The 45,035-nt window shown below is 44.6% G+C and carries 33 protein-coding genes; 14 read left to right on the forward strand and 19 right to left on the reverse strand.

What is annotated here, in order from left to right; all coding sequences use genetic code 11:
- Window positions 1-197 precede the first annotated feature (197 nt).
- Window positions 198-2,966: an HAD-IC family P-type ATPase gene (locus JGK20_RS05540; protein WP_293192333.1), complete on the reverse strand. Its 2,769-nt coding sequence runs from the start codon at window positions 2,964-2,966 to the stop codon at window positions 198-200.
- Window positions 2,967-3,449: 483 nt separating this feature from the next.
- Here JGK20_RS05540 and JGK20_RS05545 point away from each other — a divergent pair, with 483 nt between their 5' ends.
- Window positions 3,450-4,472 (forward strand): cysteine peptidase family C39 domain-containing protein, encoded by a 1,023-nt coding sequence (locus JGK20_RS05545; RefSeq protein ID WP_293176961.1) that lies wholly within the window; start codon window positions 3,450-3,452, stop codon window positions 4,470-4,472.
- A gap of 243 nt (window positions 4,473-4,715) precedes the next feature.
- On the opposite strand, the gene JGK20_RS05550 is transcribed toward JGK20_RS05545, so the two are convergent.
- On the reverse strand, window positions 4,716-5,759 hold the full coding sequence (locus tag JGK20_RS05550; protein WP_293229697.1) for an isochorismatase: 1,044 nt from the start codon (window positions 5,757-5,759) through the stop codon (window positions 4,716-4,718).
- Window positions 5,760-5,959: 200 nt separating this feature from the next.
- On the opposite strand from JGK20_RS05550, the gene JGK20_RS05555 reads away from it, so the two are divergent.
- Both JGK20_RS05555 and JGK20_RS05560 read left to right on the forward strand, forming a co-directional pair.
- Window positions 5,960-6,691 carry a TVP38/TMEM64 family protein gene (locus JGK20_RS05555; protein WP_293191436.1) on the forward strand — a complete coding sequence of 244 codons (732 nt, stop codon included), beginning with the start codon at window positions 5,960-5,962 and terminating at the stop codon, window positions 6,689-6,691.
- A gap of 16 nt (window positions 6,692-6,707) precedes the next feature.
- Window positions 6,708-8,243, forward strand: a complete 1,536-nt coding sequence (locus JGK20_RS05560; protein WP_293229700.1) for a mercuric reductase — start codon at window positions 6,708-6,710, stop codon at window positions 8,241-8,243.
- Between the two features lie 166 nt (window positions 8,244-8,409).
- Here the strand turns inward: JGK20_RS05560 and JGK20_RS05565 are convergent, their stop codons facing one another.
- The 3 genes from JGK20_RS05565 to JGK20_RS05575 form a co-directional block, all read right to left on the reverse strand.
- Window positions 8,410-9,006 (reverse strand): Uma2 family endonuclease, encoded by a 597-nt coding sequence (locus JGK20_RS05565; protein ID WP_293197192.1) that lies wholly within the window; start codon window positions 9,004-9,006, stop codon window positions 8,410-8,412.
- Between the two features lie 104 nt (window positions 9,007-9,110).
- On the reverse strand, window positions 9,111-9,959 hold the full coding sequence (locus tag JGK20_RS05570; RefSeq protein ID WP_293176971.1) for an AAA family ATPase: 849 nt from the start codon (window positions 9,957-9,959) through the stop codon (window positions 9,111-9,113).
- Between the two features lie 106 nt (window positions 9,960-10,065).
- Window positions 10,066-11,151 carry a T4 RnlA family RNA ligase gene (locus JGK20_RS05575; protein ID WP_293176973.1) on the reverse strand — a complete coding sequence of 362 codons (1,086 nt, stop codon included), beginning with the start codon at window positions 11,149-11,151 and terminating at the stop codon, window positions 10,066-10,068.
- Window positions 11,152-11,343: 192 nt separating this feature from the next.
- Between JGK20_RS05575 and JGK20_RS05580 the strand changes: the two genes are divergently transcribed.
- From JGK20_RS05580 to JGK20_RS05605, 6 genes are all read left to right on the forward strand, one after another.
- Window positions 11,344-11,904 (forward strand): hypothetical protein, encoded by a 561-nt coding sequence (locus JGK20_RS05580; protein ID WP_293176975.1) that lies wholly within the window; start codon window positions 11,344-11,346, stop codon window positions 11,902-11,904.
- Between the two features lie 158 nt (window positions 11,905-12,062).
- Window positions 12,063-13,067, forward strand: coding sequence for a hypothetical protein (locus JGK20_RS05585; protein ID WP_293191440.1), 1,005 nt, complete (start codon window positions 12,063-12,065; stop codon window positions 13,065-13,067).
- Between the two features lie 70 nt (window positions 13,068-13,137).
- On the forward strand, window positions 13,138-13,374 hold the full coding sequence (locus JGK20_RS05590; RefSeq protein ID WP_293210913.1) for a type II toxin-antitoxin system prevent-host-death family antitoxin: 237 nt from the start codon (window positions 13,138-13,140) through the stop codon (window positions 13,372-13,374).
- Complete coding sequence (locus tag JGK20_RS05595) at window positions 13,371-13,808, forward strand: type II toxin-antitoxin system VapC family toxin (protein WP_293210911.1); 438 nt, start codon at window positions 13,371-13,373, stop codon at window positions 13,806-13,808. The genes JGK20_RS05590 and JGK20_RS05595 overlap by 4 nt, the downstream gene beginning before the upstream one ends.
- Window positions 13,809-14,157: 349 nt before the next feature.
- On the forward strand, window positions 14,158-15,129 hold the full coding sequence (gene hemC / locus JGK20_RS05600; RefSeq protein ID WP_293176980.1) for a hydroxymethylbilane synthase: 972 nt from the start codon (window positions 14,158-14,160) through the stop codon (window positions 15,127-15,129).
- A 353-nt stretch (window positions 15,130-15,482) separates the two neighbouring features.
- The gene (locus JGK20_RS05605; protein ID WP_293216977.1) at window positions 15,483-16,313 is read left to right on the forward strand and encodes a S1C family serine protease; all 831 of its coding nucleotides are present in this window, start codon (window positions 15,483-15,485) and stop codon (window positions 16,311-16,313) included.
- Between the two features lie 676 nt (window positions 16,314-16,989).
- On the opposite strand, the gene JGK20_RS05610 is transcribed toward JGK20_RS05605, so the two are convergent.
- Complete coding sequence (locus tag JGK20_RS05610) at window positions 16,990-22,413, reverse strand: VWD domain-containing protein (protein WP_293229703.1); 5,424 nt, start codon at window positions 22,411-22,413, stop codon at window positions 16,990-16,992.
- A gap of 372 nt (window positions 22,414-22,785) precedes the next feature.
- Window positions 22,786-23,013: a hypothetical protein gene (locus JGK20_RS05615; protein ID WP_293210905.1), complete on the reverse strand. Its 228-nt coding sequence runs from the start codon at window positions 23,011-23,013 to the stop codon at window positions 22,786-22,788.
- A gap of 327 nt (window positions 23,014-23,340) precedes the next feature.
- On the opposite strand from JGK20_RS05615, the gene JGK20_RS05620 reads away from it, so the two are divergent.
- On the forward strand, window positions 23,341-25,620 hold the full coding sequence (locus JGK20_RS05620; protein WP_293210903.1) for a tetratricopeptide repeat protein: 2,280 nt from the start codon (window positions 23,341-23,343) through the stop codon (window positions 25,618-25,620).
- 353 nt (window positions 25,621-25,973) lie between these two features.
- Window positions 25,974-27,401 (forward strand): glycogen synthase GlgA, encoded by a 1,428-nt coding sequence (gene glgA, locus JGK20_RS05625; protein ID WP_293177010.1) that lies wholly within the window; start codon window positions 25,974-25,976, stop codon window positions 27,399-27,401.
- 206 nt (window positions 27,402-27,607) lie between these two features.
- Here the strand turns inward: glgA and JGK20_RS05630 are convergent, their stop codons facing one another.
- On the reverse strand, window positions 27,608-28,036 hold the full coding sequence (locus tag JGK20_RS05630; RefSeq protein ID WP_293177012.1) for a DUF1824 family protein: 429 nt from the start codon (window positions 28,034-28,036) through the stop codon (window positions 27,608-27,610).
- A 402-nt stretch (window positions 28,037-28,438) separates the two neighbouring features.
- On the opposite strand from JGK20_RS05630, the gene JGK20_RS05635 reads away from it, so the two are divergent.
- Window positions 28,439-29,374: a polysaccharide deacetylase family protein gene (locus JGK20_RS05635; RefSeq protein ID WP_293146205.1), complete on the forward strand. Its 936-nt coding sequence runs from the start codon at window positions 28,439-28,441 to the stop codon at window positions 29,372-29,374.
- A 217-nt stretch (window positions 29,375-29,591) separates the two neighbouring features.
- Here the strand turns inward: JGK20_RS05635 and rnc are convergent, their stop codons facing one another.
- Complete coding sequence (gene rnc, locus JGK20_RS05640) at window positions 29,592-30,305, reverse strand: ribonuclease III (RefSeq protein ID WP_293177014.1); 714 nt, start codon at window positions 30,303-30,305, stop codon at window positions 29,592-29,594.
- A gap of 150 nt (window positions 30,306-30,455) precedes the next feature.
- Window positions 30,456-30,953, reverse strand: a complete 498-nt coding sequence (locus JGK20_RS05645; RefSeq protein WP_293177016.1) for an NYN domain-containing protein — start codon at window positions 30,951-30,953, stop codon at window positions 30,456-30,458.
- Window positions 30,954-31,790: 837 nt separating this feature from the next.
- Between JGK20_RS05645 and JGK20_RS05650 the strand changes: the two genes are divergently transcribed.
- Window positions 31,791-31,934, forward strand: a complete 144-nt coding sequence (locus JGK20_RS05650; RefSeq protein ID WP_325314842.1) for a chlorophyll a/b-binding protein — start codon at window positions 31,791-31,793, stop codon at window positions 31,932-31,934.
- A gap of 195 nt (window positions 31,935-32,129) precedes the next feature.
- Here the strand turns inward: JGK20_RS05650 and JGK20_RS05655 are convergent, their stop codons facing one another.
- The 8 genes from JGK20_RS05655 to JGK20_RS05690 all read right to left on the reverse strand — a co-directional run bounded on the left by JGK20_RS05655 (window position 32,130) and on the right by JGK20_RS05690 (window position 40,679).
- A complete protein-coding gene (locus JGK20_RS05655) occupies window positions 32,130-32,342 on the reverse strand; it encodes a hypothetical protein (RefSeq protein ID WP_293146201.1) in 213 nt (70 codons plus the stop codon).
- Between the two features lie 107 nt (window positions 32,343-32,449).
- Window positions 32,450-32,668 (reverse strand): hypothetical protein, encoded by a 219-nt coding sequence (locus JGK20_RS05660; protein WP_293177020.1) that lies wholly within the window; start codon window positions 32,666-32,668, stop codon window positions 32,450-32,452.
- Window positions 32,669-32,880: 212 nt separating this feature from the next.
- Complete coding sequence (locus JGK20_RS05665; RefSeq protein WP_293210894.1) at window positions 32,881-33,273, reverse strand: response regulator; 393 nt, start codon at window positions 33,271-33,273, stop codon at window positions 32,881-32,883.
- Window positions 33,274-33,505: 232 nt separating this feature from the next.
- Window positions 33,506-33,739 carry a hypothetical protein gene (locus JGK20_RS05670; RefSeq protein ID WP_293177024.1) on the reverse strand — a complete coding sequence of 78 codons (234 nt, stop codon included), beginning with the start codon at window positions 33,737-33,739 and terminating at the stop codon, window positions 33,506-33,508.
- Between the two features lie 37 nt (window positions 33,740-33,776).
- On the reverse strand, window positions 33,777-36,404 hold the full coding sequence (locus JGK20_RS05675) for a PAS domain S-box protein (protein WP_293197172.1): 2,628 nt from the start codon (window positions 36,402-36,404) through the stop codon (window positions 33,777-33,779).
- Between the two features lie 294 nt (window positions 36,405-36,698).
- Window positions 36,699-38,945, reverse strand: a complete 2,247-nt coding sequence (locus JGK20_RS05680) for a glycoside hydrolase (protein WP_293177028.1) — start codon at window positions 38,943-38,945, stop codon at window positions 36,699-36,701.
- Between the two features lie 606 nt (window positions 38,946-39,551).
- A complete protein-coding gene (locus JGK20_RS05685; protein ID WP_193975189.1) occupies window positions 39,552-39,791 on the reverse strand; it encodes a NifU family protein in 240 nt (79 codons plus the stop codon).
- A gap of 237 nt (window positions 39,792-40,028) precedes the next feature.
- Window positions 40,029-40,679: a DUF3386 domain-containing protein gene (locus tag JGK20_RS05690; protein WP_293177030.1), complete on the reverse strand. Its 651-nt coding sequence runs from the start codon at window positions 40,677-40,679 to the stop codon at window positions 40,029-40,031.
- A gap of 316 nt (window positions 40,680-40,995) precedes the next feature.
- Between JGK20_RS05690 and JGK20_RS05695 the strand changes: the two genes are divergently transcribed.
- A complete protein-coding gene (locus JGK20_RS05695; RefSeq protein ID WP_293197168.1) occupies window positions 40,996-42,534 on the forward strand; it encodes a PAS domain S-box protein in 1,539 nt (512 codons plus the stop codon).
- 701 nt (window positions 42,535-43,235) lie between these two features.
- Here JGK20_RS05695 and JGK20_RS05700 read toward each other — a convergent pair.
- Complete coding sequence (locus JGK20_RS05700; RefSeq protein WP_293177034.1) at window positions 43,236-44,048, reverse strand: GAF domain-containing protein; 813 nt, start codon at window positions 44,046-44,048, stop codon at window positions 43,236-43,238.
- Window positions 44,049-45,035 lie beyond the last annotated feature (987 nt).

Genomic DNA, 45,035 nt, shown 5'->3' on the forward strand with positions numbered 1-45,035 from the left:
GAAGTTGGTGCATTTGGCTTTTGGTATTTTAAAGTCCCAAAAGCCTTTCGATCCAACTTATTTACTTGCTACCCCTTGACAGATCAAGACAGTATCTACCCGATCGCAAATTATACAAAAACGAATCAACCGGAATTGATATAAAACCGAGAAACCGGGGTTCTTCAAGAAACCCGGTTTCTGAAAGCCCGGTACTGTTAATTGGGCGGATCGAAGCGGTTGACAGATAGCGCAACACCGATCATTGGTAGGGCGACGCCGAAGCAAATCAGCCACTGATCTAGGTTCATTGGAGCTGTCTCGAAGATGCGATTGATAAACGGAGAATTAGCAAAGATAATCTGCAAAATTACAGCTACGACAATGCCGACACCGAGGGCGGGAGCTCCGCTAACTTTTTCCTGAGAACCGCTAAATTTAGCCATCAAAGAAGGTAACAATTGGCTGAGACTCAGTAGGTAAAAAATTCTGCCCATTACTAAAGCTTGAATCGCCATTGTTCGGGCTAGTGGCAAAGTTCCCCAATCGGCTTGACGCACCCATTCAAACATTCCGAAAATTATTGTCCAATTGTACAGAGAAATAGCTAAGATGCGTTTGATCCGATTTTCAGTCAGGAAAGGTTCGTTGACTGGGCGCGGCTGCTGTTTCATCACTCCGGGAGACTTGGGCTCGAAAGCAAGGGGCACAGTCATGGTGATCGAGTTGAGCATATTCAGCCAGAGGATTTGTAGCGACAAAATCGGCAATTCTCGGCCGAGTAGAGTGCTGAGCAAAATTGTCATTGATTCTCCGCCGTTGACTGGGAGAATGAAGCTGATGGATTTAAGTAGGTTTTTGTAGACCGATCGCCCTTCTTCTACCGCAGATTCGATCGACGCAAAGTTATCATCGGTCAAAATCATGTCGGCGGCTTCCTTAGAAACCTCCGTACCGCTACCCATTGCGATGCCGATATCGGCTTGTTTGAGGGCGGGGGCGTCGTTAACGCCGTCTCCTGTCATCGCCACAATTTCGCCTTTTTGCTGCAAAGCTTCTACGAGGCGCAGTTTTTGTTCTGGGGCGACGCGCGCAAAAACTGAGCCGGCTTCTACGGCTTCGGCGAGGGCATTTTTGTCCATGGCGGCGAGTTGGGCGCCGGTGTAGGCTACAAGTTCTCTATTGTGTTTGGTTTTGCGGAATCCCATGCGGCGGGCGATCGCCCTGGCGGTAGCGATGTGGTCGCCGGTAATCATTTTAACTTGAATGCCGGCGGTTTGGCAGGCTTGGACGGCGGCGATCGCAGAGGCCCGCGGCGGGTCGATCATGCCTTGGAGTCCGAGGAAAACTAGCCCTGATTCTACGTCTGAGTGAGCAACGGATCCCTGTTCGTGGGGAACGATTTTTTTAGCAAAAGCTAGGACGCGCAAGCCTTGATCGGCCATTGCATCGACTTGGTGGTGGATTTGCTGGCGATCGACTTCTGTCGAATTTCCTTCAGTGTCGAGACTCTCAGCGCAGCGGGTGAGAATTGATTCGACGGAACCTTTGACATACAAAATTTTGTCGCTTGTCGGAGTTCGATGCAGTGTCGCCATGTATTGAAACTGAGATTCAAAGGGAATTGAATCGAGGCGCGGCATGGATTTTTCCAAGACTTGCTGGCTGAGTTCTGCTTTTTTACCTGCTGCAATTAAAGCTCCTTCTGTCGGATCGCCGACGACAATCCAATCATTATCTTTGAATTCTAAATGAGAGTCGTTGCAGATCATTCCGGCTTGCAAACATTCTTGCAAAGCTGGAGATTGATTGACACTAATTGGTAGTTGGTTGAGTTCAATGTCGCCTTCTGGACTGTAACCTGTACCTGTAACGGAGTAGGATTTGCCACCAGAATAGATTTCTTGCACTGTCATCTGATTTTCTGTCAAAGTTCCGGTTTTGTCAGAACAAATGACTGTGGCGCCGCCGAGGGTTTCTACTGCGGGGAGTTTGCGGACGATCGCGTGTTTGGCGGCCATCCGGGAAACACCGACGGCGAGGGTGACGGTAATGACGGCGGGGAGGCCTTCGGGGATGGCGCCGACGATGAGGGCGACTGCTGGTTCGACTGCTTCTTTAAAGGCTGAAACTCCGGCTGGGACTGGTCGCCCTAAACGCACTGCAAAGGTCAAGGTTGCCATTGCGAGGACAAATAGCAGCCAGTTTTGACTGAATTGATTAAATTTGCGGGTGAGGGGCGTGGTGAGGTCGATGTGGCGATCGAGCAATTGGGAGATTTTGCCGGTTTCGGTTTTATTGGCGATCGCAATTACGATACCGCTACCTTGGCCGAAGGTAACAAAACTGCCAGCATAGGCCATGTTATCGCGTTCTGCGAGCGGCGTTTCTTCTGGCAAAACCAAGTTTCCCGCCTGTCCGAGTTGTTTTTCAACAGCAACGGATTCGCCTGTAAGTCCAGATTCATCTATTTGCAAGTCGCGGACTTTCACTAAGCGCAAATCGGCGGGTACTTTGTCACCGGAAGTCAGGGTTACTAAGTCGCCCACAACAAGTTCTTTTGAGGGAACTCTTAATTTCTTGCCACCTCGAATGACTGTGGCTTCTGTGGTAACAGCTTTAGCTAGGGCATCGATTTTTTTCTCAGCCCCAGCTTCTTGGATGAAACTGATAATAGCGTTGGTAGTTGTTACGCCCCAAATTACGCTGGCATTCAGCCATTCTCCAATCAGTGCTTTGATTAAACCGGCACTCAGTAAGATTATCAGGAGGGGTTGGTTAAATTGCAGTATAAATTTTAACCAGGCTGGTTTCCCTGCTTTAACTGTTAGTTCGTTTGGCCCGAATTTTTGTTGGCGACTGGCTGCTTCTGCTGGATCGATACCGTTTTCCAGATTGGTTTCTAATTGAGTTGCAACTTTGGATCTTTCTAAGTAGTGCCAATATTGCTCTGCTACGTCTACATCGTTGGCGGCTTTTGCTGGCATAATTTTTCCTGGATTTTTGTTGTTTGGCGAGCTTTCTTTTATCGATATTGAATCAGCGCGCTCAATACAACTCCTCGCTCGTTGGAGCGTGAATATATTGAGCGACAAGAGGGTTGATTAATTGTTTGAAGGCGTTTTGACTTCAATCTATCTTACAGCAGATGTGTCTGTCTTTGCCAATTGGTTTGGGAAATTCTTTTCGGTGCTAAATCTTTTTTGGGAGTTTTCCGAACAGGTAAAAAAAGCTACTCAACTTCTTGACAGATGGCAAGTTTTAGGTTGTATAGATTCCTGAACAATTTAGCATAAACAGTTTGATTTCCGTACTCTGTAACTGTCAACTATCCACTGGTATATGTCTTCCTTGTCTTGTTTATTTGGCAGTTTTCTGCTGTGAGATTTTCCGACTGTCGCCCTGCGCCCACGGGCGATCGCGAGTGCGCGCGTGTTACAACCTAGGCTAAGGAACAAAATTGTGATCTCATGGAAATAGTGGTAACGCTGCTGCTGGGTTCGGCGCTGTTTGTCTGGGGAATGCGCGCAGGAAAGGCGTTAGTGCGATCGGGAGTGACGGCTAACGATCTGTTTAAGGGCCGAAACTCGATCGCCCTGCTGTTTTTGGGTTTTTACTTTGGCTTGCTGCTGCTGGCGTTAAATCTGCCTCAAATGCCTGTTTTGCCGATCGAGTGGCGATTCCATGGGATGCGAGTAACTTGGACTCTGCTGCGGGTGATGCTGATGGGAGTCTGCGGTATTGGGTTTACTGTAAGTTGGTTGACGGCGCGATCGCAAGTAATCGCAGTAATTTTAATTGGCTTGTTGGGATTGGGAGGATTTACCGGTGCTGAATCGTATTTTATGGCACCAATTTATGCTGATTTAATCGATAATTTGCAGCCAAACGGTGTATTTCGGCAAACATCTAGCAGCAGTTGTGCGCCTGCGGCGCTAGCAACCGTGTTGAGGCGTTGGGGAATCGAGGCGACGGAATCAAGCGTAGCACGTTTGGCGGGCACAAGTCTCTTGGGTACTTCGATGCCACAATTGATTGTAGCAGCGAGGGCTTTGGGTGTAAGTGCAGTGGAACTGCGGCCGACTTGGGAGCAAATTCAGCAAATTAATCGCCCTGGAGTGTTATCGGTTTGGCTGTTTGACGGCCCTCGGAAGTTACCGCACGCCGTGGCTTTGCTGGGAATGAATGACAGTGTAGCAGCGATTGGAGATCCGGCGCGGGGCAGGATTTTCTATTTAGACAGGGCGACTTTTGCTTATGTTTGGCGCGAGGAGTACGTGCCGATTTTTCGTGCTACGGATATGTTGTTAAGTGACAAACAGGCTGTTAATTATTTGACTAAGTTAGGATATAATTCTGGGAATTTAACAGCAGATGTTGAGCGCTTTCAAACAGACAAAAAAATGAAAGTCAGCGGCAAATTAGATAGAATGACTGAGTTAATGTTGAGCGGCCCTTTCTTGGAAGGAGTGCCGAGATTGGATGGAAAATAGTTATAAAAAATACCGCGCTCAAGTTTGTAGTGAGGACTTCAGTCCTCTTAAGTTTCTGAGGACTGAAATCCTCACTACAAACCCGGGCTTTTAGCGATATTTCCTAATATTATAAAGAGCGCTGAAGCGCAACTACGTACCTAATTTATCTAACGACAATAAAACCACCCTGTTTTTTAAGGGGGGGGTTAGGGGAATCGGTTTTCAGTTAAGCGTATTATATCATAGCATTCATCAAATATCTCACAAACAAATACCAGACCAACTATCAATTGACTGAGTAGATTTAACCACATTCATCCCCGCCTGCGCGAATCTTAAAAAAGCCGCATCTGCTTGTTCAGTAAAATCAACAACACCAGGAACAACCACCGGCGAAGTACAATCTTCCAACAAATAAACCTTCCTAGCCAACATAGAATCCCGCGCCACAATTTCAGTCAACAAATCATCAATCGTCCAAGCAACACAATGACTCTTCGCTTGTCCCGCAATAATTACTGCATCAAACTCTAACAACTTATCAATAAACGCAGCATTTTTATGAGCAATCGGATTTCCGTCGGCCCCATCTAACACTTCCGGCTGCAAAACCGAATAGTTTTCAGTTAAGGGATTCCCACCTTTAATCTCAAAAAGTGCTTGACTGTGGCGCGCCATACTGTGAAAAAATATCGCTTCTTCCACCGCAGAAACCAGGGCGTGTCCAATCCCACCCAGCATCGAGTGATACGGCCAAATTGTCAAGGGAAATTTGCCATTGTCGCTGAGTTTCTGTACGTAGTGAAGGCAGTGTTTTTGTAGTTCCGCATAATTCCCGCCCGCGATGCTATCGGCGACGGCTGGGTTGACTTTCCAAATTCCTTGCTGCACATCTTCCAGAGTAATTAATGTGGCGGCGGGAATGGGGTTTTCGCCTGCATCATCGATCCAAAATATGGGATGAAAAATTTGCATGGCGGTGTGCGTATCCATTGTCGGCGCAATCGTGGTAATTGCGTTTAAGTTGCGGTAGATGAATTCGCATAGGCGCAGGTTGTCATCAACAGCACCGCTACCGGAACGCCCGCCGACAAATAGTTCAAATTCCGGTACGCAAAATGTATTTTGGGCATCAATTATTAGCAAACAAATTCGCTTTTCGTCGCTAGCTGCTGGCTGAATACTATGTTTTAAAGCCCAATTATTAGCTTCATTCGCTCTTTCTTGATAGGGAACTCGCCAGATTTGACTGATTTTATGGGCATCGAAATATTCTGGAATTGGGAGTTGTGTTTTTGTGGTCATGGTTGATATGTTCAACAGTTGACAGTTGACAGTTGACAGTTGACAGTTTGAGAGCTACCTCTACCTAGAAGGAAGAGGATTGGAGTAATGAATATTCTGATTTTAATTTCTCCCTCAAGGGGAGAGGCTTTCAACCAATTCTTTCTGGTAAGTTAACAACTGCTATATAATGCTGGTATCTATTTATTTATCGGTCAATTATGGAGCCAGAAGCAAGTCAGATTTCTAGCAGCTATACTTTTAAAAGCAGATTGTTGTTTTTGTCGATCGCCCTTGCAGTCCCTCTGTTAATTGTAGCAACTAGATCCGCCTACGTTCAAGGACTGTTAAGAGCCGTTTTAATCCAAATTGAGCATTTAGGCGTCTGGGGCCCGATCGCCTTTATCGCTACCTACAACTTCGCTACGATACTATTTATACCTGGTTCCGTGCTGACCTTGGGAGGCGGAGTGCTGTTTGGGCTGTGGTGGGGTTCGATATACGTGTTAATCGCCGCCACCTTAGGGGCGACCTTTGCTTTTCTGATCGGGCGATACCTGTCGCGCGATCGCGTGGTAAAATATATGGAAGCTCACCCAAAGTTTCAAGCCCTCGATCGCGCCGTTGCTAAAGAAGGATTAAAAATAGTCTTTTTAACTCGTCTTTGTCCTTTATTTCCGTTCAATTTATTGAATTACGCTTTGGGGATTACTCAGGTTTCTTTGAAAGATTATGTATTAGGTTCCTCCGGCATGATTCCGGGAACCGTGATGTACGTTTACTCAGGTTCTTTGGTAGGAAATATTGCTGCTATATGTACGGTAAATCAGCCTGCAAATCCTCAAGCCGAACTTGTAAAATGGTTGATTAATATCATCAGTTTTACGGCTGCTGTCGCCGTCACCGTCTATATAACTAGGATTGCTCGCAAAGCTTTAGATGAAACTATTTAATTAGGAAGATTTGCTCATGTCGCAGTCAAAAGTCGATCGCGTAACAGTCCCCCCGATGGACGAATACAACCAAAAATTAGTCTCCTACTTGCATCCGCCGGATTGGGTAAACCCGCAGCCCGCTAGCAGCTACAACTTAGTAGTAATTGGCGCGGGCCCCGCCGGATTAATTGTGGCTGCGGGCGCGGCTGGCTTGGGTGCAAAAGTGGCTTTGATTGAAAAACATTTGATGGGCGGCGACTGTTTGAATGTCGGTTGCGTGCCTTCAAAATTACTGATTCGATCGTCTCGTACTGTCGCCGATATTGGGGAAGCAAGTAAATTTGGGGTTAGCGTTCCTAACGGTACAGAAATTGATTTTTCAGCCGTAATGGCAAGATTGCGGCGGATTAGGGCGGGAATTAGCGATGTTGATTCTGTGGAACGCTACCAGCACACTTTAGGAGTGGATGTTTTCCTAGGTTCCGGTCGCTTTACTAGCAATTCTACCATAGAAGTTGCAGGTCAAACTCTTAAATTCAAAAAAGCAGTAATTACCACAGGCGCAAGGGCGCTAGAACCGCAAATTCCCGGTTTGAAGGAAGCTGGATATTTGACAAATGAAACTGTATTTAACCTCACAGAAAAACCTCAGCGTTTGGCGGTAATTGGCGGTGGGCCGATCGGCTGCGAATTAGCCCAATCTTTTCGGCGCCTGGGTTGCAAAGTCGTGTTGCTGCACAAAAATGCTCAGATTTTGGACAAGGAAGATGTCGATGCTGCTACCATTGTGCAGGAAGCTTTTGTCAGGGAAGATATTCAATTAATTTTAGACTCAAAAATAGAGCGCGTTGAACAAACAAATGCAGGCAAAGTAGTTTATTATCAATCTCAAGGTAAGGAAGCGTCGGTAACGGTAGATGAGATTATTGTCAGCGTAGGGCGATCGCCAAACGTGGAAGGATTGAACCTAGAAACTGTCGGCGTGGAGTACGATACAGAAAAAGGCGTCTTTGTCAACGACAATTTGCAAACAACCAATCCCCGCATTTACGCCGCCGGTGACATTTGTATGAAGGATAAATTTACCCATGCTGCTGATTTTGCCGCCAGAATGGTCATCCAAAACACCCTATTTTTCGGGCGCAAAAAGCTCAGCACTTTGACGATACCTTGGTGTACTTATACTAGCCCAGAGGTGGCGCGCGTCGGAATGGGCGATCGAGAATTGCAAGCCGCGGGGATTGATGTCGATACGTTTTTGATTCCTTTCGATACAGTCGATAGAGCAATTATAGATGGTGAAGATGAAGGTTTTGTGAAAATTCACGTCAAGAAAGGCAGCGATAAAATATTAGGTGCAACTATTGTGGCGCGACACGCGGGAGATATGATTAGCGAGATTACTTTAGCAATGGTAAACAATATTGGTTTAGGAAAGATTGCTAGTGTCATTCATCCGTATCCGACGCAAGCCGAAGCAATTCGGAAAGCAGGAGATGCTTACAATCGTACTCGCTTGACTCCGTTTGTAAAAAATTTGTTCAATAAATGGCTGGCTTGGACGCGGTAAAAAATGCCATTATAATTTACGCACAAATTGTATCTAATCTTGTGGGATGGGCTTCTAGCCCGTCCGAAACATAAAAGTTAAAGGTGAAACAAATTATGTATGTTGATGTTTCTTGTGGGATGGGCTTCTAGCCCGTCCCGAATATGCAATTTAAATGTGAAATAGCCTATTTTTCAGTTTCTGTTTCCGTTTCTATTTCAAAAGTAACACCTTCATACAAAAGTTCGATCGCCAATTCAAATTCAATGCTTGACAAAGTTACAATCTCTCCAGCACTATAAGAATAGTAAAGCCACATTTTACCCTCACCCCGACAGTAACGTTCAACGGAGATTTTTTCAGAATCAATCAAGATATACTCTTGTAAAGTCGGAATTTTCAGGTAAGCCGTGAATTTTTCATCCCGATCCTTACCACTTGTACCGGGCGAGAGAACTTCCACAATTAGTTTCGGATGTTGAATAAACTTGCGCGCATTCATATCTTCAGGATCGCAACTAACTATCACATCCGGGTAATAGTAACGGCTGCGAGGACTGACTTGCAATTTAACATCTGACACGTTCGCGCGACAACCTCTAGAACGCAGATGAGGGCGCACAGCCGTGTAAAAATTAAGTGCAAGATCGTTATGGGGAATTGTACCGCCAGTCATCGCAAAGACTTCGCCGTTGACATATTCGTAGCGAATGTCTTGTTGCGCTTCCCATTCGAGATATTCCTCGAAGGTCATCCTTGGGGGTTGTTGGGGAATAGCTATCATATTGACAGTTGACAGTTGACAGTTGACAGGTAAAATTTGGATTCAATCTTACTTCGATTGTAGCATCACGGCCAGGGCGATTTATCGCCCGAATCCATCCTTCGTTAAAAATCCCCTTCATCTACTTGAAATACAGTCAATCCCAACGATCGCCACATATCAACCACCTGCTGGCGATCGTCCAATACAAACTTAACATTATATTGCCCTGCAATCTGCTGCCGATAGATTTCCTCCTTCATAATCGCATCCTTCCTCATATCCCCAGTTTTCCGCATATAGAGACCTGCATAATTCACCTCGTATTGCCGCAACCATTGTTCAGTCTGAGGTTGACAGTCATCGGTTCTGCCCGATACTACGATAATATTAACGCTAGACTGCCACTTGCGGATGGTATCTAGGACAGGCTGATTCGGTAAATCGCGATCGCACTTTGAAGCATCAAAAGGATTTCTACCATTGAGAAGCGCTAATGTACCGTCCATATCTACAAGAATTGCATCCGGCAAATCCGGGTTATATTCCGGCGGCGCAACCGGAACCCGCACGTACTTATTGTACATCTTCATTATCACATCTTTACCCACCGAATTCAGCCTTTTCAAATCCCGTTTAATACACTCCTCCACCGGAACTTGCAGGAAAGAATCATTAACTTCAACGATGGCTTTACCCTTAACCAACTCTTTGATATGTTCGATATGCGGCCCGAAATTAGTATCGTCCACAATCACGTGCTTGCCACTTTCCAAAGCCATCAGAATAATCGTATCTCTCAACTGCACAATAAACTTTTCATTCGCCGGAGACCAATGAGAAGCGTGAGCCATTTCTCGAAGTAAATCTTTATTGCTACGCACCCATCTTGCAGGTTCAGACAGCAGCAATTCTCTCGCAAATAGAGATTTTCCAGAAGCAGGTAAGCCGACAAGTACAATAACTCTTTTCATAGTAATGGGTAATGGATAATTGGTAATTTGCAACTTAATTCTTTAGTCCGCGGAGGCGGACTTTGTTTGTGTAGTAGCGGTTTCAACCGCCGATTCTCTGCGAACCTCACAAACCTAAATTGATATAATCTAAACCCAATAACTCCTCTATCTTATGAATCGTAACATCGCGGAGAGCTTCTTTCACTCCCGCAACCCTGCGAGCCCGCAAAGAAAACAAAATCCCAGAATATGGCAAATGTTTGACAGCGAAGGCAAAATCTTTCTGCACTTCGATAGATTCGTGCTGTCGGTAAAGCTCCTCGATTTCTTGAACTAACAATTCATATTTACTCTTAACTTTTTGATACAAGTCAATCCACTCGGGAAAATAAGCTAAAAACTCTTCTCCTTCATTAGTCAAAACAATTTCGATCATCCGCCGCGTCGAAAACCCTTCGCGAAGGTGGGAAATCGCCACATATTGCGGAGACTTAACCTTAACTCGGTTGAAGTTAGCATCGCAGATAATATACCCTTCTAAATCCATTGGATCTAAATGTTGAGCTGCTTCGATAACTTCTTTCCAGCTAGTTAAAGGATACGAATTGACTACTTTCCAGACATATCTGTTTGCCCAGAAAAGGGGATCTGTTTCTCGCAAGGTTTCAGTATTGCGAACCCCGTGCAGCACGATATCATTGTTTTTTTGCTGAACAACTATTCTATTATAAGGTGTCATCAACTCAAAGATAAAACACTCATCGGTTGCTTCCGGTAATTCATAGCCCAATTCTTTCCAGACTTTCCAAAACAGTTCGGCAAAGCTAAATCCAAAACCATTAACTTCACCCGCTGCATCGGGAGTGCCGCTAGATTGCACTCTCCATTCTCCCTGATAAAAATACAGTACAGTCAGAGAACCGTCTAACTTTTCATAAACTTTGGCGTGACTCCAATCAATCGCTGTGGCGTGGCCTTCCCCGTAATTAAAAAATTTGTCGTAGGGATAAGAAACTATTTCCCAGTTTTGAGATGAATCTAAAATAATACCTCGACACTGCTGGACTATTTTTTCGCCCAGCGGGGATTCTATCTGCGAGTATTTCAGGCAGACTAGATGAGGATATTGGCGGTGGCGGGTAACTTTGATATGATAAGTTTCGCACAAAGTTTCTAATCCGTGCTGGCGTAAATACTCTTGCAGTTCCACGTTTGACTCCTAAATTACTCGCCTTCTCTATTTTATCGGAAATTGCATATTTCCGTGCATTTGTAAAGAAAATTTAAACTTGCTTTTTTCCTGAATGCCTGTTGTGGCTTTTGTATTTGGGAGTTGTGTTGTAAATTAAGTGAACACGCTTGGGTGCCAAACTGGACTGTTTCGACATTGAGGACGAAAATAGTGAACAATAAATTATTACTTTTGGCGACTTCTGCGTGCGTATTGACTGCTTTAGTACCTGTATCGCAAGTTTTCGGTGCGGGCAAGTTGCCGCAGATGCTGGCGGAAACAAAGCCTGTTGCTAAAGCTGATGCTGCCGTGCCTGTAAGTGAAATTTTGCCAAAGTTAAAAGGCAAAACGCAAGTACCTATTTTTATCCCCAGCTTGGTTCCTGTTTCGCAGAAACTTTACTATCGAACCCAAAGTAAACCCGACAGCTATATTGTTTCTATGGAGTTTACAGCAGATTGCAAAGGTACGGGCGCTTGCACTTTTGGGGAAATTAGAGGTCAAAAAGGTGGTGAGTTTTCTACTAAAATGGAAGGGGTAACTAAGACATTAAAAACTGTTCAACTTGCGGGCGGAGTGAAAGGAAATTTTCACGACGGTTGCGGGGCTTACTGTACGGCTAATCTTGAGTGGAAAACTCAGGGTTTTATGTATACTCTAGCCATTAGAAATGGAGGTGAAGCAGATTTAATTAAGATTGCAAATTCTGCTATTCAAGCTGGTAAACGCTAAGATAATTTGCGATTTTGTAGAGAAACGAAGCAATTTTAGTCCTGGCGATTGCTTCGTTCCTCGCAATGACAGAGAATATTATATATTTTGGGAGCCTTGAAACCAGTTAAGCTGGGGAAGCAAGAGAGAATGGTTGTGATGTCTACAGGGAAATCAGGATGAGGGGAAAAGGACTATTTTGGGCGATTTTTGCTGGTGTGGTGACTGCTTTGCCGATCGCACTTTTGACGCCCAACTCCGCGTTAGCACGTCCAGAAGTGTCTGTGACAGAAATTCGCTGGTTTAATTATACTTCCAAAGATGGCTGGCAATCCATCCAATTTATTGTGCCCGATCGCAATACTGCACAATCTACCAGCAGCCGCAAGCTGCGCCCCTACGACGTTCATCTTGCCAAGATGTTCGAGATTTCGCGTTTTTTGTGCGATCGCGATCGCACTTCTGAAGGTTACAATTGGTCTTACCAAGCCGAAAATGGCAACATTGACATGGGAATCTTCAAAATTAGCTGCGAGAAAGCCCGTTCCACCGCCATAACTTACGGATTAGGCAAACTCGAAAATACAGTCATTCGCCGCAACTTCGATCAAAAAGACGGCCGCCCTTCTCTTGCAGTTGTAAAATATTCAATTCCCACTCTGAACGTTGCTAAAAATAGAGTTTTACAGTGGAGAGATTATGTCCAAAAGTTTCCCCCAATCCCCAATAAGTCAGGTACAAATCAAGCTAAAACTCGTTTTCCTGTAAGTAACATTTTTGGGCAAATCAAAGGCAAAACACGAGTACCAGTTTTTCTGCCGAGTATGCTTCCTCTATCGGATACTCAGCAACTTGATTTTGATATCAAAGCTGGCTCCCACGGCTACATTGTTGGAATGTATTTCGGCAAAGGATGTCGCGGGGGAGCCTGTACTTTCGGCACAATTGAAGCGAAAAGAGATGAACCGATTTCGCCTCCTTCGCAATTGCCGAGAGATACTTACAGAAGTATTGAATTAGCAGGCGGAATGAAGGGAACTTATTTCAATAGTTGCGGTAATTACTGCATTGCTTCTGTTGAGTGGCAAAGGCTGGGGGTGTTGTATCGAGTAAGTCTCAAAAACGGACGGCAGTCAGATGTTGTTGCGATGGTAAATTCTGCACTTCAAGCAGGACAACGTTAATACTATTTTCGATTTTCGATTTTCGATTCCATTTGATGTACAATTTAATTGTACCTAAAAAACTAATAAGATGCCTGCGATTAGCGTTGAAGAAGCCAAGCAGAGTCTGCAAGATATCTTGGAAAAGGTGGCAAAAGGAGAAGAAGTGACAATCGTACAGGAGGGCAAAGTAGTAGCTCGTGTAGTCCCGCCCCTATCCAAGGAGCAGCGGTTAGCTAGGCGTAAAGCATTCCGAAACTCCATTAATGTCAAGGGCGAACCCCTGAGCGCAACAGTCATTAGGCTAAGGGAGGAAGCACGGTATTGATTTATATAGATACCAGCGTTCTTGTCCCCTTCTATTTACCAGAAGCTCTCAGCGATGCTGTTGATGAATTACTGAGGATTGAAGACAAACCTGCACTAAGTCAATTAGTTGAGGTGGAATTGTTTTCAGCAATTGCCCGCAAATTGCGAATGAGAGAAATTTCTGCTGAAGAGGCAAGACAAATAGCGCTCGATTTTCAAACTGACTTGGATGAAAATTTTTATACTCGCATCCCGTTAGAGCCCATTCATTACAATTTAGCTCGCGATTGGATTAGTCGCTTTGAAGTACCGTTGCGTACTTTAGATGCACTACATTTAGCAGTAGCAAGTTCTAATCAGTTGCTTTTGGTTACTGGCGATGAGGCTCTGGCTCGCAGTGCTCAGACTTTAGGAATTGAAGTTCAGTTATTGATTGCTGTAACTGAGAGCTAAAAGTTCGATCGCAATTACATCGCCCTTTTCCCCTCCTGTCTATATTTCTCTCTCCAAATCCCGCCACCTTTGAGCTAACTCTGCCGCCGGCTTCTACCGCGTTCATCCGCATTAACTCTAGGAAAATCATACATCCTCGGCTGCCTTTGGCTCGAAATGCCGATCGACTCAAGCCACCCAAGCCAACGCAAAATTGGAAACACCCTTAAAGCTCGCTGCTGCCGATCAATATCTGGTATTACTATTTTATCGCCCGAATTGTCCCAACCAGCAATTAAAGTCCCCACCTGCGGTACGCTAGATCAGGTGAATATACTGGCTCATTTCAAGCTATCCTGCGATCGATCTTATGTCCCCAACCACATCTGCCCCTTCCCGAACCGTCCGCATCGGTTCCCGCAAAAGCCAACTCGCCCTCGTTCAAACCCACTGGGTGCAAGCAGAATTACAGAAACGCTTCCCGCAACACACTTTTGAAGTCCACACCATGTCCACCCAAGGGGACATAATTCTTGATGTCGCCCTCGCTAAAATCGGCGACAAAGGACTTTTCACCAAAGAATTAGAAACGGGAATGCTGAACCGTGAAACGGACTTTGCCGTGCATTCCCTCAAAGATTTACCGACCAACTTACCCGAAGGTTTAATATTAGGATGTGTCACCGAACGGGAAAATCCCGCTGACGCCCTGGTAGTTCACTCCAAGCACAAAGACAAGCAACTTGACACCCTCCCCGAAGGTGCAGTAATCGGCACTTCTTCCCTCCGTAGGCTGGCTCAACTGCGGCACCATTTCCCTCATTTTGTATTCAAAGATATTCGCGGCAATCTCAATACTCGACTCGCTAAATTAGATGATGGCGGTTACGACGCGATTATTTTAGCAGTTGCCGGACTCGAAAGATTGGGAATGGGCGATCGCATCCACCAAGTTATCGATCCTGAAATCTCCCTCCACGCCGTCGGACAAGGTGCTTTGGGCATCGAATGCCGCGCCGGAGATCCAGAAATCCTGGAAGTTATTAAAGCTCTCGAACACTCCGAAACCGCCCAAAGATGTCATGCTGAACGCGCATTTCTGCGGGAATTAGAAGGCGGCTGTCAAGTACCCATTGGCGTCAATACCAATATAGAAAACGGTCAATTAACATTAACTGGAATGGTATCCAGTCTCGACGGCCAGCGATTCGTCAAAGATACTGTTTCCGGCGCAGCCGAGACTGCTGAAATGCTGGGAATAGACCTCGCTCACCGCCTGCGCGCCCAGGGAGCGAGTGTTATTTTAGAGGAAATCTTTGTCGAAGTTCAACGCGGTTCATAAATGCGATCGACATCTGTTTTTCACGGCTTTGAGACGCGATTTATCGCATTTGGTAAAATAAAAATAACTGGCGGTTCGCTTTTGTTTTGACAGGTACAATAGCAGTCTGATTGTAGATTTTAGATGGTGATTTTAAATAAAATTGCCAAATTCACAAATATCTGACTAATTTAGGATGCTCCGCAGGATGTTGAGAAACCTGGTTTATGGATAGATACCTTGCTGTAAAGCCCAGGATTTTTCGTAGCAACTGGGTTTCTTTGCATCAGCCCTATCATTGTCAATATACAATCCAAAATCTCCAATCAAACATCGACAATAAATCAACAACCTATTTCAGGGAAATGCAAAATATGAGCGCTCAGGAAACTCAATTAAAGCTAGAATTGGCAAAAGTTCAGCAACTTTATCGCAAAATGCAGGCAGATCGGAAAGCTTTGCAGCAGCAATTGAAAGAGTTTAAAACTCAGACAGGAAACTTTTCCGATGTCGTCGAGCAAGTCTTGCCTTCCGTAGTTTCAGTTTACGTGATGGATTGGGATACAGGAGAAGAAATTTCTTCCGGGAGTGGCTTTTTTGTATCTCCTGACGTAATTGTCACTAACTATCACGTTATCGAAGATATTGCCGATGAAGATTACTTCTACGAGGAAGATGAAGTCGAACAGGTTTTAGTGGAAACTTACGACGGAAAGTTGAGAATGGCAGAGGTGGTATTTACAGGTAATGCGGAAGAGGATTTAGCATTGCTGTTGATTACTGGTTTTATCATCGATCCGGCAACAGGGGAACAAGTGGAGTCTCCCGAAGAATATCCTCCCCTAGAATTGTCTTTTGATGTCAAAGTGGGCGATCGGGTAATTGCTGTGGGCAATCCTATGGGACAGTTTGCTGCAACTGTAACTCAAGGTATTATTAGTGCAATTCGCGAACCGGAAGAGTATGAGGTGGGCGAGGATGATGAGGATGAGATTGCCGAGGTGAAGGTGTTGCAAACGGATGCGGCGATTAATCCGGGAAATTCGGGCGGCCCGTTGATTAATATGGCCGGTCAAGTTGTTGGGGTGAACACGTGGGGATTGGAAGATGCTGATACTATTAATTTGGCGATCGCCTCCGTTGCATTGGATGACTTCTTGGCTGGATTTGAAGAAACTTTTGAGGGTGAACCTGATGAGGAATAGTCGCTAGTTGTCGGTAATCTGTGATTCGGGCGATCGCACTTTTTGTGAAAAGATGTGAAAAGGGCGATCGCTGACTTCAGCATAATATACTGAGTATGAGTTAACAGGTAAACCCTTGAGTCCTTATAAACGCCGACAACGCTATAGGGTAATAAACTTGGTTTTTTGCGATAGAAACTCAGTCATCCAAATAGTCACTACTGGTCAAACAGTTCCATTAAAGCCAGTTAATGTGCCGCGAATTTCATACTTATTACCATAGCGCGTTTGTTCGCTTGGTGTTGCATCTAGAGGCAAAATTTGTTCTCTTAAGTCTTTTTCTAGTTGTCTTGGGTATAGTTGGCTTGTGCAAGAAATAAAGATTTATCATCTTGTAATAAAAACTTGAGCAAATACTGAGTTATTTTGGCCTCAGCAATAATGGTATCATCAGGTAGTTTCACTTACTTGATTTTGTAAGATTAGTATAGTCAATTTAAAATTATATATTATTTTCAGATTTTACAGGCCTGTAGGGGCGGGTTCGCCTAGATATTTGACACCCATCGACAAATTATCTAAACCCGCCCCAACCCAACCCAGAAATCAAAAATAAATTCAATTTAAAGTCAATCGGGGTTATTGATGGGGTCGGGCGGGTTTACAAAAATTATCTGTGGGTGACAGAATCGATCGGTTAACCCGCCCCTACAAATTTGAAATAATTACCAGTCAAACTCAAATTTGCACCTCCTTGGAGAATACTAATCAATTCATTTTGAGCCGAATCTTTGCGGTAAATTGCCGTACCAGTTTGGTTGGCTTGCGAGAAAGGAACTAACAGGTAATCATCCGCTTTACCCTGCAATTGAATACTATCTTCACTGGCATTAAAATCAGTAATCAGCGCGTAGTCACTATCGCCGTTATCGTAGTAAGTGTTATTGACATCTCCCAAGACGAAAATATCGCTCCCACCTCCACCAGTTAAAGTGTCAATTTCCTCAATTCCGGGGTTAATAGCATTGATGTCAACTCCGGTGAGGATATCGTTACCATTGTCACCTTTAAGCACGTCATTACCAAGTCCGCCAAAAAGCGTATCATTTCCATCTCCACCGATGACAATATCTTGCCCTTTTTCACCATCTAAGTAGTCATCATTGAGATTTCCTGATAACACATCTTGACCTGCATTGCCAAAGATTTTATCATTTCCTTGGCGACCGGAAATGGTTTCATCTGCTTGAGTTCCGTTGATAATATCATCTTGAACAGTGCCTTGCAAGCCATTATTCGGATTAGCAAAACCGAAACCTCGACTACCAAAAACGGCATAACTTTTGCCGGGAGAATCTTGGAATAAACTGCCAGGTGCGCCAACAATTAAATCGTCAATGCCATCGCCGTTAATATCTCCGCCACCGCTGACAGCAGTGCCAACTAAACCATCGGTTTCTACTCCATTTAAAACTAAGGCATTCTTACCGTTGGTTTGTCCTAAATTGAAATTAGCTGGAAATTCCTTTTTTCCAAAAATTACAAAGGTTTTGCCTGCATTGTTTTTGCTGTCAGAGTTGGCGCTGGAGGCTCCGATTAACAAGTCGTCAAACCCGTCTTTGTTGATATCTCCGGCATAGCTAACGGCATTTCCGGCAGATCCTTCTGGATCGAAACCAGAAATTATAAATCCGTTACTGCCCTTCAATTCAGCCGGGTTGACAATGACAGGAAATGCTTCTTTTTTGCCAAAAACTACATAGGTTTTGCCTGCATTAATTCGATCGCCAACTGTCGCACCTGGAGCACCAATTACCAGGTCTTTGTTGCCGTCACCGTTGATATCTCCTGTGGCTGTGAGGGCGATTCCAGAACGTTCTTCGGGAGTGAGGCCGGCGATGACAAATCCGGTAGTTCCATTTAATTCTGGGACGTTAACGCTGCCGAAAAATGCTCCTGGTTGACCGAATATAACGTAAGTTTTGCCTGCATTAATGCCGCCGCTGGTGTTGCCACCATCTGCACCAATAATCAGGTCGGGGATGCCGTCGCCGTTGATATCGCCGCTGCTGGCAGTACCGCTAGAATTGCCGTCAATGCCGTTAATAACAAAGCCGTTATTGTTGTTGATTTCAGCTAGGTTTAAGTTAGGAGAAAAACCTGTGGTGCGGCCGTAGATGACGTAGCTTTTACCGGGTGTGCCACCGAGGGGGCCGGGTGCGCTGATGAGTATGTCGTCAATGCGATCGCCATTAATATCGCTAATACCAGTCGCAAAGAGGCCGGCGTAGTCAAAGGTGTTGGTTCCTGTGACGGCAAAACCATTATTTCCGTTCAAATTAGCCAGGTTGAAGTTAGCAGGAAATCCTTTGTTTGTGCCGAAAACAATGTAAGTTTTTCCGGCATTATTTTGACCGTTGACAGTGGCACCGAAGGCACCAATAATAAAGTCTTTGATGCCGTCGCCGTTGATATCGCCGGCACTGCTGACTGTGCCGCCGCTGAAACCTTCGGCATCGGTGCCGTTGAGGGTGAAACCATTTTGACCGTTGAGTTGGGAAAGATTGACGCTGGCGGGAAATTTTTGATTACCAAAGATGACTTGACTTTTGCCGGCGGCGTTGACGTTATTGGGGTCGGCACCGAACGATCCGACTATGATATCGTCAATTTTGTCGCCGTTGATATCTCCGGTTTTGCTGACAGCAACTCCTGAAAAGTTACCTGCTTCTGTGCCGTTGAGGACGAAGCCGTTATTGCCGGAAAGGTTGGAAAGTTTGAGGCTGTTGATGTTGATATTAACGGTGGCAGCTTGTATTTGTTTGCCGTCTGTTAGGAGGTAGTTAAATTTATCGGTGCCGGTGAAGTCTAGCGGTGGGGTGTAGGTGAGTTTGTCATCGCTTTTATTGTCTGGGGTGTTGTTGTTGTCGAGGGTGATGATGCCTCCAGCAAGGGATTTTGTGTTGAATTCTTTGATGGAGAGGGGGTCTTTTGCGGTGGTATCGTTGGCTAGGACATCGATTTTTGTGGCTGTGTTGACGGTGGTGGTGGAAAAGTCGCTGTTGGCGGTGAATGGAAGGGCGATCGCAAGTATGCTATCTGGATCTGGTGCGTTGATTGCTTCCTCAAGAATGTCAGGATCGAAGTTAGTAAGTACGAGGTCGATGATAGCAGCTTCGCGGGTGGTGGGATTTTTGATGCGATCGCCTATTAGTTGTTCGGCTTTTGCAACATCGGCGGGGATTAAGTCGGAGATTTTAACTTTCTGGCGGGGGTAATTTTTCAGGGTAAAGGTGTTGGTGTTTTCGCCGGGATTGTAGTCGAATAAGGATTCAGCTTGATTGACTCGCCAGCTATCAGCATATTCGCCGTAAAGTTGACTGGGAGAAACTGGTTCAGGAATTACAGTTCCGTCGCGTTTTGCTAAGTCATCTTTGGGGTTTTTGTTAAAGTTGCCGAGTAGTCCTTTGACTTTGCCTTCACGTTCATCTTTGAGAAAAACATCAACATTGACGCGACTTCCTACACTTGCAACTAATTGATCGCCAGTGGGATAAACAATAGTATATTTGCTGCTTTCACGATAGATGCTGCCGTCTCCAATGGCAAGCGCATCATTGTTGGCTATTTGGGTTGGTTTGCCGTCGATTAAAAGTCCTTGGTCTTTGTAAATTCCGATGCGTTTTCCACCCAAAACTGTTGCTACGGCAGTGTTATCGGATACATTGCTGCGGGGGTTGTTGCCAATAGGTTGTTGTCGGACTTGGATTTTTAGGTCGCCTGTTGTTGATTCGATTAAGGTGAATTCTCCAGCGGCTTGGAAATCGTGATATTGTTTGTCAATGGTGACGATGCGGGGATCGTTGAAGGTTTTGCCTCCATTTTTGGGCTTTTCGGGTTTTTGGTCGTTGTCGATGATGATGCCTGTGGCATCAATTGTAGACACAGTATCGTTTGTAGCAAAACTTGAACCATCAGATTTTTTCAGTTTAACTTTAAAAGTTTCGGTTGACTCTGGTTTGTCATCTCCGGTAGTTGGTACAGTAATATCAGCACTAACTTGTCCGGCTGGAATTGTTACCGATCTTTGACCTGGGAAATAGTCTTCACCTGCCTTTGCTGTGTCGTTTTCATATTCAAGTACCAAAAATACTGGCTCATTTGACGGTTCATTACGGGATACTGTGAATACTAGGTTTTCTCCCTCATCTGCACGCGCATCTGAGATGGAATATGGGAGGTTGTAAGGAATTTCGTACTCAACTTCAACAATTAGGTTTTTGGTTGCATCGCCGGAAGGCATTTTATCTTCTAATTCTTTTCCAATGTTAGGATCTGAAGGGTTGATAGCGTTCAATATTGGATGCAAAGGCTTAGGAGTGCTGTCTTTTGTACCAATGTAGGCAATTAGGGGATCAGTTGCAGCACCACCACTTGGCACTTGCACTGAAAGGGCAGGTCCAATTTTAACTGGAGGTGATTTGAACTTAGCCTCCGCAACTTCTGAAACACCTAGACCAGCAGTCTCCAAACCTACTTGCCCTTGAAGACCTTTAATATCCAAAAGAGAACCTTGCAAGATCAAACCTATGTCATTTCTAACTTGACCGAATAATTCATACTTAGCCTTAACTTTGAAGAGACCAGATCCTTGAGAAGGAGCTTGAAATTCAAACTTGTTCTCCAGACTTCCCAAAACTCCCTTTTGCTCCGCTTGTCCCTCCGCTGAAAATGTAACTGCCACTTTTTCAGGGTCGAATGTGAAATCTTGCTGTAACCCCAATCCTAAAGTGGTTTTGATATCTAGCAAATCAAATCCGAATGTCGCATTGATTCCGGGAATAACTGGTACGGGGACTTCAATACCAAGCCCTTTGGGAGGAAACAGTATCTTATCTAAATCAAATGCTCCCTCAATAATGTTGTTTGACTTACCAGATGCTCTAATATCTGGCAGCAGTGGATCGGTATTGTCTTGAGGAGTTGCGGTTTCCAACTTTTCTAATTTGGGGAATGAAGCAGTCAATGTTCCTAGTCCATCAAGAAGAGAAATCTCACCCGTAATACCAAGAACATCTATATTCGCAGAAACTTTTATAGGACTTACTTCTACTCCAGCACTAGGAAAATTACCCATTGGAGTTTTGAAGGTCAGATCCTTTATTTTTCCTGAACCTAAATCCATCTCAAAATTTACACCAGCATTGGGTAACTCAAATCCTTTAGTATTTTTGAATGATGCCGCTGGGTTTTTAACTCCTACACCAGGTATAATTAAAAATTTTTCACCCAAATCTACTTGTTTCGGTAATTGAACGGCGACATCAACAGGATAGGAAAATTCTGCTTTGCCATAGTTACCTGCAAATACATTAAAAAAAACTGAAGCTTTTAATTTGTAATTGATTTCAGCATCAAAGTCAACGACAGAAGTTCTGAATTGTTGTGGTGGGACTGGTGGATTCTCTTTAATCCACTCGTATTCAACCCTTTTAGGCTCACTACCATTTGTCCAATTTATAAGATTGTTGGCATAGAAATTAAGGTTTTCTTTTTTACTCGTCATCTCAGCCTGCTCGATCGCCCTCAATTCCCCATCCAAAACAACGATCGCCGAATCATCCTCACCCTTCAACGCCGCCAATTCCCCCTGACTCAACGCCTTACCTTGAACTAAATCCGAAAAAATCTCCCCCTCATCCCCGATCGCATCTACAGTATTAATCTGCGAATCAACAAAATGCCCAAATTCTTCCAGCAAAACACCCGCAACAGCCGTAACATTCCCCGCATTTTTGGCAAGGAATTCCCGCGACAGATAAATCTTCCCAGTCGCAGCCGCAAACGCACCCAAAGCACCATTAATCTCAGCTTCGGAACGAATCTCAATCTCTGGAAATTCGCTAAAATCTCCCTGTGCCCAAGCTGATGCTAACTTTACAGCTTTCTCAACATCAAAGCTGTTGCCGAATGCTACCTGCATCTGCGCCAGAAAATCTGGAGTTGTCGCCAAACTGCTGAGGGTATTCTGCGCGATCGCACTTCCCATACTCAAAGCGCCATCCTCAACACCCGTACCCACTTCAGTACCGAAAAACTCATCATCTGTTAGCCATTTCATAATCCGATCTCCTCAAAAAAACTATTTGTTTGCCAAAAAACAAAAAGCCGGAGAAGCGGCGATCGCACATAATGCGAAATCACCACTTCCCCAGCCCCGCGAAACTCACATCCGTCCCGAACTAGGTTTTGTGTTTATTTAATTGATTCAAACTTTTAAGACCGCCAGCCATCGCAGCCGTGCAGCGTAGATACACTTAGGCTTTATTCACCTTGACAAAATAACATACACCATTCTCGTCTGTTTGTCAATATCCTACAGGGACTTATATCAATTTCGGTTACACTGGAATGATAGGTCGGAGACTGCACGTGCCGTCTCCCTACCCCAAAATAATATTGTAGGGACACGGCACTGCCGTGTCCTAATTTCTTATTCCTTGGAATTCCACTCCCTAACATCTGCATCGGTAATATAGTGCCGATAATAAGTTGAACCCTTCACCGTCACTTGAATCTTACCTTTACCCTTTTCCACCCTCTCACTCTCAATCGTCACCTTGCCAAACCCTGTTTCTTTCCAAGTCTCATACAAAATGTCCTCAATTCGATCGAAAACCCGATCGATCGGATTCTCTCTGCTTTCTGGCAGTGCTGCCATATCTTTTACTCCCCCATGGGACTTGACACGGTTTGCATCCGAACTATCCGAATCCATCGCATCCGACAAAAACTCCATACTTCTCAGCTCCAAAATGGTATTTGCAAAAATTTAATTATTGAATAACTTTTAACCCGTAACTTAGTGTAAAATCAATAAACATTCAAAACTCACAATTGTGCAGTCACAGGCAGCAGTCACCAACCTCTGACATTTCGCAGCCCAACGCGATCGCACTTAAGACATCACACTTTTTCAAACATCCCAGGGGTTAGCCACCCCTAAATACACCACCATATCGCACTTGTACCCATAGGCAAACCACCCATGAATCAAGCAGAATTTATCACCATTTACAATAATTTAGGCAACAAATGCAAGCAAGTTTTGAAGCAAAAACTAGCTGGAACACCAAATAAACAAATCATCAAAATTATCCCTATTAAATCAGAAGCAACTGTACGCCAACATTTGACAACAGCATATCAAGCATTTGGCTTAGGAGACGACAAGCGCTCTAGCTGGTCAGATTTGCAGTCATTGTTTTTTCAATTCATGCCCGAATTAATCCCAACGAAACTAGAACCACAACCATTAAATTCTCGCTGGGTAGAACGAACTTCAGATATTACTAAACTCCAAAAATGGACATCAGAAAATTTCAAAATTTTGATAGTAGTAGGAGAAGGCGGCATCGGCAAAACTACCTTAGCACAGCAATACTTGGCCAGTTGCCAATTTGAAAAAATCTTAGATATGAAAATTGCCCTAACTCCCGAAAACTTGCGGAGTGCCGATTCATTTGTGCAGACTTGGCTGCAACAAGATTTTCAAGAAGATGCACCCAGAGATTTTAGCCTTAGTTTAAACTTACTAGAAAAAAAATTGCGTCTAATCAAAGTTGCAATTTTCATAGATAACTTAGAGCCTGCTTTACGCAACGGTATGTTTTTACCTGAATACCGCAATTATGTAGAATTGCTGCGGGTACTCAGCGATCCAAGAATCAAAGGAGTCACGCTGATCACCAGTAGAGAAAAATTAAAAGAACCTGACATCAGAGGTGTTCAAACTCACACTTTAACAGGCTTGAGTCCAGAAGCATGGCAACAATATTTTGAATATCCCAAAACTTCAGAAGATTTACAATCTCTGCAAGAAATGCACGCACTCTATAAAGGCAATGCTCTGGCAATGGAAGTGCTGTATAATGATATTCAAAATAATTATGATGGAGATATTGCCGAAGCTTGGCAACAAAACCGCCAAGAATTACAGCAGCTAGATCCATTTTCGTTTCTTATCAACAATCAATTAAATCGCCTCAATGCTCACTCTCATCAAGCTTACCGTTTGCTATGTCGTTTGGGAGCTTGTCGGTATCAAGAAATTGAATGGTTGCCAGATACTTGCATCAAAGCTTTGCTGTGGGATGTGACACCAGCAGAACAATTGAAAGTAACGCGGCGGTTGTGTGACTATTCCTTGCTACAATTACATCGGGGTAAATACCGAATGCACCCAGCAATTCGGGCGGCGGGTTTGAATCAGTTGCAAAAGAGCAGCGAATGGGAGCAAACTCAAAGGGCGATCGCACAACATTGGTTTTCTAGTGTAGAACACATTCAATCCCCTCAATTAGGTTTGCAAGTTTTAGAAGCTTATTATCATTTCCGAGAAATTGAAGATTATGATTCAGCTTGGGATGTATTGTGCCGTCCTGCTATACCTATTTTACCAGAAGAATTATTTCTATATTTTTTATCTTGGGGATACATCAGCCAAACACTAGAATTAGCAGAAAAACTGGTAAATCGAGTTTCGCCTAACCGGGAGGCAAGTCTGTATCGCTGCATCGGTGACTGTCACGCCTATCTACTAGCGGATGGTTTTGAAGTAGCTTTAGAATATCACCGCCAAGCTCAATTTGCTGCTAAGCGTGAAGGCGATAAATGGACAGAATTTAACTCTTTTAGTGATATGGGTTTGTGCTATATTGCTGCTGGTGAATACGAGTTAGGATTAGCGATTTATCAGGCCAAACTTAATCTAGCTTTATCTCCTGTATCTCCTGCAATTCAATCTCGGCTAAATAGTTGCTATTGCGAAGTTGCTCTGTTGCACTCTTATTTAGGACAAGCGAGTGAGGCGAAAGCAGCATTGAAAGAAGCTACAAGACACTTGCAACAACCTTTAGAAAGTGTTCCGCCTTGGCAAGCTTGCTGGGATTTGAATATGGCTGGTTTAGCTCAAAAACATATTGGCGAGTACGAACAAGCTAAGCAAACTTTAGAGCAAGTTGTGGCGATCGCACAAAATTGCAACTTTACATCAGACATCGCCCGTGCCTGGTATATTTTAGGTGACGTTTTTCGAGAAAGTAATGATTTTTCAGCGTCTTTGAAATATCAAAACCAAGCTATTGAATTTTATACCAAAATTGGTGCTAAGTACGAATTAGGGATTAGCAATTATTACATTGGCTTGACATATCGCGACTTGGGACAGTTAGAAATAGCGGCAAAACATTGGCAAAAAGCTATTAAAATATTCGAGGCAATGAAAAGTCCTAAGCAAGTGAATAAAGTTCTCGATTGTCTAAAATAATTTGAGACTTGAGATTTAAAATTAACTCTAAAAAAGATTTGAAATTTGAGATTTGAGATTTACTCCACAGCCTGTACTGGCAGCTTTAACTAATACCTATTATGAAACATCTTGCCACCTATAGATTCTACGCGAGCATCTTTATGCACTGAGGCTAAGCCGTGTCCCGCGCGGGTAGCTTAAAGAAACCGGGTTTCTGGGTTAGGACTTACTCTTGTAGAGACACCGATTTATAACGTCTCGCCACACAGCAACTCAGATTTATACTTGTTTTTTGCACGGCACGTTAACATTGTGTCCCTCGCCATTTAAACTTGATCTAGCCTAACTATCCCAAGGAACACAAAAAAATAATGCGAATTTTATTTGTATCCGCCGAAGCAGCACCCCTAGCCAAAGTGGGCGGTATGGGCGATGTCGTCGGCGCTTTGCCTAAATTTCTGCGCCGCATGGGTCACGATGTCCGCATCTTCATGCCCTACTACGGCTTCGTCCCCGACAAAATGGACGTTCCCAAAAAACCTGTTTGGAATGGGGCGGCCATGTTCCAAAGCTTCTCCGTCTTTGAAACTCTTTTGCCGGGAACCGATGTACCTTTATACTTATTGCAACATCCATCTTTCTTACCCCGCCGCGTTTACGGCGGCGTAGATGAAGATTGGCGGTTCACTTTCTTTGCCAATGCTGCCGCTGAATTTGCCTGGAATCACTGGAAACCACAAATTATGCACTGTCACGACTGGCATACGGGGATGATACCTGTTTGGATGAAGCAAGACCCCGATATCAGCACAGTTTTTACTATTCACAATTTAGCTTATCAAGGGCCGTGGCGCTGGCGTTTGGATCAGATGACTTGGTGCCCTTGGTATATGCAAGGTCACAATACAATGGCTGCGGCTGTACAGTTTGCCGATCGCGTAAATACAGTTTCACCCACCTACGCCGAACAAATCAAAACCCCAGCCTATGGGGAAACTTTGGAAGGTTTGCTATCTTTCCTCGGCGGCAAAGTATCAGGTATTTTGAACGGAATTGATACAGAATCTTACAACCCAGAAACTGACAAGTACCTCCACCAACAATTCAGTGTTGATACTATTGACAAGCGCCCAGTTAACAAAATTGCGCTGCAAGAAGAAGTCGGTTTGGAAGTGAATAAAAATGCCCTGTTAATCGGCATGGTGACGCGGCTAGTAGAACAGAAGGGGCTGGATTTGATCATTCAAATGCTCGATCGCTTCATGGCCTATACCGACGCTCAGTTTATTGTACTCGGAACGGGCGATCGCTACTACGAAACCCAACTCTGGCAAATGACCGCCCGCTATCCCGGCCGAATGTCCACCCAATTACTCTACAACGACGCCCTCTCCCGCCGCATTTACGCAGGCTGCGACACCTTCCTGATGCCCAGCCGTTTCGAGCCCTGCGGCATCAGCCAAATGCTCGCCCTCCGCTACGGTTGCGTCCCAATGGTGCGCCGCACCGGCGGTTTAGTCGATACCGTATCTCACAACGACCCGATTAATGATACCGGCACAGGTTACTGTTTCGATCGCTACGAACCCCTCGACTTATTCACCTGCATGATCCGAACATGGGAAGGTTTCCGCTACAAAGATAAGTGGAAAGAACTGCAAAAGCGCGGCATGAAAGAAGATTTTGGCTGGGACATTTCTGCCAGAAAATATGTCAACTTGTACAGCGAAATTCTCGGCATCTCACCAGACGAAATCGCACCGGAACCGGAAACCGAATTAATCATTGGTAAAGGTTAATCTCTTTCTTTGTAGGGTGCGTCAGGCGTTATTGTCGCTTTAATGAGTAGGATATTTGCTGACGCACTCGAAAACCTGTCATTGCGAGGCACGAAGCAATCTCTCTTACCCTGCGATTGCTTCGTGCCTTGCAATGACATCATCTAAATTTCTATTCTTCCTTCTTCCTTCTTCCTTCTTCCTTCTTCCTTCTTCCTTCTACTCAATTAATCAACAAATAAATCGAGAGGTAAATGACCGTAAGTCCCGCTAACTCCATCTTCCGAGGAAAATTGGCACGATACTAACACGCCCCGATAAGTTCCAGGATAGCCATCAACATAATACGAACCCTTCAAAGTATTGAACTTAATATAAACCGAACCACTAAATGCAGCAAAAGCACTTGGATCTAAAACAGCATCATATCCCAAAGCCTTCAAATAAGTTGCTAAAGCTGCAAAACCCTCATCCGTCGAAGTCGCGCAAACTCCAAGCATTTGGTAATCCGACAAACTTGCTACCAGCAAAATCGCTTCACGCAGCGCCTGTTTTTCCAGTGGCGATGCTACAGATTGCATATCCAGACAAGTAAAATCCTTGAGGATTTGCTGTGCTGCTTCTACAGTTAGGGTAGTCGGGTTGTGAGTAGACATCAATTGCTCTGATATTTCCAAAAAGTACGATCGACACTCGGGTATTCGTCAGTCGATTTTAGATTTTAGATTTTAGATTTTAGATTGACTCCATAGATGAATCTGGGAGATCCAACCAAAGTCTAAATTTGGGGAATCTTTACGACTCCTGTCAAGGGCTTGCATCCCTATCCAGGTGAGGTCAACGGATTTCTGCCATTGCAACCCTCGATCGACAGCCGTAACACTCGCGCCAGCCCCGATTATAACGCATTTTGGGTTCTCGGAAGCATTTTGGGCGATCGGCTTACGGCATCCACACTCTACCTAGATTCCAAAGAAATACCAAAAAAAATGTCAAGTTAGCTGAATTTGCCTCTATTAATGGTAGAGGTAAAAAGCACACAACTTGGTAAAGAAAGTATGAGCTTCGAGCAATTGTTAGAAAACATAAAATTCCTGGAAAATTTTCTTTTTAGACTGCTACACAAAGTCAAACTGATTTACTTATTGGTGATATTTGCCATCAGTATAGGTATTTCTGGCTGGACAGTAGAATCTAACTTCACCAGAATCCCTATAATCGGTTTTCACAACATTGTAGACACTCGCAATCCCGCCGACTTACCACCTCGGAGGCTCGCTTTTCCCACTAACTACACCAAACAAGACTTGTCAGTATTTTTAGAATATCTAATTAAAGAAAACTATTGGTTTTTATCATCTCAAGACTTGTACGTATACTTTATTGACAAGTCGCAGCCAATACCCGCTAAAAATCTCGGTCAAAAACCAATCATGATAACCTTTGACGACGGCTACAAAGGCGTTCATGAAAATGCACTTCCAATATTAGAAAAGTTGTCTGTAACCAACAAAGAAAAGGGTAAATTTGTGTTATTTGTCAACCCTCACTTTTTAGGTATTGATATGGGCAAAGATTTTTTAGCACACACTACTTGCAACGATTTAAGAGATGGATATCAAAAAGGTTTTTATGACATTCAGTCACACGGTTTTACTCACAAAGACTTAACTAAGGTGAGCGGAAAAGAATTAGAATTTGAAATTGCAAAATCTAAGTTAGAGTTGAGAAAATGTCTGGGGGATTTAGACAAAAATAAAGTTATCGGCGCTCACATCGCCTATCCCTACGGCGCATCAGACTCGGAAGTGGAAGATATTTTGCCTAAATATCATTTAAGTGGCTTTTTGTACAATGACCATTTATTTAGAGTAAACCGACTGGAAAATAACTACCGCATCTCTCGCATCACTGTCGATAAAAATACGTCGCCTACAGATTTAATTAGGATAGCCAAAAGAGCTTCTACTTTGAGAAAGAAAGAGTGGCTTTAGGCAGCATTTCGGGTTTTTATATCTCTTTGATTGGGCGAGTTGATGTATCCCCAGAGCCACTGAGGCGCGCGTCTATTGTGTCATCTGGAAAACAAACTATAGCGGTTCTTAATCGTGGTTAGGTATCCCCGATGCCCTGTTTGGCCGATGCCCCATGCCCATGAGTACCTCATCTTTCTGAGAAAGGCTATAGTAGTTTTTATCGGTGTTTTCACGTTTAGATCAGTCCGCGTTTTTTCAGCTTTGCTAGCGCATCTTCAGCCGCATTTTTCTCAGCATCTTTCTTGCTTTTACCTTTACCTTCTCCATAGGATTTGTCTCCAACATAAACTTTAGCGAGAAATTCGGGCTGATGGGGCGTTCCTCCTGCTTGGACTGTCACGTATTTGGGCGGAGTCGTGTCACCGTTGGCTTGTACCCATTCTTGAAAGCGGTTTTTCGAGTCTACAGTCGATCGCGTTTCCACCACATTGTCGGGAACAGAATCAAACATTTGCCATACAAACTCACGAACTTTGTCCATATTTTCGGTGTCGAGATAGTAAGCGCCAATGAATGCTTCAAAGGTGCTGCTGAGCAAATTTGGATTAGTAATTCCACCTTCTCGATAAGCTCCTTTGCCGAGCCGCATTTTTAAGTCTAAACTGATTTCAGTAGCAAATCTGGCTAATTGTTTTTCATCTACCAATGCAGAACGTCGGCGAGTCATTTGATCTTCTCCCATTTCTGGGTGACGCTGATAGAGATATTCGCCGCTGAGAAATGTCAGCAAAGCATCGCCGAGAAATTCTAAGCGTTCGTTGTCTGCTTCGCGGAATGTGGGGTTTTCGTTGACGTAGGAACGGTGGGTTAGTGCTTGGCGCAGCAGTTTTTCATTGTTGAATTGGGGAATCGTTATTTGGAGTTCTTGTGTTTGATTAGTTGATGGCATGGGAGTTTGATAATTGTTATTGATTTTGGAGTTTCTTGTTGTTATGTTGGCGGACATGAAAGAGCCGCAGATGGCGGTTGGTTTGGAGAATTTAGTTTATCAAATAAACTAGATTTTTGCTATCTGCGGCGGGGTAAATGTCGAGGTTGTTTATGCTGTGACTTTGTAAGTCTCGATCGACTTTGGCAATTCATCGATCAAGTAAAATCTATCTGCAAGCTTTTTGAGATTGTGACTATCATTACCTTTGCGGGCAACAATTATTACCTTCTTCCCCTTTTCATGCAGCTTCTGAATCAAAATCTCACCGTAGCCGTCTCCAGAGACAATAATAAATGTGTGTGGGTATAGGCTACTTGAAGCCTCACTAAAGCAGTCTGCTGACAAATGAAAGTCTACAGCATTTTTAATGTTTTGGGATACATGAAAACATTCAAAATTTTGAGAGCGCAAATTTACTTGTGCTGCCTTATTTTGTTGTTGCCAATTATCGTAAACTTTGCGGTTAACTACATATCCAAATTTATTAGCCAAGAGCAATAAATCTGGGGATATTTTTAAGGTTGGGATGTTTTGATAATCCCAATAAATGGAAACTAAAGCTTGCTGTTGGTAGATTAATCCATTTGAGGTTCGATGAGTGTCCATTTGAGTAATTCCTAAAATTTGGTGGGCTGGACAGCCTCGACATATCGCGCATCTAGCATTAATGGAGTTTTGTCTGTGGATTTGCTCAAAAATGAACATCTCGGCACAAGACAATCTGTTACCATAAAACACTTTGATTTTGTAGGGATTTGATTAGCGTCTTAGCTACAGGGTTGATAGAACTGTAACGAGCTTAGTAGCAGCCCGTTGAAGGGAAATCTAACTCTATAATGTTTCGATTTATGTCAAAATTGTAAGTAACCGGGGAAAATTAATTACATAAAGACTCTTTACGCTTGTAATGGTTTCAGGCGAAATGCCGTGTAATTAATTCTGCACAACTACTTATTAACTTGTTAAAACGACATTAGACTTAATTTCCGCTCAACGGGATTCTAGAAACTTGCTACAGTTCTATCAACCGTGCAGCTAAGACGACTCAATCAACATTCCTTAATTTTGAATGCGATATTTAGTTTTAGCTCTGCCTTTAATCTAGCTTTTTGAATTTTTGATGTCAAGTATTTAGTAAAAATTATTTTTCTGACATTCTTAGACCTCTGAGCAATATTTTCGTGAACCTGACACCGATCGCAAGTTACGCGCTTGCGACAAGAGTGAAACCCCGTTTCTACGAGATTTGGCGACTACTCACAGAACATATCGGGAGAAACCCGGTTTCTCACCCCCGTGCGATCGCCCACAAGCCCCTCTACACGTCGATTCATCCTGCTGACAAGCAGCATTTGAAAAATAAATGTAAAAATATGTTGCAATGTTTCTTTCGCTATGTTAAGTTTAGTTACATAAGGTTGAAATACAACGAGGTTTATGGTCATGGAAAACAAAGACGCAAAAGTAGGCTTCACCGAGTTCGCTGAAACCTGGAACGGTCGTTTGGCAATGCTAGGCTTTGCGATCGGCTTAGCTACCGAATTCCTCACCGGTCAAGGCATTCTCTCTCAAATCGGTTTGATGTAATCAGCTTAACTCCATACAAGAGCTGTAATTTGTGGGGGCGATCGACCCCCTTACAAGTGCGATCGCCCGCACGCAAATAAGTCCCTTCACTCACAGTGAAGGGACTTTTGCATTTTTTATTAAAAATTCAAACCGATGGCACAATCAAAAAACTTTTTCGTCTCAATATTTATCGTCAGTCAAACTCGATCTTTCCTAAGCAATTCCTACTGAATCCAAAATTCTCGCTTTAGGAGTCAAACCAGTAAGCTTCACCAAGCCTTCTTGTTTGTGAGTCCGCAGGCTGTTACCTAAAATCATCTCCGACAGATCCGGCATTTCCTGCCAGCAGCGCGAGCAGAACCAATAAACGCGATTGTGGCGAGCGTGGCGTAGCAATTGAGAGGAGCAACAAGGGCAACTATTCATGATATTTTAAACCTTCTTTAAGATATGGATCGATAAACCAATTGATTACAGAGATTGAGGAATGCCGCTGTATCTCTACTCCAGGCACAACAATAAAAAAGCTCTTTTCACTCCAAACTTTGAGCGTCTGACAAGTAGCACTTTTGGATGCCCAACAGCAACACCACAATTAGAACCTGAACGCCCCAAGGAGCCCAAGAGAAACCCCAAATAAAACAACCCAGTCCGGCCAAAGCCACAAGAACAAAAATATCTTGAGAGGTTTGCCAGTAAATCCAGACGGCTGCCAGAGAAACTATCAGTAGCAAAATGTAAGCTGATGGCATAGTCGTCTTCTCCCAAGGTTTTGGCAAACAGTCAGGATCGATTCCTGACGATGTGCTTAAATTAAAACTTAAACCTGAAGAACTTATGAAGATAAGTAAGTTGTTACAAAAAAAAATATAATTCTGCCCGATTATATTCAGCATAAAAACCGAGCAGAAATAATTTGTTTTTTTGGTTAGAGATTTCACAGATTTTAAGGCGCACAATCGACCTATGCTTCCTGCCAGCCCAGAGCTTCAGCCACCTGAGCAGCCAAAGCCATCGGTTCAAAAGGCTTAGCAATCACACTCACTACCCCCAAATCTGCGAACATTCGCCTGTCGCTAGCGAGAGCCTTAGCGGTCAATAAAATTACCGGAATGTGGTGCGTAGCATCATTAGCTTGTAACTGTTTAAAAGTAGTAGGCCCGTCTTGGTCGGGCATCATCACATCCAAGAGAATAGCATCAGGCTGTTCGGCAAGAGCCTTAGCCACACCCTCGCGACCAGAACTTGCGGTCAGGACTTCCCAGCCCCCCACCACCTCAAGACTGACTTGAGCCACTTCCCGAATATCTTCGGCATCGTCAATAACCAAGATGCGTTTGGCAGTCAAAATTAACATCTTTTTTAAGAATCAGAACTGATTACAGACTAGAGGCGAAATGTGAATGTTTTGTAAAGCAAACTTTTTTTACCGATCGGACTTTACAGTAAAGCTGCAAAACTGTACAGAAGAATGAAGTTCGGCAACGAGCAATGTACGGGATGTAACGGATGGAAGGAAGAAGGAAATCTTTCCTTCTTCCTCGCGATAGAAGCTATCTAGCGCAAGGGTTTCAGCAATTAAGAACGTCCTAACCGCCTTGGCCGTTGCTATACAACGGAGTCCCCAAAAATCCGCTGTTCGATCGACAATCGCGATTTTGCCCGTCCCTGCCTGTATAATCCGTCTTTGCCAAAAATGACTGGCCCGGACGCACTTCAGACGCCTCGAAAGCTGGTTTTTTAGCGTTTCTGCTGCCTGCAACCCAGTCTTTTGGTAAAAAAGCCTGGTTTCTGCATCCAGGATGGTATGAAAATTTTTGCATTAATATTTTTTCATTAGTCATGGCTAATGCAATTTACCTAATGGGGAATATCATCTCCCTCCCCCATAACTGGCAGACGTAAGAAAAAAGTGCTGCCCTCCCCCAAAATGCTCTCCACCCAAATCCGGCCCCCGTGCTGCTGCACGATACTGCGACAAATAGCCAGCCCCAAACCAGTACCTCCTTTTTGGCGACAATCAGAAGCATCAACCTGTTGAAAGCGCTCAAAGACCATCTCTAGCTTGTCCGCCGGAATGCCGCGTCCTTGGTCTTTAACCGCAATCAGGATTTCCGAACTCACGGGTAAGTGCGGATTGGTGGCAGTCTCGGGAGACAACAAACAAGGAGACGACACTGACTTCAACTCAGCTTTTTCTGCCAAATCCGGATGCTCGATCGACTCACCGCTCAGCCAAATCGTAGCACCTGCGGGCGAAAATTTTATAGCATTGCTGAGCAAATTTGTCAATGCCTGAATTAGCCGATCGGGAACAGCGAGCAATTGCGCCCTCACAGGTCTCACAGACAGAGTAACTCCTGCCTGCTGGGCCATTCCCTGCATCTCGTCAGCCGCCTGCAACATCAGATCCGCGACATTGCAAGTTTGTTTGATGGCAGTGCTGTAATTAGAATCCATGCGCTCTAAATCCAGGATGTCGTTGATCAAGCGCACTAACCGGTCAGTATTAGCTATCGCAATCTCCAGCATCCGCTTGGCTTTCTGGGGGTGAGCCTCAAGCAGGCCGCTGTTGAGGAGACCGAGTGCCCCGTGAATCGAAGTCATGGGCGTCCGCAGTTCGTGGCTGATAACAGATATGAATTCATCTTTCATGTGCTCGACCGCAAGCTGATCGGTGATATCTTTAAAAGTCACCACAGCGCCAATAATTTCGCCTTGTTCTCGCATCGGAGCGACAACGTACTCAACTGGAAAACTGCTGCCGTCTTGCCGACAAAAAACCTCATCCGTGACACGCCGAACCTCTCCGTCTCTCAAGGTGTCTAAAATTTGAGAACATACTGGGTTCGAGAGTTTTCCCGTGGTTGGTGTGGCGCCCTCGGGGGCAAGTTGAGAGCCGGAATTGATATCTGTTGCAGGTGACATTTGCTCGTTAGCGCAGCCCTCGAAGAGGATCGCCTTCGAGCATTCTGCCTGCGAACGGTGTAAGCTTTCAGACAAAGGTCGATCGATCCATTGCTTCGATTCGCAACCAGCCATTCTCACCGCCGCCGGATTGACAAAAGTTACTTTTCCCTGTTTGTCCAACCCGCAAATTCCTTCTGCTGCGGAGAACAAAATCATTTCTGTTTGGTGGCGGAGTTGTTCGAGAGCTTTTTGAACTCGCTTGCTATCGGTGATGTCGCGAGCGATAGTTGAAATGCCCGTTACTGCTCCTGTGGCGTCTTTAATCGGAGAAATCGTCAGAGACACATCTATCTGTTCGCCGTCTTTACGCAAGTGTACGGTTTCGTAATGGTCGATCGTAGTTCCAGCCCGAATATTTTCCAGAATTTGGGGGATTTCCTTGGGGCGTTCGGGAATTGCTAAAATCTCGATCGACTGTCCCTTGACTTCCTGCGCGCAGTAGCCGTAAATCTTCTCGGCTCCTGCATTCCAGCTCTGAATTGTCCCGGCGAGGGTTTTGCCCACGATGCCGTCGTCGGAAGACTCGACAATCGACGCCAAGCGCACGAGTTCATCTCTAGCTTGCTTGTATTCAGTAATGTCGCGGCCCAGTATCACGATACTTTTACGTCTGCCGTCGGCATGAAATACGGGTACTTTAATTACATCGTAGATTTTTACAGTACCGTTCGATCGGGGAACCACTTCTTCTCCCCTACAAAGAGTACCTTTTTCCCACGCTGCTCGATCGCTCACCTCGCAAGCCTGTAGAGCCTCCCCGTAAAAACTGCTGAGTTTTCCTAACTGAGTATCTGTGAGGCTCCGGTAGTTATCTGCTGATAGCTCAAACAATTCCAATATTGCTTGATTTGCCTCCTGCCACCTGCCCTCGCCATCTTTAAAGCAGACAATATCTGGCATGGCATTCATCAGCGATTCGAGATAGGAGTTTTCTTGGAGTGCAGCTTCTACCTCTCCCCGCTTGGCGATTTCCCGTTGCAAATTTTCGTTTGCCGTTTGCAGCGAGTCGATCAACAAACTTTCTGTAAAAGTGCGTTCTTTAATTACTTGTTGAAGTCTGTGGAGTTCTAACGATAGCTGCCTGCGAGCTAACAAATTTTCTACGCGCAAGTGCAGTTGGCTGGCATCTATGGGACTTACTATCAAATCATCAATTCTGCCTTCGAGTTGTTTGGAACTCAGCAAAAACTGCTGCTCGGAAAGAGTCGGCGTTTGGGAATTTATCAATAGCAAAAACGGTAAAAAACTAGGCTCCACCGCAGTTTTTAATGTTTCAACCATGTGCCCGATACGATCGAAGTTTGCCTCGTCGAGAATGCACAAGTCAAAAGCTATTTTTGGAAGAATAAATTCTGAGTTTGGTTCGGAAGTCCAATCGAGTAGCATCACCTCATGCTCAGTGTTGAGGTGTGCGATCTGCAAGGGTTGTTGGTAGCGATCGAGCGAGAGCAAAATGCGGCTCATTAGTTTGATGATTTCCCAATGACTAATGATTAGATGTCCAGTAAATTCACCCATTATTAGGTTTGTAGTGAGGACTTCAGTCCTCAAAAAACAGAGGACTGAATTCCTTACTACGAACCAATTTTCTAGCGCAGGTTTGTAATGAGGACTTTAGTCCTCAAAAAACAGAGGACTGAAGTCCTGACTACAAACCTATTTTATAGCAGGTTTGTAGTTAAGACTTCAGTCCTCAAAAAACAGAGGACTGAAGTCCTGACTACAAACCTATTTTATAGCGCTCGATCGACCGGACGCGATCGGACTAATGACTGATGACTAATGACGCCAGGACTCATGACTCATGACTCTTTAAGGCATTCCAATTCCAATCAAAGAATCGAACGGCAGACAGCTAGAGTAGCGCTCCCCGGACGATAAAACCGCAATCAGCCTCATTTGCCAGTCTGGCATAATGTGCAAATCCGCCCAGGGCACTGCTATCTCCAAACATTTATCCAATCCCACTTGGGCCCGGCTGAGGCGGGGCTGCCACTCATCGCCCTCTCCTGCTTCGTGAAACCCAATCGATTTCGTCAGCAAATTAATCTCTAACTGATGGTGGAAGCGATAGTTGATGGGTGCTTCATCGGGCAAACCTGACAGCGGAATCAAGCTGTTGTGCATCGTGCGATCGGGATAAAACCAGAACAAGTTTAACTCCGGCGGGCAATCAATGCCCGGCCGCACCCCAGCATTGAAGTCGGCGCGAAGGTAAAAATTCAAGTGATCTACGCCGTACCAAAGCCGCTGAATTGCCGCACTCCGGTGCATCGTACCCCTTGCTCCCCCAACTTCAATCCGGCCGGCTTTGTCCCAATCCTGTTCGTTGCCGATACCGTCGATAATCGGGTGAATAAAGCTCAGCGGTTGGTGGTCGCCTTGAACCTCGTGTGCCTCTACTTGTCGCAGCACTTCCGGGGGTACAGGCTCGCCGAGAGCTTCGTAGATTGCTGCTACGTGTTCGCGGAATAGCCGATCGAACATAGCATCTTGATTCGACGTGTGGCCTTCGCCAAACCACCAAAACCAGTCGGAACCTTCCGCCGCATAAAGCGCTTCCCAAGCTTCGGGATTGCTTTCTTCCGTAGCCTCTGGATGGTTTGCCAGCATTTGTCTGGCTGGCCCTAACAAATCCCAAGCGCGGTTTTTCGCAGGATCGCCGATCCAAGTTGTCAGGGAACCGTCTACCCAGGAACCGGTATGCAGTTGGGCGGCGGGTATTGTTTCGGTGGCGGGGAATTTGTCGAGAAATTCCGACACTGTGACTAATTGGATATCGGGATTGTCGCTGAGAGTTTGATAGAGTGATTCTAAGAACGGTTTGCCATCTTGAGGATAGAATTCCCAGCAATTTTCGCCGTCTAGGGCGATCGTCACCAACCACGGATTTTCTAAAGATGTGTGGCCGTCGGGTTGTCGGTGTTTGAGAGTTCTGCCGATCGCCTCCAAGTGTCCCACCAAATCCGACGCTGCCTTCTTCGGTTCCATCGAACCGTAGGTAAAACCAATCAAATCCGACAATCTGTGGTCTCTAAATACGATCGCCAAATCGCCATCAGGAGTTTCTAAACGATAAGGGCGATATAACAATTCTGGTTCGCAAACATTCCCCGCCCCATCGCGGTGAAAAAAGTGTTTAATTGTCCACCCCAATACCGCCTCATCCGAGACAATCCATTTAAACCCTTGTTTAGCAATGTAGGGCAAAATTTCCGGGCTAACTGCCTGTTCCGACGGCCACAAACCCCGCGGTTTACAATCAAATCTGTCTTGATACATATCCCAAGATTTTCTCAAATGTCTGGGAATATCTTCAGCCCACTGGAACCTATGTTCTGGCAGAGTCATGTTAGGAATCGCTATGCGGCCGCCATTTGTGTCAGCAAGCAGCGGCAAAATCGGGTGAGTGTAGGGGGTTGTGGACACTTCCAACTGTCCCTCAGCTTGCATTTTACGGTGCTGGGGAATGATTCTGGCGAGGATTTCTTTTTGTTTTGAATAGATCTTTTTGCGATCGGCCAGATTGAAATTTTGTCCTTGTTTCAGCCACCCTGCAATCTCGGGGTCATCCCAAAACAGCGGATCGATCCAAGCTAAATTGTGCCACGCCAGCAAGTCACCAAAATCCTGCACTTTCCAGTTTGCCAAGCACCATTGAATCCCTTTTTCCTGCCGCTGAGTGTAGAGTTGAGCGTACCGGGGATGCGGCTGAATCAGGGTATGGTAGTTGGCATCAAAGAAGTGTTCTAAAATGAACTCTTGTTCAGCGATGTTTAAAGTTTCTGCTGGCTTGAGAGTTACCGCCAAGTAAGGGTCTAATGCTTTGTCGGCGATGCAGTCTTCTATCTGCAAAATTAAGGACGGAACCAGGTTTACAGTTTGATGCAGCTTGGGATATTTTGCCAGAATTAGGACTAAATCCAAGTAATCTTTGACTCCGTGCAAGCGCACCCAAGGCAGTCGATACTCGGATGCTCCGGCGCTAGTGAACGATCTTGATTTGTAGAGGGGTTGGTGTTGGTGCCAAATGAAGGCTACGTAAAGTGGATGAGACATTGATTTTGGTAATGGGTAATGGGTAATGGGTAATTATAATTTGTAATTGGTATTTTGTAATTGGTATTTTGTAATTGGTATTTTGTAATTTTGTCAGGAATGCTTAACTTCTATCTTTAGGGTGATGAACAGCGCAGATTGTCCCTATTAAGTAGCGCTTCCAACTTCTCAATTGCAGGTTGATGCTGCACACATTACTACCATCGAGTAGCACATAAAACTACTTTTTGTATCTAGGGCTTTTATTCAATTGATATTTGACCGCTTGAGGGCGACCTTTAACTCGAAGGAAGAGGATTGGATTCAGTTGACAGTTGACAGCAGCCTCTATCTAGAAGGAAGATGATTGGAGTAATGAATCGTCTTGTTTTAATTTCTCCTTAAAATGGACAGGCTTTCAACCAATTCTTTCTGGTAATAGCGGTAAAAGCTTTAATAGCCAGTCAACTAGAATTATCTTCATTTCCGTACAGTCATGAATTAACACTCAGGCTGGTAAATTCTGGATTAAAATCACCTGTCGCTATATAAGGAATTGAAAAAAGGTAACAGTCAACCGTTAACAGTCAACTGTCAACTGTCAACTGTCAACTGTCAACTGACTAATTACATTACCTGTTCGACTTCAGAAATTTCAGGGATTGCTTCGCGCAGGCGGCGTTCAATGCCCATTCTCAGAGTCATTGTGGAACTCGGACAAGAGCCGCAAGCTCCTTGCAGTCTCAGGTGTACTACTGGGCCGTCGATTTCTACCAGTTCGACGTTGCCACCATCTGATATCAGGTAGGGGCGCATTTCATCGAGAACTGTTTCGACGTTATCTCTGGTTAGTGCTAGTGTTGTCATATTTTGCCTCAAAAATTATTCGTACAATTGACTTAGTTCGATCGTACCGTTACTTGCCGTTAAATGAAGTTGAGTCCGAGACACTAATCGCAAAACCCGCTTGCTCCAACAAAACGGATTTTGCAATTAATCCTTCCCAGAATGACTGCAACTGTAGGAGAGATTCCCCCACCTGGGTTGTCATCCATCGTTGCCAAGTCTTTAATCTTCAACGCGCAACTCGAAAAGGGTATAACCCTAGACTACTGCTGGTTCTAGCAGTTTGACGTTGGAGTAGTTAAACTCGGTTGTTGTCAGTTGACCTTTTTCTTTCGATCGCACTACTTGCTTGGTCATGACATAATAGTCGCCTATCTTGTCAAAGGTATCTTCAAATTCCAGTTCTCTGGTGATTTCGTTGGTTTCGGGGTTGCGAAAAACGGCATCGTAATGACTAGCCAAAGAACCTTCGGGTGTCTCTAAGCTTTTGTGCGTGTCAATGACGAAAGCCATGCGACCCATCACCCGGCTGACTTGACAAATTGACAGACCTCGGATTTTATAATTCGAGCCCATTGAGTCGCCTTGCACTAAAATATCCACAGCGTCGGTACTGTCCTTCTCGCCGAGGGTGAAGCTGTTTTTGCCGTGGGATTTTTCAAATGTCGATCGCTTCCGGTGAGTCACAATATCGCGCATTTGAGTGTAAACGCTCTGCTTTACTTCCTCATCGGCAATGCCACTGACTTCCACTGTCATGTCTGGTTTAATGGAAACATGACCCGTATATACTTCGTCGCCTTGCTTGAGTTCAATATCGGCGCTGTAACCGGGAAAGTTGGCATCCCAGGTGTAACGGTGTTCGTAAGCAGCGCGAAACAAATCGCGAGCGTTGGCTGGCTCTGTCATAAATCTCTCTTTCTATTTACACCCATCTAGTTTAGCGTAACCTCTCTAAGCCCTGCATTGACGGCATGGGCGGGTTGCCGACTCTCGCAGGTTCCCGAATGGGGTGCTGTCGCTAGGCTATTAACTTTACCGCCACAAAAAATTACTTTCAGTCTCAGTTGCTATGATGTCAAAATAAAGTCACGCAATGACTGGTGATTAAGATCGCGATCGATCGCCATACATCACTCTTAGTTATGGGTTATCTTAAAAAAAACTTCTGTCCGCTTTTTAGAGTTTTCACCTGTGGCAACTATTAGATTCCCTAATTAATAAAATGCTAGAAACAATTTACAAATACCTAGAAACGTTGCAGGAACAAGTTAAGCATTTACCACCTCCCCAACAGGCAATTTTAATAAAAACTGTGGAAACTCTGTCAACTTCTTTGCAAGAAATGGCAACCAGCCGCCAGTTTGAAAGTGCGACAAATAACGCGGCAAAGTTAGTTGAGGCGGAAAATTTAAATCGTCTTTTGGAACGCACTGTCGCCCAGCAAGCGGCGCAACTCAGAAAGCTACAGGAGCAGTTGAACGAAGAAATCAACCAGCACCGCCGGGATAATAAAGCATTAACTAAAAGCGAAGCCAAACTTCAGGCTGCGCTCCGTAATTCTCCAGATATAATTACTATTGTTGGCTCCGACGGGCGAGTCCGATATCACAGCGCAGCGCTAGAGAGAGTTTTGGGTTACAAGCCAGAAGAGAGAATTGGCAAGTTTCATGGCGAGTTGATCCATCCAGACGATTTGCTGAGTTGGAAGGCATATTTTGGCAAGTTGCTAGAATTTCCTGGAGTTGGGAAGCCGATCGAATATCGCAAACGCCACGCGGACGGTTCTTGGATCTACTTGGAGTCGATCGGCAATAGTTTGCTTCACGATTCTAGCGTACAGGGAATTCTGATTGCTTCCCGGGAAATTGAGGGACGCAAGCAAGCAGAAAGCGCACTCCTGGAGTCGCAACGGCACTACAAAATTATGTCACAAATTACTTCGGATTTTGCCTATTCTTTCAAGGCACTTCCCAACGGTAACTTTGTTTGTGAGTGGGTAACGGAAGCTTTGGCGCGCGTGAGCGGTCATCTCCCTGAAGAATTAACTGCCTCGGGCTGGTGGAGTTCAGATATCGTTCACCCTGATGATAGGGAAATGTTAATTAAACAATTAGAAGGCTGTACTTCTAGAGGTATGGGAGTCAATGAGTATCGAATTGTTAACAAAAATGGTGGTGTGCGCTGGGTGCGGGACTGCTGGCAAGCGGTGTGGGACAAAACTGAAGGGCGGGTTGTTCGTTTGTGGGGCGCTTGTCAGGAAATTACCGATCGCAAGCAAGTAGAATTGAAACTGCAACTCGTTAACAGAGTTTGGCAAGCCCAGATTGCATCGGCGCCGCTGGCGATTAACTGTACCGACAATGACGGCCGCACCCTTGTCTGGAACCGCGCCGCCGAAGAACTTTTTGGCTGGACTGCTGCTGAGGTTTTGGGTCAACCATTGCCGAATATTCCTGAAGGACAAAAGCAAGATTTTTACGCGCTGCTGAAATCTGCGGGTAATGGCAAACCGGAAAACGGTTTGGAAGTGTCTTTGCCCAAAAAAGACGGTAGTTCGATCGACCTTTGGCTGTTTGCCGCACCCGTACAAGATGCAGGCGGCGAGACAGTCGGCAGTATCAACATATTTTCTGACCTTTCAGAACGCAAGCGCATAGAAGATGAGCGCCAAAAACTAGCATCCCTGAAAAATATGGAAGAACCTTTTTGGGCCCGCTATGTCAGCCGCCCGCCAACCAAGAAAAAAGATGGGGATAACTAATTCCCTCAAGCATATAGCGGTTCTCAGAAAGATGAGGTATGTTGTTGGGCTTCAGCCCTCTTGGTTTAAGCGGTTATATAAGCTGTCAGTCATACCTCATCTTTTTGATAAAGGCTATATAGCGGTTCTCAGAAAGATTCGCGGATGTTGTTGAGAAGAGATCCCTATACGTTTAAGCGGTTATATAAGTTGTTAGTCATACCTCACCTTTTTGAGAAAGGCTATAAGTTAAAAACACTAAAAGTCCGAAGCAGCAATCTTCTGCTGGCGATATCATCTCCGGTAAAATAGCCGTTGCAGATTTGTAGTAAGGAAGTCGGTATTCTGAGTTTTATTAGTACGGACTTCCTCACTACAAAGCTATTCGATCGATCCCACATAATATCATAATAAATACACCCTGATTCTACCTTTATTATTTGCTATGCTGTGTTAGACACAACCCTAATGACCTAAAAATAATTTAGTAACCAGCTATCGAAGTTCTTGAAAAAATCTATAGCAATCAGAGCGGATTGGCACAAGATAAAAACTTTTTTGTCTGGCTAGACTCCTTGTTGAACAAGGATTTAAATTTTTCTAGAACTAGCAAATAAATTAGTATTGCTATATTGCTATATAGATGCAAGTGTCACATTTTCCAGGCAGAAGACTTGTGTGCCCGATCAATATTCGAGTTTTTGAATGCGGGAATTGCATCTTTACTTGTTTAGAGATTTTTGCTGACTCCTCAAAGCATCTAACTCTACGTGAGCCTGACAAGCTTTACTTGACTGAATGGAATCTAAGACATTACCAATTACCTTGGAAAGATGGAGAGCCGAACGGTGAGCTTCTTGGATAAAAGCTCTTTCCTCTATTGGATCGTCGGCCATATCATCTACAGTTAGTTGTAGATAGCCGATGATGTGATTTAGTGGAGTTCGCAGCTCGTGGGATGCGGTTGACAAAAACTCTTTTTTAAACTGGGATAGTTCTTTTGTTCGCTGGCTGCGCTCTTGGTAGAGGGTGGCTAGGGCGATCGCACTTCCGACTTGATCCGCAACTTCTTCTGCGAATTCGATCTGGTCTTGAGTCCAAGGTCGATCGGCATTACCATCATTCCCTGACAATCCGCCCTCGCACCGGTGCAAGCTAATTATGCCATTAGGTTTATCTTGATAAGCGGTAGCGACCACTAGCAGCGAATGCCGTTCAAAAGGATCGTCGGCTCCTAACGATTCTACTACCACCGGTTTTAGGGTCTCTAGAGCTTGAGTAATATGAGGTGCTGACGTGAGCGAGATTTTCACTCCCAGCATTGGTAGAAATGGTTCTTGGCAGTATTCAGCAGCCACTGTGACTTGCTGGCTAGAACTTTGATAGGGACAAATGATGCAACGGCTGACACCTAATGTTTGTCCGAGAGAGTTAACTGTTTGTTGCCAAATGGTATCGAGATCCAAAGTTCGACGAATCTTTCTGCCAATTTGGAGCAAAAGTTTTTGCGATTGAGCTGATACTTGCTGATTCATAGCAACCCTCTTTCTACTAGACTGGCAAAAGTCTACCACTCCACCAACACAGCAGAAATTTACTTAATTTGCCAGACGCAAACTGTTCAAATAGAGGTTTGCGTAATTACACTTAAATGTTCCCACACTTAGTCAAAAAATACTATCTATTGCAAGGATCTTTACAATATCTTTACAATTCTCACATAAAACTAAGAACGTCAAGTTTTCTTAATATAACTTTACAATAGGGCTGTGGAAGTTAAATCAGTCCTATGGGTGGGCATTCAGTTTTGGTAAGGTTAGGGATTTTTGGGGGGGTTTATTCGCAGGTGTGAGCCGCGAAGAGACAGAGCGAGATGATCTGTTGTCCTACCCCCCCCAATGCCATTGATGCGAATTCTGCGTGGGTTCGGCAGCGGTGGGGCGATCGGTCTGAGTGGAAAACACCGAAGGAGGGAGATTGGTGGCGGACAAGGTAAAATTTGATACTGCGACGGGCAATATAACTGTGTTATTATCAAAACCACCAATTATCAATGATTTTTATGCGCGAATTTGTAATCAGGGATACACCGATCCCGACATAATCAACTGAGTGATATACAAATTTGTAAGTGGTAAGTGGTAATTGGTAAGTGGTAAGACAACTGGCGAGACACCCAAGTTGAGAACAGCTATAGCTATTTTTTATTTCTTGCTTCTTGCTTATTCCCTCCTTTGGCTGCGGACAAGTTTTGCTTCTTGGTGATTTGCTCGGGCTTCTGATCTCGGACTTCTGGCCTCAACATCTATCCGTTAAATCGGTCAAATCCCTGAAACTGATTCGTTTCCCCACGTCCTTGAACGTCGCGACGATCCAATACGCTTGGGATAAGCTTTCAATAGTTGACAGTTGACAATTTGAGAGCGACCTCTACCTAGAAGGAAGAGGATTGGAGTAATGAATAGTCTGATTTTAATTTCTCCCTCAAAGACTTGGGGCTTTCAACCAATTCTTTCTGGTAA

Origin of the sequence: Microcoleus sp. PH2017_05_CCC_O_A, assembly GCF_020738785.1 — a bacterium.
GTDB lineage: Bacteria > Cyanobacteriota > Cyanobacteriia > Cyanobacteriales > Microcoleaceae > Microcoleus.

What these genes read in the sequence shown, in the direction of transcription:
- JGK20_RS05540 (WP_293192333.1), bottom strand. Translation starts at nt 2,966, where the DNA reads ATGCCAGCAAAAGCCGCCAACGATGTAGACGTAGCAGAGCAATATTGG.
- JGK20_RS05545 (WP_293176961.1), top strand. Translation starts at nt 3,450, where the DNA reads ATGGAAATAGTGGTAACGCTGCTGCTGGGTTCGGCGCTGTTTGTCTGG.
- JGK20_RS05550 (WP_293229697.1), bottom strand. Translation starts at nt 5,759, where the DNA reads ATGACCACAAAAACACAACTCCCAATTCCAGAATATTTCGATGCCCAT.
- JGK20_RS05555 (WP_293191436.1), top strand. Translation starts at nt 5,960, where the DNA reads ATGGAGCCAGAAGCAAGTCAGATTTCTAGCAGCTATACTTTTAAAAGC.
- JGK20_RS05560 (WP_293229700.1), top strand. Translation starts at nt 6,708, where the DNA reads ATGTCGCAGTCAAAAGTCGATCGCGTAACAGTCCCCCCGATGGACGAA.
- JGK20_RS05565 (WP_293197192.1), bottom strand. Translation starts at nt 9,006, where the DNA reads ATGATAGCTATTCCCCAACAACCCCCAAGGATGACCTTCGAGGAATAT.
- JGK20_RS05570 (WP_293176971.1), bottom strand. Translation starts at nt 9,959, where the DNA reads ATGAAAAGAGTTATTGTACTTGTCGGCTTACCTGCTTCTGGAAAATCT.
- JGK20_RS05585 (WP_293191440.1), top strand. Translation starts at nt 12,063, where the DNA reads ATGAGGGGAAAAGGACTATTTTGGGCGATTTTTGCTGGTGTGGTGACT.
- JGK20_RS05590 (WP_293210913.1), top strand. Translation starts at nt 13,138, where the DNA reads ATGCCTGCGATTAGCGTTGAAGAAGCCAAGCAGAGTCTGCAAGATATC.
- hemC (WP_293176980.1), top strand. Translation starts at nt 14,158, where the DNA reads ATGTCCCCAACCACATCTGCCCCTTCCCGAACCGTCCGCATCGGTTCC.
- JGK20_RS05605 (WP_293216977.1), top strand. Translation starts at nt 15,483, where the DNA reads ATGAGCGCTCAGGAAACTCAATTAAAGCTAGAATTGGCAAAAGTTCAG.
- JGK20_RS05610 (WP_293229703.1), bottom strand. Translation starts at nt 22,413, where the DNA reads ATGAAATGGCTAACAGATGATGAGTTTTTCGGTACTGAAGTGGGTACG.
- JGK20_RS05615 (WP_293210905.1), bottom strand. Translation starts at nt 23,013, where the DNA reads ATGGCAGCACTGCCAGAAAGCAGAGAGAATCCGATCGATCGGGTTTTC.
- JGK20_RS05620 (WP_293210903.1), top strand. Translation starts at nt 23,341, where the DNA reads ATGAATCAAGCAGAATTTATCACCATTTACAATAATTTAGGCAACAAA.
- glgA (WP_293177010.1), top strand. Translation starts at nt 25,974, where the DNA reads ATGCGAATTTTATTTGTATCCGCCGAAGCAGCACCCCTAGCCAAAGTG.
- JGK20_RS05630 (WP_293177012.1), bottom strand. Translation starts at nt 28,036, where the DNA reads ATGTCTACTCACAACCCGACTACCCTAACTGTAGAAGCAGCACAGCAA.
- JGK20_RS05635 (WP_293146205.1), top strand. Translation starts at nt 28,439, where the DNA reads ATGAGCTTCGAGCAATTGTTAGAAAACATAAAATTCCTGGAAAATTTT.
- rnc (WP_293177014.1), bottom strand. Translation starts at nt 30,305, where the DNA reads ATGCCATCAACTAATCAAACACAAGAACTCCAAATAACGATTCCCCAA.
- JGK20_RS05645 (WP_293177016.1), bottom strand. Translation starts at nt 30,953, where the DNA reads ATGGACACTCATCGAACCTCAAATGGATTAATCTACCAACAGCAAGCT.
- JGK20_RS05650 (WP_325314842.1), top strand. Translation starts at nt 31,791, where the DNA reads ATGGAAAACAAAGACGCAAAAGTAGGCTTCACCGAGTTCGCTGAAACC.
- JGK20_RS05655 (WP_293146201.1), bottom strand. Translation starts at nt 32,342, where the DNA reads ATGAATAGTTGCCCTTGTTGCTCCTCTCAATTGCTACGCCACGCTCGC.
- JGK20_RS05660 (WP_293177020.1), bottom strand. Translation starts at nt 32,668, where the DNA reads ATGCCATCAGCTTACATTTTGCTACTGATAGTTTCTCTGGCAGCCGTC.
- JGK20_RS05665 (WP_293210894.1), bottom strand. Translation starts at nt 33,273, where the DNA reads ATGTTAATTTTGACTGCCAAACGCATCTTGGTTATTGACGATGCCGAA.
- JGK20_RS05670 (WP_293177024.1), bottom strand. Translation starts at nt 33,739, where the DNA reads ATGCAAAAATTTTCATACCATCCTGGATGCAGAAACCAGGCTTTTTTA.
- JGK20_RS05675 (WP_293197172.1), bottom strand. Translation starts at nt 36,404, where the DNA reads ATGGGTGAATTTACTGGACATCTAATCATTAGTCATTGGGAAATCATC.
- JGK20_RS05680 (WP_293177028.1), bottom strand. Translation starts at nt 38,945, where the DNA reads ATGTCTCATCCACTTTACGTAGCCTTCATTTGGCACCAACACCAACCC.
- JGK20_RS05685 (WP_193975189.1), bottom strand. Translation starts at nt 39,791, where the DNA reads ATGACAACACTAGCACTAACCAGAGATAACGTCGAAACAGTTCTCGAT.
- JGK20_RS05690 (WP_293177030.1), bottom strand. Translation starts at nt 40,679, where the DNA reads ATGACAGAGCCAGCCAACGCTCGCGATTTGTTTCGCGCTGCTTACGAA.
- JGK20_RS05695 (WP_293197168.1), top strand. Translation starts at nt 40,996, where the DNA reads ATGCTAGAAACAATTTACAAATACCTAGAAACGTTGCAGGAACAAGTT.
- JGK20_RS05700 (WP_293177034.1), bottom strand. Translation starts at nt 44,048, where the DNA reads ATGAATCAGCAAGTATCAGCTCAATCGCAAAAACTTTTGCTCCAAATT.